This is a genomic window from Halorientalis brevis, assembly GCF_023077655.1.
The window spans coordinates 162,235-215,923 of sequence record NZ_JALLGV010000008.1 but is presented as its reverse complement, the minus strand read 5'-3'; the positions used below and the strand labels follow the sequence as shown (position 1 = coordinate 215,923).

Here is a 53,689-nt window from a genome sequence, read left to right as displayed (position 1 = left end):
GCTGGTGTCGCGCACCGTCCCGTCGTACTGCGTTTCGAGTTCCGAGAGGGCGTTGATGAGTCGGCGCTGCAGGTAGCCGGACTTGGAGGTACGGACTGCCGTGTCCACCAGGCCCTCGCGACCACCCATCGCGTGGAAGAAGAACTCCCGCGGGTTCAGCCCGCCGCGGTAGGAGTGCTCGACGAAGCCGTGTGCCTCCGCGGACAGGTCGTCTGGCTTGTAGTGAGACAGGGTGCGGTCCTCGTAGCCGCGGTTGATCCGCTCACCGCGGACTGCCTGCTGACCGACACAGCCGGCCATCTGGGTCAGGTTGAGCATCGACCCACGAGCCCCGGACTCGGCCATCACGACCGCCGGGTTGTCGTCGTCGAAGTGCTCCTCGGCGATGTCACCGGCGGAGTCACGCGCCTTCCCGAGCGTCTGCATGATCTTCATCTCCAGGGTCTCGTCGACGGTTCGGCCCGGGAGCGATTCGAGTTCGCCCCGGTCGTAGGTCTGGATGAGTTCCTGGACGCGCTCGTAGGCGTTCTCGATGGCTTCGTCGATCTGCTCTTCTGCTTCCCGGGAGATCGACTCGTCGTCGATCCCGATCGAGAACCCGAAGTGCATGATCGAACGCATCGCCAGGGACGCGACCTCGTTGATGAAGATGCGGGCACGCGTCTTCGAGTACACCTTGGCGATGGTGTCGACGATCTCGCCGCCGAACGCACCGACCGCGTCCTCGTCGATGGTGCCCTGCGTCATCTGGCCGTCCTCGATGACGACGGTGTCGCCCGCCGAGGACGTGAACTCGACGTTCAGGTCGTCGGGCAGCAGTTCCGAGAACAGCGACCGCCCGGTCCAGTACGGCACGCCGTCTTCCTCGCCGTCGGGTTCGGGCAGTTCGTCGATCCGCGTCGCACGGAGCAGGTCCAGCGCCTGCGTCTCGTTGAAGTGCGGGTTCTGGTTCGTGAGGAGATAGGTCCCGCTGATATGGTCCTGGATGGCCCCGATGATGTTCTCACCGAAGCGCGGGGAGAGGATCTGTTCCTGGACGCGCATCAGGACGCGGGCCTCGGCACGGGCCTCCTCGTTCTGCAGCGCGTGCATGTTCATCTCGTCCCCGTCGAAGTCTGCGTTGTACGGCGGGCAGACGACGGTGTTCAGCCGGAACGTCTTGTACGGCATCACGACGACCTCGTGGGCCATGATAGACATCCGGTGCAGCGAGGGCTGCCGGTTGAAGATCACGATGTCCCCGTCGATGAGGTGGCGGGACACTTCCCAGCCGGGTTCGACCTTCTCGGCCAGTTCCTCGCAGTTCTTCTCGGTGACCTTCAGGCGACGTCCGTCGGGCCGCTGGACGTAGTTCGCGCCCGGATGGGCCTCCGGTCCGTTGGAGACGTAGCGTCGTGCCTCCTCTAAGTTGCGCTCGTTGACGTTCATCGTCTGGGTCATCTCCGTCGCGACCCGGTCCGGCACGCCGACCTCGTTCAGCGAGAGCGTCGGGTCCGGCGAAATCACGGTACGCGCCGAGAAGTTGACGCGTTTCCCGGACAGCGAGCCACGGAAACGCCCTTCCTTCCCCTTGAGACGCTGGGAGAGCGTCTTCAGCGGACGACCCGAGCGGTGGCGGGCCGGCGGCGTTCCCGAGATCTCGTTGTCCATGAACGTCGTGACGTGGTACTGGAGCAGTTCCCAGAGGTCCTCGATGATCAGCTGCGGAGCACCCGCCTCGCGGTTCTCCATGAACCGCTGGTTGATGCGGATGATGTCCACCAGCTTGTGCGTGAGGTCGTCCTCGGAACGCTGGCCGTTGTCCAGCGTGATGGACGGGCGAGCCGTGACCGGCGGGACCGGCAGCACGGTCAGGATCATCCACTCGGGTCGGGAGCGGTCGGGCTCGATGCCCAGCACCTGGATGTCCTCGTCCGGGATGTCCTCGAACCAGTCCCGGATGTCGCTGGGCATCAGCTTGTTCATGTCCTCTTCCGTGAGATCGACGTCGAGCGCGCGCTCGATGGCCTTGCGGTCTTCCTCGCGCGGGCGGAACTCGCCCGAAAGGATGTCCTGGACGCGGCCCTGGTCGATGCCGGTCTCGTCGGCGAGTTCGACCGGGGAGACGCCGCGGTCGTCCTCGTCGTCGGGGTCCGGCTCCATCGCCTTCGCGATGCGGTCCGGGTACTCCGAGGAGAGCACCTGCTGGACCTCGTAGTACGTGGTCGGCTTCTCGTGGTTGATGTCGTACTGCTGGGCGCCGCAGAACGGACAGTGGTCCTTCTTGCGGGCCTGCCGGATGGCGGCCTTGGTCACGTCGTTCAGGTCGTCCTGCAGTTCGCGGGCGCGACGCAGGCGACTGACGAACTCCTCGCGTTCCTCGTCGTTGAGACAGAGCCGCGAGCACTCGCGGCAGGTCCCGCGCAGCAGTCGGCGGATGAGTTTCGCGAAGCCGACGTGGATGACGGGCGCGGCGAGTTCGATGTGGCCGAAGTGGCCGTTACACGACCCGGAGTGTTTCCCGCAGGTCTTGCACTCCAGCCCGGGGTCGATGACGCCGAGGCGCGGGTCCATCAGTCCCATGTCGATGGGGAACCCGTCGTCGTCGTAGGTGTCGGCCGTGATGACCTTGGTGGCGCTCATGTCCCGATACTCCTCGGGGTCCATCAGCCCGAAACTGAGCTGACCGATCTCTTTGGGTGCGTGTTGACTCATTTATACTGCGTCCTCCAGTTCGATGCGCGGCGCAATGCCGAGCGCCTTCATCTCGTCGAGCAGGAGCTTGAATGCGTACGACATCTCGATCTCGTGGATGTCCGTCTCCTCGTCGCAGTTCGGGCAGTACACCCGACGCTGGTCGACGTTCTCGACGGCCGCCATGCCACAGTTCGCACAGATGTAGATCCACTCGCGGTCGGACTCGTCTAAGAGCCGTTCCTTGAGCGTCATGGCCGCACCGTGTCCGATGAACACGTCGCGTTCCATCTCCCCGATACGCAGCCCACCTTCGCGTGCGCGACCCTCGGTGGGCTGGCGGGTGAGCACCTGCACCGGCCCGCGCGAGCGGGCGTGCAGCTTGTTCGAGACCATGTGGTAGAGCTTCTGGTAGAAAATCGTCCCGACGAAGATCTCCGCGTCGATCTTCTCGCCGGTGACGCCCGAGTACATGACCTCCTTTCCGCTGGACTTGAAGCCCTTCTCCTGGAGCCCACCGCGAAGCTCGTCCTCGTCCTCGCCGGTGAAGGCGGTCCCGTCGACGCGGCGACCCTCGAGGGACCCGACCTTGCCGCCGAGCATCTCCAGGACGTGGCCGACCGTCATCCGCGACGGCAGCGCGTGCGGGTTGACGATCAGGTCCGGGACGACGCCCTGTTCGGTGAAGGGCATGTCTTCCTGGGGTGCGATGTGGCCCACGACGCCCTTCTGACCGTGTCGCGACGCGAACTTGTCCCCGAGTTCGGGGATTCGCTCGTCACGAACAGAGACCTTCGAGAGCTTCGAGCCGTCCTCGCCCTCCATGAGCGTGACGGTGTCGACGACCCCGGACTCGCCGGAGCGCATCGTCACCGAGGTCTCACGCCGCTTCTGGGGCGAGAGACCGCCCATGTCGTCCGGTTCTTCGAGGAACCTCGGTGGACTGGTCTTCCCGAGGAGCACGTCGTTCTCGCCGACCTGCGTCTCGGGGTTGACGAGGCCGTCCTCGTCGAGGTGGGTGTAGGCTTCCTCGCCGCGAGCCCCGCGGACGTCGTCGTCCGGGATCTCGAAGCGGTCTTCCTGGCCGCCGGGATAGCGGCGTTCCTCGCCCTCGTAGGTCCGGAAGAAGTGCGAACGCGCGAGCGCGCGGTCGACCGAGCCGCCGTTGAGCACGAGCGCGTCCTCGATGTTGAACCCTTCGTAGCTCATGACCGCGACGACGAAGTTCTGTGCCGCCGGGCGGTCGTCGTAGCCGATCTGTTCGGTCGTCTGGGTCTTGACCAGCGAGAGCTGCGGGTAGTGCAGGAGGTGCTGGCGGGTGTCCGGCCGAATGCGGTAGTTCGCGCTCGGCAGGCCCAGCGACTGCTTGATCATCCCCGATCCCATCGTAATACGCGGCGAGGCGTTGTGTTCGGGGTAGGGAATCATCCCGGCACCGATCCCGAAGATGAGCTGCGGGTCGACTTCGAGGTGGGTGTGGTCCGTGGTGAGGTCGTCCTCCTCGACGGCGACCAGGATGTCCTCTTCCTCTTCGGCGTCGATGAATTCGACGTAACCGCGCTCGACGAGGTCGTCGAAGCCGAGTTCGCCGGCTTTCAGCGCCGCGACCTCCTCGTCGGAGACGAGCGGCTCGCCGTCCTCGACGATGAGGAGCGGGCGGCGCGCGCGGCCGGCGTCGGCGTTGACGATGACCTCGTCCGTGCGGTCCTTGACCGAGACGTTGACCATCTCGCTGACGTCGCCGCGTCGGCGCGCCTGTCGAATGTCATCTGCGAGCTTGTGCGGGTCGGGATGTGTCCCGACCAGACTACCGTTGACGTATACTTTCGCTTCTCGTCCTTGACTCATATCTTTAGTCGTCCGCTGGCTGCTCGATGGACTCGATGCCGGGGATCCCCTCGACACCCATCGACGCGAGTTCCTGTTTGAGGTGCTGCTGGTCTTCGATGTCCTGTGACAGCTCCATCGCCTGTGCGAAGTTCTTCACCAGCCCACAGTTCGGGCCCTCCGGGGTCTCGGAGGGACAGATGCGACCCCACTGGGTCGCGTGCAGGTCACGCGCCTCGAAGTGGGGCTGGCTGCGGGAAAGCGGCGAGCGAAGGCGACGCAGGTGGGACAGCACACCCATGTAGTCGGTGCGGTCCACGAGCTGGCTCACGCCGGAGCGGCCCCCGACCCAGTTCCCCGTCGCGATCGGGTGTTCGAGCCGCTCGGTCAGGACGTCCGACCGAACGACCGTCGACACGGAGAGCTGCCGGTTGCGCATGTTCGCGCGCTCGAGCTGGTACTTCACGTCGCGTGCCAGCTTGTTCAGCGCCGTCCGGAACAGGTCCTTCATCAGGTCGCCCGAGACCTTCAGGCGCTTGTTGGCGTAGTGGTCCTTGTCGTCGGATTCGCGCCGGCCGAGCGCGAGCTCGAAGCAGGCTTCGGCCATCCGGCAGAGGTAGTACGCCTTGTTGATGCGCACTTCTTCCTCCTCGACCCCGTCCTCGTGGAGGTGGGGCAGGAGGTACCGGTCGATGACGTAGTTGGCGCGCTTGAGCTGGTAGTTCTTGCCCTGGCCGGAGGCGACGCGCTTCCCGAGGGTCTCGATCGCCTCGTTGGTCGTCTGGACGTCGGCGGCCTCCAGGTTCTCGAGCATGAACTTCACGATCTCGGGGTCGTCGCTCACGCGGTGGACGATCTCCTCGTCGGATTCGAGTCCGAGCGCGCGCACGAGCGTGACGAAGTTGATCGAGCCCGAGACGGAGGGGAACGACACTTCGAGCAGGCCCTCGCGGTTGCGCTCACACAGTACGAGCGCGCGATAGCCCCGTCGCTGGCTGAAGGTTTTGGCGACCTGGATCTCGTCGCCGTACTTCGTGTCGTACTCGGCGAGGATCTTGTTCGGTGCGAGGTCTTCGGAGGTCATCAGCACCCGCTCGGACCCGTTGACGATGAAGTAACCGCCGGGGTCGGCGGGGTCTTCGCCGATGTCGATGAGTTCCGCATTGGAGAACCCGGAGATGTTGCACTTCCGGGAACCGACCATGATCGGCATGCGACCGATCTTCGTCTCGGTCTGGTCTACGACGTGTTCTTCTTCCTCGTTGCCACCCTTGATGATGGCCATCTCCATGAAGACGGGCGCGGCGTAGGTGATGTTCCGCAGCCGGGCTTCCTGGGGGTAGAGGAGTTCTTCGGAGCCGTCCGCCTCCCGCACGCGCGGGGTGACGACGCGAACGTCACCGAGTTCGACGTAGACGGGCTCTTCGCCCTCCTTGTCGCCGATGTCGGTTTCGATGGTCTCTTTTTCGTCGACCACCCGCTGCATTCCCCGGTCGAGGAAGGAGTTGAACGACCGGAAATGGTGTTCTGCGAGCCGTTCTCTCGAAAAGTACTCACGCGAAATCTCGCGTCGGTCTTGCGTATTCATTATTCCACCACGAGGCGATATACGGTCGCCTGATCGGTCGTGCGGGAGTCCCGGGTGATCTCGATGACGTCGCCCACCTCGGCATCATCGGGGAGCGCCGGGTCCGCGCGTTTGATTTTCGGCAGGTCTGTTCGATCGATGTTGTACTCTTCGAGGACCTCCTCAAGGACGTCCTCGTCGAGCACGCTATGCTCGGGTACGAGTTCGTGTTCGCTTACATCTACCATGGGTTGTGGCTGGACTGGCTGGAGAAGGTTGCTGTCACGAGATACTACAGCGTCCTTGCGCCGGAGCCCATTTAAGGCTTGTCAAAACACGTCGAGCGGCGCTATCCGACCCGCCCAGGGCCGACCGTGGGAGGGAGCGACGAGCGAACCTATCCCAACAGACGGGAACTGAGCACATAGGAGTTTGGGTTACCATGAGTAACTCCTGTGCGAGAGTACGGACAGGAGCGACCGTCGTACGATACTGAGCGGCGTGAGAACCGAGAGTCGATCGGCGGTGGAGTCGTGGGAACGCATGACGACGCAGGTTCGTTTGGAAAGTCTTAATACTCCCACCCGGAAAGGAGGAAATGCGTTCGCCCGGATGGTGTAGTGGCCCATCATACGACCCTGTCACGGTCGTGACGCGGGTTCAAATCCCGCTCCGGGCGTCCTTCTTCCGCGGACTTCAGGAAGAAGCTGATGTGTTCGCCCGGATGGTGTAGTGGCCCATCATACGACCCTGTCACGGTCGTGACGCGGGTTCAAATCCCGCTCCGGGCGCTTCTCTGAATTTTACTCACCCAGCGACGCGTTTCATCGCGTCGCGTTCGTAGAATGTGTGTACGACTGAAAGGGATTTGAACACAAGGAGTCGCAGCCGTCGAACGAAGCGAGACGGACCGTCTCCGCACGGGTTCAAATCCCGCTCCGGGCGTCCTTTTTCCGAACTCAGTTCGTGAGCGACCAGCTTGTCTGTGTCGCGAGCCCCGAGTTCGGGAAATAGCCAGTGGGATTTGAACCCTGCCAGTCGCGCGCAGCGAAGCGAGCACGTCTGGAGTCTGGTTCAAATCCCGCTCCGGGCGCTTCTCTGAATTTTACTCACCCCAGCGACGCGTTTCATCGCGTCGCGTTCGTAGATTCTGTGTGCGACTGAGAGGGATTTGAACACAAGGAGTCACAGCCGTCGAGCGAAGTGAGACGGCTCGTCTCTGCATCGGTTCAGATCCGTCACTCCAAGCGCATCTCTGCTATTCGTTCGCTATGGCGGTGTGTCGCCGCGTCCATCGAGAAAGCGGCCAGGGGACACGTCCACAGTCAGGGAGGTAATCCGCAGTGAACTGCCGAGTCGCGGTCGGAAGGATTCTCTGAGCGGGGACAGGAACGTCGGCAGACAGGTGTGAACGATTGGGCCACTTTAGGTAACTGCTCGGAATACTCCCGGTCGCGCCGAGCGGGACTGTCCGGCGCACGAGGTGGATAGTATGAGCACATCACGCAGGAATAGTCAGCAGTGTCGGGAGCCGTTACAGCGGAGGACGCGCCGATGACGCGACCACGAGCCGTTCGGCAACTCGCCGCACTCGCGATGGGAGTCCTCGTCGTCGTCGCGACTGTCGGGTACGCCGGGCCGATTCTGGCACGCGAGAACGCAGCGAACCAGCAAGACGCCATCGAAGCGGGCATCCAGAAAGGCGTCCGGCTAGCACAACAGCAGGGAGCGACTGTGACGCAGCGGCAGGTCGCAGCCATCCGACAGGGAGCGGAGGCTGCAGTCAGCCAACGACAGCAGGTCACGACCAAGCAGCTTCAGGCCGCCGTTGCAGGTGCGACAGTCGGAATCCTCACCCAGACGCAGCGAGCGTCGGTCAAACAGATCCAGGCGATCGCCAGCGGATCGATCAGCGGTGCCGTAACCCAGTCCCAGCGAGCGTCGGTCGAGCAGGTCCAAGCCGCCGCTCGCGGGGCCGCTAACGGCGGGCTTACGCAAACACAAGACGCCAACGTCAGGCAGTTACAGGCCGCCACCGCAGGTGCGAGTTCGGGAGCGGTCGCTGCCACGAGGCAGAACCAGCGAGCGTCGGTCGAACAGATTCAGATGGCCACCAAGGCGGGGGTCACAGGGTCGCTCACGCAGCGGCAGCGAGCGACCGTCACGCAGATCCAGGCCGCCGCCAGGGCCGCGTGTTTCGGGGCACTGACCCAGCGGCAGACGACCGACGTCAAGCAGATCCAGGCCGCAGTGCGGGGCGGAGCGAAAGGAGGCCTCGCCCAGACGCAGCGAGCGTCGGTCAAACAGATCCAGGCCGGCGTCGCAGGCGGGACGAGAGGAGCCTTAGAGCAGACCCAGACGACCAACGTTAAACAGATTCAGGCGATCGCACGGGGTTCGTGTGAAGGGGCCGTAACGCGGGCAGCCCAGGACCAGATTGTGAACGTGCGGCAGGTGCAGGCAGCCGCCCGAGGAGCGGCTTTCGGGGCCGGCAGCGTCACCCAGCGACAGGACGTGAGCGTCAGACAGCTCCAGACGATCACGGGTTCGAGTGCCGCTGGGGCACTCTCGCAGTCCCAGGTCGCAACCGTCGAACAGGTCCAGGCCGCTGCGACCGGTGCCGCAGGTGCCGCGGTCCAACTCAACGTCCAGACCGTCTCCATCCAACAGCTCCAGGTCGCCGTCGTCAACTCGGCGGCGTCGGCCGCTGAACGGGCCGGAGAGCGTGACTGGGCCGCCCAGCGGACTGCCGCAGCCGCGATCTCGAACGTCGACGCGGAGTTCTCCGGAGACGTCCGAATCGACGTCACGTTGCCACCGAGCGACGAACAGCCACTCACGCCGACAACGCCGACCACGCCGGAGTCACCAACGTCGCCCGAATCACCGACCACACCCGAGTCGCCAACGTCGCCCGAATCACCGACCACACCCGAGTCGCCAACGTCGCCCAAATCACCGACCACACCCGAGTCGCCAACGTCGCCCGAATCACCAGCCACGCCAGGATCGCCGATCACCCCAGTGTCACCGAGCTCGCCAGTGACGCCAGGGTCACCAGCTTCACCCAGTTCCCCGGAGTCGCCGATTTCCCCGGGGTCGCCGGTCACCCCGGGGTCACCCGTCACTCCGGTCTCGCCCGGGTCACCGATCTCGCCGAGCACGCCGGCATCACCGATCTCGCCGAGCACGCCGGCATCACCGATCTCACCTGGTGACCCAGTCGAAACGCCCTCGCCGGGAACGGCCTCACCCCAGGAGCCGGTCGAAACACCGGCACCCGTCGAGACGCCTGAGCCTGTCGAAACGCCGGAACCGGACGACGCTGAAGAAGGCGACGGGGCCACTGAAGACGGCTAACACCGTGAGCGGAACGCGAGGGGAACCAACCCCTTTCAGGACGTCACCGTCCAGACGGACTCGCGGTCAGTTTAGCTGTTCCGCGTCTCGAACGTCGGTAGACCCCTCTATCGAGTGATAGATCAGACCAAAGCGTATAGTGCCGGGGTGAGAAACGGAGGGTATGAGCAGCCGAGATGAAGCGCCGCGGGAGATGCCCAAGGCGCTGGTTGAGGATTTCCTCGAACAGGAAGCGGGGACGCGAGCGTTTCTGGACGAGTTACAGAAACTCGCGGCCGAGGGGCGACACGACGAGGTGCGCGACCGGCTGCGTGATTTCGCAGAACACTCCCAGGGAGCCTTCTTCACCGTCGCGCTGAGTCTGGGCGGCACCGCGCAGTTCTTCGCGGACGTCGAAGCGCAGATGGACGCCGAGACGGGCGAAATCCTTCGGGACCTGGAGGAGACGTACGGGACGCTCGCCGACGAGTTCAGCATCGTCCGGACGGAACAGACCCAGGACAGGAAGAACCCGGTCACGAGCATGAGCGCCTCGACGACGTACCGGGACGAAGAGGAGGTCCCGCTGATCGAGTACACGCCGCTCTCGGGCGAGATGGCGTTAGCCGAGAGCCGGGAGTCGCCGGAGGAGGTGCTCCAGGTCGCTCACTTTCTGGTCCAGTCGACGACGGACGCACTGGAAGTGGCGCTCGAGGAGGACCAGGCGGTCAACACCGAGGAGCTGAGTTCGCTCATCGACCGCCGAGAGGAGTTGGAGATGGAGCTGAGCACCCTGCGCGACCAGATCGACGAACTCCGACGAACACCGGTCGACGACTGACCTGACACCGCACGGTCTCGTCTCCGGTGAGAGAGTTGCAAGAGTTTTATGCCGCGGGTGGAAAGTGGTGGCAGAACGAACAGCATGGTCGAGAGGCTTCAAAACCAAGTCGAGAAAGAGGAACGCGATCTGCGTATCCTTCGCGAAGTAATCGCTGACGGACCGATCGGGATCGTGAAACTCGCCGACCGGACGGGGCTCCCGGAACACAAGGTACGGTACTCGCTGCGGATGCTCGAGAACGACGAGTTCGTCGAGCCGACGCCCAACGGTGCGATTCCGGCCGACGACATCGACGACCGGATCGCACACGTCAACGACGGACTCACCGAATTGATCGGGCGACTCGAACGGCTCCGCGACGCGGACGCGCCGTCGGTGTAATCGCACCGGTAGTCGGTCACGGGGTGTCACGCGACCGAGACGAGCCAGGCACTTATGTTGCTGCGAGTGCGCACGTGGGACAATGGCCGTCACCGACGCCACAGCGGAGTGTACGGCAGTACTGGACGAGGTGCAGTCTGCAGTCATCACCGACAGGCGATTTCTCAGGCAGGTCTTGACGGGGATGGTAGCGCGTGGCCACGTCCTCCTGGAGGACGTCCCCGGCGTCGGGAAGACGCTCACGGCACGGAGCATCGCGACAGCCCTGGGACTGGAGTTCTCACGGGTACAGTTCACGCCCGACCTCTTGCCGGCCGACGTGATCGGGACGAACGTTTACGACGAGCGCGACGGTACGTTCGAGTTCTCTGAAGGGCCGATCTTCGCCAACGTCGTGCTGGCCGACGAAATCAATCGCGCCCCACCGAAGACGCAAGCGGCCCTGCTGGAAGCGATGGAAGAAGGACAGGTGACCGTCGACGGCGAGACCCATTCGCTTCCGGAGCCGTTCTTCGTGCTGGCCACGCAGAACCCCGTCGAACAGGAGGGGACGTTCTCGCTGCCGGAAGCCCAACTCGACCGGTTCATGATCAAGAGCAGCATGGGCTACCCCGACCGCGACGGGGAACTCGACCTGCTCGACCGGCGCGCCGACCGGACGGCCCAGGCCCCGAGCGTCAGTTCAGTGCTCGACCACCAGCGAGTGACGGCGCTCCAGGAGATTCCAGAGACCGTGACGGTCGAGCCGAAGGTCCGCGAGTACGTCGTCGACCTGGGCCGGGCGACGCGAGAAGACAAACGGGTTCGAGTCGGCGTCTCGCCGCGCGGCATCCAGCGACTGTTCGAGGCGGCCCGCGCGTACGCTCTCATCGAAGGGCGGGACTACGTCGTTCCCGACGACGTCAAAGGGATCGCCCCCGCGGTGTTCAGCCACCGACTCGTCCTCACGGCGGAATCGAGCGTGCGATCGGTGTCGAAGCGCTCCGTCCTCGGCGACGTGCTCGACCGCGTGCCGGCCCCCTCGGTCGACGACGACTGAGCGCTATTCTCGCAGGACAGACGCCAGGAAGACGACCGTGCCGAACGCGAGCGTCAGCGCACCGGCGGCCAGCGCCGTCTCGGTGACGGCGGGGACGACGACCCGCCCGGCGATCAGCACTTCGAGGACGAACGCGCCGCCGACGGCGAGCAGGCCGACAGCGAGCGATGCCCCGACGTGAACGACCTCGCCGCGGGTGGTCGGCGCGTCGAGCGGGAGTTCCTCGCGCACCCCGACGGCGAACTCCCCCGCGTCCCAGACGACGAGCGCGAGCGCCGCGGTGATGAAAGCGAGCGCCGGCGAGCCACCGAACAGGACCAGGACGAGGGCGAGTCCGAACACCGACGTGCTGGCGAGGGCCGGCCCGAGCGCTCGCTCCGGGAGGATCGGCGACCCGGCGAGGAGCGTCAGCGCGATGAAGAGGGCGCCGACGACGATGAGAGAGCCGAAGGCGACGAGCAGCACGGCCGGGAGGAGCCCGCCTGCGAACAGCGAGCCAGCGGCCGGCCGCACGCTCGCCGGCACGGCCGCGAGCAGTCGCTCGGGCGTGGTCACCAGCGAGAGCACGGCGACCGTGAGCAGTGCGACCGAGACGGCGCCCACGGCGGGCAGCGCCGGCCGCAGCAGGTCGGCCTCGGAGCGGCGGCGCACCAGTCGGCGGAGTCGTTCGCCGACGAGGATGGCGGCCATGGCACCCATGACGAGCACGAAGAGCACGCGGAGTTCGACGCTGGACAGCAACCAGCGGGCGACACCGGCGAACGGCGGGTCGAGCAACCGTGCAACGGCGGCAGGCGACGTGGCTCCGACGAGGGCGGCACTCACGAAGATGCCGACCGCCGCGAGGGCGGCGACGGACACCACGCGGCCGAGCGCGCTACTCGCGTCGTCGATACGAGCGATGACCGTCGGGCGCTGCCGGGGCGGGAACAGGGTCTGGAGCGGGACGGTGCGGACGACCAGCCGGAACAGGAAGAGGACGGCGAGCGGATACACCAACAGAGTCAGCAGCGCGAAGCCGCCCTCGGGAGCCAGGAGCGTCCGGCCGACGGCCAGCAGCGGTTCGGGGCTGTCGACGACGAGGCGCGCGAGAAAACCGATCGTCGACTCCCAGGTGACGACGGCGACCACCGCGAACTGGGCGACGGTCAGCGGGACGAGCATCCCGATGTATCGCACGAACGACCCGGCCAGGACGGCGCCCTCGCTGAGCGGAACGGCCGTCAGCACCGCGGCGAAGCCCCCGAACACGAGCAGGAGAACCGTCACTTCGACCAGATGGCCGACCGGCGTGCCCGTCCGGAGTGCAAAGGAGACGCTGACCCCGAGCGCCGCCGCCAGCAGCACCGACGCCGGCGTCAAGATCACGCCCGACGCCAGCAGCAGCCACAGTCGATCACTGTTGAGTGCGTAGAGACCGAGCGCCAGCAGCCCCCCGGACGCGAGCGCCAGCGCGGTGAGCGCGAGCCCCAGGAGTCGGCTCCCGATCACCAGTGCCGCCAGTACCGCCATCAGGCTACTGACGGCAGCCGTCAGCTGCACCTTTGAGAGCGTCACCGCGACGCGGCGAGAGACGCGCTGCTCGGCGGCGAGACCCGACAGAGTCGTCGCCCGTCGGTCCGTTGCTCCGTCGGCGTCCGCCGTCTCGCCGCCGTCGGGTTCGAGCCGTTCCCCGGCTCCGTCGTCCGTCATCGCTGCCACCCGCCGTTGCGCGCGTCGATGACTCCGGCCAGCGCGACCTGGAGGGGCGTGTCCGGCTGCCAGTCGACGGCCGGGACGCCGAGTCGCTGGAGGTCGGTCAGCCGCGTCCGGCGTCTGAGGTCCGTTACGGCCTGGCCCGGCGTCGGGGCTGTGCCCGTCACCGAGCCCGTGACGTTCGGACTCAACACGGTGACGTCGTGGTGGTTCGCCAGCAGCGTCTCCACGACGGCGGTCGGGGCGTCGTCGGCCAGCGGCGTGCACAGGACGACCTGCGCGTGGGACGGGAGCCGCTGGACCAGGTCGAGACCGAGGTCCGTCCCGCCGGCCGTCTCGTGGGCGTCATCGTCGCCGCCATCGGCTGCGACGGCGCTATCCGGGCCGTCCGCACCCGCGGACGAGCCGCGACTGTCCGCGCCGTCCTGCAGGCTGTCGAACAGGTCGGTGGCAGCGGCTTCGGTGTTCGCACCGCGCCCGGGCGGGACCCAGGTGCGCTCCGCGGCCGGCGAGAGCGTCGTGACGCCGGCCTGGTGACCCTCGTCGGTCAGCGTGAGAAAGCCCTGGGCGGCAGCGTACACGGCGTAGTCCGTCGTCGACGGCCCGCCCTGTGGGAGGGAGAACGTCACCTCGGAGCGAGCGTCGATGACGAAGACGACCGCCGCCGCCCGCTCCTCGCGGTAGGTGACCGTCGCCAGCTCGCCGGTGCGGGCGAGTCGTCGCCAGTCGACGTGCGAGAGCGGGTCGCCCCGCCGGTACTCCCGGACGGAGTGGAACTCGATGCCCTCACCGCCCGCGTCAGTCGGATGCTGACCCGGGAACGGCATCGTCTGGTCCAGGAGCGGGAACTCGTCCAGGAGCGTGTCGCAAGTGACCGTCGTCGTCCCCGACGGTTCGAGCATCGCCGTCCCGACGAGAGTCCCGGCGAGGCTCCGACCCCGGACGGCCACGCTCCCGAACTCGTGTGTCCCACGCGGGGGCAGCACGTCGTACTCGACGGTCGCGGTCTCGTCGGGTCGCAGCGCGACACCGGCCGCGGGAGCGCCGTCGACGACCGCGACGTCTTCGGGAACGGTGTCGACGAGGCGCAGGTCCGGGATCGGCCGGTCGCCGTCGTTCCGGACGGTCACCGTCACCGTCACCGGTTCGCCGGGGTTCACGTGGTCGTCGCCGAGCGCACGCTCGATTTCGAGCGACGGCGGACCGAGTCCGGTGACGGAGCCGTAAACGACGTAGGCGAGCGGGATCGTCCCGATCAGCAGGACGGTGTGGTTCCCGACGTACAGTCCGACGGCACTCGAAAACAGCGCAGCGACGAGCGCGCCGTGCCAGCGAGCGACGGGCATCATCGTTCGGTCACCTCGGTCGTCTCGGACCCGCTCCCCTCGGATTCGCCGGAGGTGGCGTCGCCACCGAACAGGTCGCCGTCGCGGCCGGTCACCGACACGTCCGCGGACGCCTCGGTGCGGAGGGCGTAGAGCGCGCGGATCGTCCGAGTCACCTGGCGATAGAACGCGCCGTCCTCGCTGATCACGTCGCGGAACCAGAGACGCAGCGGGACGTCGGGAGCGTCCGGGCCGCCGACGAACGCCGCCGCGCTGGGGTCGTCGGTCCAGCGGCCTTCTTCGATGGCGCGGGCGGCCGTCTCCCAGTCGCAGCGGTGGACCTGCTTGTAGACGTCGGTCGCGAGTCGGCGCAGGTCTTCCCGGACGACCGCCTCTTCCTCGGTCGTCCGGCCGCCGATCCGCCCGGCAGCGGCGAGGTGCTCGTCGAACTCCGCGCCGGGGACGAGTCCGGCTGGCTCCCCATCGTCGGTGGAATCGACCGGCATCGCCGGCGGTGCAGACGGCGTCTTCGAGGACCACAGACCCTGAACGACGGCGATTGCACCCGCGACGAGCGCCAGCCCGGCGATACCCACTGTGTTCGCCACGTCGTCCATCAGCGAGACGAGGTGTGGCCGCGAGACCGGCAACAGCCCCGGTGCCAGCACGACGAGCGAGGCCACCGCCAGCAGGACGCCCGCCGTAACTGCGACCAGTCGCGTGCGTCCACTCATTCGTTCTCACCCCCGTCGGTCGCAGGGGGCGCCCCAGAGCGAGCGGCGTCCGCGTCCCTCGCGTCGGATTCTCCAGTGTCGGTTACGCGGGCGTCGCCGAGTTCGCGTTCGGCGGCCGCGACGTCGTCGAGGTAGCTGTCGGGGTCGCGTCGGCCGTACTCGATCGCCCGAATGGCGTCCCGGAGCGTGCCGACCGCGCCGCTCGGGAAGCCTTCCTCGATCCCGATCGCTGCGAGTTCGCCAGGCGTCTTCGTGCGGTAGTCAGCGACCGGGAGTCGCGCGCGGAACTCGCGCCAGGCGCGACGGACGCGTTCCCCCGGATCGAGGCCGGACGGCTCCACCTCGTCGACAGCCGCGGTGGTCTCGTCGGACCCGGCGTCGGTACTGAGTGCGGCCGACACGGACGACTCGGCACTGGTCGCCACCCCGCGAAGGGCTGCGAGTAGCCACGCGAGCATCGCGCGCGGTCCAGGCAGCGCGCCGAAGTCGAGCCGGCGTGCGCTGAGGGCAGCCACGACCGTCCGCCAGGCGGTCCGAAGCGTGCGGGCGACTCGCTCGGCGATCACCGGAAGCCGGGAACGGAGGCGTTCGACCTGGATCGCCAGACCGACGAGCGCGGCGACGAACGCGCCCGAGAGCCAGCGGAGCGTCGCGAGCAGGTGCTCGCGGACGGAGCGGCCGGCAGCACTGGCGCGTCGACGGAGGACGACCAGCACTGCACCGAGACCGAGCGCCAGCACCAGTGCGACGCCGGCGGTCACGAACCGATACGTCACCGGCTGGTGCTCGGTGATTCCGTCCGCCGTCTCGACGTGGACGGTGGCGCCCGTCGCCAGCGGCAGGGACACGCTCGCCGTTCCGTCCGGTCCAGTCGTCGCGGTCCGCCCGCCGACGGCGACAGTGGCGCCCTCGACCGGCGTCTCCCCGTCGGTAACCGACACAGTGATCGAGAGGCCGGGGAGTGCGAATCCCGAGGTAGCCACCGAGACGTTCGCCAGGCGGAGCGTTCGGTTGCCGTACGCCTCGCCGCGACTGACTTCGACTGTCGTTCGCTCCCGCCCGGGCAGCGACACGGCGAGCGTTCCCCGCTCGTCCGTCGTTCCCACCCGCGAGCCGTCGAGCGAGACTCTCGCGTCGGCGATCGGGCGGTCGTCGATCGTCGCTTTCACGGAGACAGTTTCGCCCGGATCGACCGGGCCGTCGACCGCGATCGCTACGTCGGTCGGCACGTCGAACGAGCGAGTGACGTTCGTTCCGTTCCGTTGCTGTACGGCGGTCCCGATACCTCGTCCGTCGGTGGACGCAAACGACCCCGGAACCGTCGCACCACCGGGAGCGAGAAGGGACCCAGTCCCCGCCGCCCGGCTCTCGTTGTCGCTGACGTCGATGGTCAGGCGACCGGCGAACGGAACTTCGCCGCGAACCATCCCGGACTCGTTCGTCCGGCCGATCCGCTCGCCGTTGAACCGCACCGTGACGCCGGCGGCAGGGTCGCCGTCACGCTCGACGAGAACGGTCACCCGCTGGCCGGGAACCGGGTCGTTCTGGAGAGCGATACTGTAGCTCGGACCCGGCGAAGGGTCGAACGATTCGCCGGGGCTCCCCTCCTCGGAGTGATTGTACGCGTCGGTCGCCTCGGTCGCGTTCGTCCCACCGGACCCGTCGTCGCTGGTCCGCGGCTGGTCGCCGGCAGTCTCGCTGTCTTCGCCGGTCTGGCCACCAGCCGACTCGTCGGGGGAGCCGCTCGCCCCGTCGCCGGACGACCCCTCGGCGGCCTGGTCGAGGAAGCGTCGCGCCGCCGCGTCGGCGTTCCCGGTCTCGGCGGCACGCTGGTAGGCCCGGAACTCGCTCTGCAGGCGGCTCCGGCCCGGCGTGGGGTCGAACCGAACCCAGCCGGTGTCGGGGAAGTACACCTCGACCCAGGCGTGGGCGTTCATCGCGCGCACGAGGTACGTTCCGTTCCCCTGGGGCTGGCCCGTCGAGTAGCCCACCACGTAGCGGGCGGGAACGTCCTGAGACCGGAGCATCACGGCCATCGAGGAGGCGAAGTACTCGCAGTACCCGCTGTCCATCTCGAAGACGAACTGGTCGGCCACGTCGCCGCCGTCGTGACTTGCGTTCAGCGAGTAGCGCTTGTTCGCCTCCAGCCAGGACTCGATGGCGACGGCTTTCGCGTAGGGCGTCTCCGCGTCCCGCACGATCCGGCTGGTCCGCCTCGCAACCCGGTCTGGCGTGCCCGCAGGGAGTTGCGTATAGGTCGTTTCGATCGACCTCGGGTAGTCCGTCCCGGCCTGTCTGAGACGCTCCGGGGTCCGCGGCGGGGCCTGGCTGACGACGGTGTACGTCGTGTTCGCCGGCATCGCCGAAGCGGCCCTGATGGTCCCCTGGTCAGTCACTCGCAGTTCGTCGGCGAACCCGCTCTCGACGTCGGTGGGCTCGTAGACGCCCGGCAGCGCGGTCGCGGGTTCGAGCAGGCGATACTCCTGGGTGACGGTCCGCCGATCGGCCGGCTTAGTCGACGGACGGCGCGGCCACTCGGCAGGGGCCGGCTCACCGCGCGTCGTCCAGCCACTCCCTGTGTAGGTCGTGAACGCGCCGGTCCGCCAGTACCCCGGTTCGGAACTCCGGACGAGAAGGTGCGGCGTCGCGGACTGATTGCGGAGACTGTCGCTCAGCAGGTTCTGCGTCGACCCGACGCCGGTCTGCGAGCCGGGATTGAGCGCACCGAACCCGCTGGACCCGCCCTGCCCCTGGCTGCTGGTCCGCTCGCGATCGCCAGCCACTACCTGGCCGGGACTGCCCGCCGAGAGGTTGCTGAGCAGTCCGTCGACCAGGGATTGTGAGTCGGCCGATCCCCCCGACGGAGAGCTAGAGCCGGCACTCTCCCCCCCGAGAGCTCGCTGCACGGCACTGCCCGCACCGCCGGCGTCGTCGCCGGTCGCGGACTGTGGAATCAGCGACCGGCCCGGTGCGTCGCTCCCGACGACGGGCAACACCGCGGCGACGAGGACGAACCCCACGACAGTCAGGAGGGCAACCACGGTCCGGTCACGTGACGGCTGCCCCGCATCGGACGACATTGTAGATGACCCCTACCGGGAGCCCGCGGCTCCCGTAATCTGTACCTAAAACTGCGGTAGGATTGGTTTAAACGTTGCGCGGATATTATCACGTTCGATTATCGCGGGAAGAAACCCTCCGGTGCGCCCTCAGAGCGTTGCGAGGAGCCGGTCGATGTCGTCGGCGGTGTTGAACACGTGAACCGACGCGCGAACGGCAGCGGGCTCGGGGAGCGATCGGATGACGATTCCCTCCGCTCCGAGCCGTTCGACGAGGGAATCGGGATCGTCGGCCGCGAACGTGACGAGGCCGGACTCGTACTCGCGGGGCGACAGCAGGCGGTCGCCGAGGCCCGCCTTGAGCCGGTCGGTCAATCGTTCGACGTGTGACTGGACCGTATCGAGACCGATGGCTTCGAACGTGTCCATCGCGGTCGCGAGCGCTGCGTGGGGCGCCAGCGAGGTCGTGCCGATCTCGAGTTGCCGGGCGTCCGAGTAGCGCTCGTACGTATCCGCGTTGGGGTCGGTCACACCGCGATAACTGATACGGCGGGGTTCGAGTTCGGCCGCGAAGTCCGACGACACCGAGAGGAAACCGCCGCCCCAGAGACCGAGGAGCCACTTGTGGCCCGCCGCGGCAACGGCGTCGGCGCCCCACTCGTGGACGTCGATGGGGTGTTGCCCCGGCGACTGGACGGCGTCGACGACGACGCGCGTGTCCGCGTCGTGGGCGATCTCGACCACGTCACCGATCGGAATCCGCGTCCCGTAGTTCCAGGAGAGCGAACTCAGACAGAGCACGCGCGCGTCCGCGACGACTTCCTTGACGGCGTCCAGGTCCACGCGTCCCTCGCGGGTTTCGAGGACCCGAACGTTCAGGTCGAACACGTCGGCGGCCCGCTCCCAGGGCAGGACGCCAGCGGGATGTTCGAGGTCGGAGTAGACGATCGTATCGCCCGGTTCCCAGTCGATGGCGGCGGCCAGCCGGGAGATGCCGTCACCCGTACTGTGCGTCAGGGCGATCTCGCTCGGGTCGGCACCGACGAACGCGGCCACGCGCTCGCGAACCTCGGCGAGTTCGCCGTAGAAGAAGTCGTAGGGGCTGCCGGTGACGTGGCTCTCGTACTCGTGGCGTTCGAGCACGTCGGTCGCGGCCTCGACGACGTGGCGCGGGCTCGGTCCGCTCGCGCCGGTGTTGAGGTACGCGGTCTCCTCGATTGCAGGAACGTCCGCACGCAGGTCCTCCGGGTTCATGGCGGCCCTTCGGACGGGACGGATTTGAACCCCAGCTTCTTGCCAGTCGTTACCGTGTGACGACCGTGTTCGTCAGCGTGCCCAGCCCCTCGACGGAGAGCGAGACGGTGTCGCCGGGCTCCAGAAACCGCCCGAGTTCCAGCCCACAGCCCGTCCCGACGGTGCCGCTCCCCAGCACGTCGCCGGGGTGCAGCGTCTCCTCCGCCGAGGTGTGTTCGATGATCTCGCCCCAGGAGTGCCCCATCTCGCCGACGGTCCCCTCGGACCACGTGTCGATCTCGCCATCCTCGCTCTCGACCTCGATAGTGAACGCGGCGTTCGGCAGGTCCAGTTCGTCGGGCGTCACGAGGTGCGGGCCGAGCGCGTTGGCGAAGTCCTTCCCCCGCGCCGGGCCGAGTTTGCCCTGCATCTCCTGGAGTTGCTCGTCGCGCGCGGTGAAGTCGTTGAACAGCGTGAAACCGGCGATGTACGCCTCGGCCTCGTCGGCGTCGACGTCGGTGCCTCGCGTGCCGACGACCGCGCCGATTTCGAGTTCGACGTCGAGCTGGTCGCTGTAGGACGGCCAGGACACGTCGTCCCCGGGGCCGACGACGGCGTCGGCGTTGCCCTTGTAGCAGACAGGGATCTCGTACCAGATATCGGGGACCTCACCCATGCTGTTGCGGACGTGCTCCTCGAAGGCCATGTAGTCCCGCAGGGAGTTGGGCCTGGGGAGCGGACTCAGCAGGTCGACCTCGGCGGGATCGTAGCGCAACCGCGCACCCCCGGGACCGGTAGAAGCGTCCGCGTCGGGCACGGTCTCGACGACGTCCCGGGCCGCGTCAAGCGCTCGGTCGCCCCGCTGGAGGAACGACAGCATGTCGGCAGGGGCGACGGTCTCGGCCACCTCGACCGGTGTGGGTTCGCCGCGCTGGTCGAGGACGTGAGCGTAGCCCGCCGTCACGTCCAGCAGCGTCCCGTCGTGGTCGATCCCCACCCGACGCATCGGTCCGACGGCCGTCTCGACCGCGAAGCTTGCGAGTCGCATGCCGAACAGAGAGGTTCGCTGACAGGTATAGTTTGCCCCGATTCACGCGAGTCCGTCCACGACGAGCCACCCGAGGCCAACGGCGCCGAGCGCACCGACCAGGTTGACCGCCGCGTTGATCGCCGCCCGACGTGGCTCGCCGGTCTCGGCCAGGCGCACCGTCTCGAACGCGAACGTCGAGAACGTGGTGAAGGCGCCACAGAACCCAGTTCCGAACACGAGAAGCGCCGAGTCGCCGATCGGTGCAGTCACCAGCGCTCCGAGGAGGAAACTCCCCACGACGTTGACCGCCAGCGTGTCCCGCGTCCGGGCGTCGATGCGCTCGCCGAGCAGGTGTCGCGAGAGCGCACCGAGGACGCCCCCAGCACCCACCAGGAGCGTGGGACTGACCATCAGGCGATCACCCGGGCGACCCAGCGCCCGCCGAGGATCGCCGTGAAGCCGAAGACGTAGTTCACCACCACGTTCGCGACGGCCAGCTCCGGGGCGAGCCCTGCCGTTTCGACCGCGAAGGTGCTGTACGTAGTGAACGACGAGAGGAACCCGGTCCCGATGACGAGCCGCGTCTCTGCACTCAGGACGCCTGCCAGGTGTGCTTCGTACAGGAGGACGCCCAGCGCGAAACTCCCGAGGACGTTCGCCGCGAGCGTGCCCCACGGCAGCGTCCCGGCCGGGAGCGCGACCGCGACGGCGTGGCGGAGCGCAGCGCCCACGAACCCCCCGACGGCGATCAACAGGAAGGGTTCGACGCGTTCGAGCGCGTGCATCGGCCCCGCAGCCGTCTCCTCGGACCTGTCAGTACCCATCTATCAGCAACCATGAGTGAACACCACTACGACCCTTTCGAAAGACGCGGCCCTGCGGCCAGAGTTTATCAACGGGGACGGACCCAGGCGGGTCCATGTTCGAGCGATTCAGCAGTGACGAACGGGCCATCGAGGGACTGCCGATTCGGCTCGTCATCGCCCTCGTCGTCGGGGTCGCGAGCCTCAGCGTGATGATGAACACCATCTCGGGGCTCAGTACCCTGGGCGTGTCGGAACTCGACGCACAGCCCGAGCCGGAGGTCATGGGAACTGGCGAGCAGTCGGTGACCGTCAGGGTCGTCGACGCGGACGGCGAACCGGTCACGAACGCGACGGTCGTCGCCACGGGCGGGACGGCGAACCTGCGCGGGATACGGACGGCGACGACCGGCCCGAACGGCCGCGGCACCCTCACGTTGAACGCGAGTCTCGGGCCGAATCAGGAAAAAGGGACAGTACAGTTAGACATCAAACCCCCAGCGAGCGGGCAGTACACGGACAAGCGGGCGAACACGAAGGTGCTAGTGGTCGCGAAGTGACTACACCTGTTCGTCCCAGTCAATCCAGTCTTGCTGCCAGCCGCGGCGCCGCTCGGCGTCTCTGCGCGCGTGCTCGCGGTCCTCGCGGCGCGTCCGATTGCGTTCGACGGTGTCGGCCTGCTCGCCCTCCACGAGCATCGGCTGGAAGGCGACGCCGCCGAGCCGTTCGGCCACGTCGCCGTCCTCGACGACGACGAGCGACTGTTCGTGCGCACCGAGGGGCATGATCAGTCGGCCGTCGTCGGCGAGCTGGTCGACCAGCGCGCGCGGCGGCTCGATCGCGGCCGCTTCCAGCAGGATACAGTCGTAGGGCGCGTACTCGGGGAGGCCGTCGATGCCGTCCCGGCAGTCGACGAGCACGCCCTCGTAGCCCGCGTTCGCGAGGTTCTCGCGGGCCTCGTAGACGAGCCGGCGCGTTATGTCGATGGCCTGGACGTTCCGATCGCCGACGATTTCGGCGACGACCGCGGCCGTGTAGCCGACGCCCGCACCGACCACGAGGACGTTGTCGCCCTCACTGGGGGCGAGGGCTTCGAGCAGTCGCGCGGCGGTACTGGGGGAGAGCACGCGCGTCCCGAACCGCTCCAGCGGACGGTCGGCGTAGGCCGCGCGGTCGTCCTCGACGAACTCGTGGCGCGGCACTGCCCGCATGGCGACGCTGATCGCGTCGCTGTGGACGCAGCCTTTGCTCTCGTGTTCGAGGCTGTCGACCATATCGTCGCGCAGTACCGCTGGTTCCATGTCCGGAGGTTAGTGTGGACGCTATTGAATCACGCGCCTCTTGCCGCCCGAACATGTCGGCGTCGCTCGGTTTCGCCGGGTCGGACAGGGGCTGTACCAGTCGAGTACGCTCCGGACAGGAACCCAGGATGCACGGCTGTATCTCGAACTGCCCGGTGTGAAACTCCCGTCCGACTCTCACTGCATCCGAACGAACCGAACGCCGCCGTGCTCCTCGCGGGCGAGCGAGCCGTCGGCCCGCCGCCGAGCGAGGACGAGCGTTTGTCGGTGTGCCCCCACTGGCGCGAGCACGAGGCCGCCGGGACGAACCTGTTCGACGACGTCCGCGGGAAGCTCAGATGCGGCGCAGGTGAGATACGCCCGGTCGTAGGGGGCGTGTTCTGGCCAGCCAGCCGCCCCGTCGCCCGCTCTGATCGAGACGTCGCCGTAGCCGAGGCGGTCGAGGCGGCGACGCGCGGCCTCGGCCAGCGATTCGCGGTACTCGACGCTGTAGACGTTCTCCGCGCCGACGAGTTCGGCCGTGACCGCGGCGTGATAGCCACAGCCAGTGCCGATTTCGAGAACGGTATCCCCCTGCTGGAGGTCCAGCAGGTCGGTCATGATCGCGACCATGTGCGGCGCGCTGATGGTCTGGCCCTCGCCGATCGGGAGCGGTGTATCCTGGTATGCCCCACTCCGATTCCCCTCGGGGACGAACTCGTGGCGCGGGACGGCTCGGATGGCGGCGAGCGTGGCCTCGTCGAGGCTAGAATCCCGGTCGCGGAGGTGCTCGACGAGGGCGTCTCGCTCGGCCGCCCAGTCCATGCTCACCAGGCCGACCAGGCGGTCGAGGTCTCGTCGCGGACGTACAGCCGCTTGACGTCCTTGGCGACGATGGTGTCGCCGTCGTAGTCGAGCTTGTCGAATTCGTACCCCTCGGCGTCGTCGCGGACGTGTGCGCCCTCGATGGTGAACTCCACGTCGCCGAAGTCGTCGGTCTCGCCGATGGTGAACTCGTAGTCGCCGGGGACCTGCAGGGTGTAACTCTCGGTGTCCTCGCGGCGGCCGTCCCTGGGATGTTGCGTGACGTTGACGCTGACGTTCTCGACCTCGCGGGTCCAGATGGTGTCGACGTCGGCTGCCTGGGCAGACTCGACGCGGCTGTCGTCGTCCAGTTCCAGGCTGGTAATGCGGACGGTCATGATCGCCACGTCAGTCTCGGCGACGAACTCCTCGCCGACGGCGAGGTCCTCGTCTTCGGGCACGTCGACGGTCGTCGTGAACGACTCGCCCTCCTGGGAGACGACGACTTTCCGTTCGACGGTGTCGTCCTCGGGCAGTTGCTCCTTGTGGACGTGTTCGCACTCGGTACAGCGAAGCGTCACTCGCCCGCCGCCGGTCGACAGCACCTCGTGGACCGTCTCCAGCTCGGGCGAGCAGGACGGACAGGGAATGGCGACGCGGTCGGGTAGCTCCGAATCGGACCCGGATTGGCTCATGGAGGCGTCTATTCGGTACAGACGTAAAAACACGCTGACCGCCTGGGAGCCCCGACACGGGGACACATGCGAGTTCGGTCTGGAGGTTACACGCCGGACGGCAGTTCGATTCGCTCGCCGTCGACCGACACCGTCGGATCGCGGATGACGCCGTCGAGGTGGATGGGCGCCTCGGTGTCACCGCCGATGGCGTGGTCGTCGCCGATCGCGATGTGCACGGTACCGGCGGCCTTCTCGTCGAGCAGGACCGAGCCGATCAGTTCGGTGACGCCGACGTTCGTTCCGATGCCGAGTTCGGCGAGATTGTAGGCGTCCTGGCCGACCTCGTCGGCGGCAGCCTCGAGTTCCTCGCGAACGGCGGCGTCGGAGACCTCGGTCACGTAGCCGTCGTCGACCTCGAATTCGAGAGTCTGCTCTTCTTCGAGCAGGCCGTGGGGCATCATCGTCCCGTCGACGACGAAGGTGCCGTTTGCGGTCTCCGGACTGAGGAACACCTCGCCGGCGGGGAGGTTCGACATCTCGCCGGCCTCGTGGACGATGCCGGTGTCCTGCTTCCACTCGCGGTCGCCGGGGCGGAAGACGATGTCCGTCCCGAGATCGGTCTGGACGCGGACGTTCCCGGCGCCCGAGACCTGCTGGTAGATCTCTTTGCAGCGTTGCTTGATCTCGGAGTAGTTCGCGTCCAGCCCGGTGACGAACACCTCCTCGGTGATGCCGGGGAGGGTGGCGACGCGAGCGCCGGCCTCGTTGGCGTCCGAGCGGGCGCGGGTGTGGCTCAGACTCTTCGTCGTCGGGGCGAGCACGACGTCGGCGTTGCGCATGGCAGCCGACACGGCGGCCGGTGGTTCCTCACCGTGCTGGTTCCCTGGCGGGTACCGGACGATCGAGGCGTCGTCGGTGCGTTCGTTGGCGACCTCGTAGAGGGACTCGCCGATCTGCTGACGCTTGTGATCGGTGACGATCAAGCAGGACTCGGTCGACTGGAGGCGCATGCACTTCCGGACGGCCGTCTCGGCGGGCGCTCTGAGACGCTTGGGTGGCATACCCGGAGCTGTGTCCGGGAATGGAATAGGTGTTGTCCTACCGCTCCTCGCGGAGTTTGAACTTCTGGACCTTCCCGCTGGGATTCTTGGGCAGTTCCTCGACGAAGTTGTACTCGCGGGGTCGCTTGAAGTCGGCGAGGGCGTCGCTCTCGCGGACGTATTCGTCCAGCGTCTCGGCGTCGGTCGCCCCGACGACGTAGGCGGCGACGACCTCGCCCCACTCCTCGTGGGGTTCGCCGACGACGGCCGCCTCGATCACGTCGGGATGGGAAAAGAGTGCGTCTTCGACCTCGGTCGGGTAGATGTTCTCGCCGCCGGAGATGATCATGTCGTCTTTCCGGTCGACGACGTAGAGGAACCCGTCCTCGTCCAGATAGCCCAGGTCGCCGGTGTAGTACCACTCTTTCCCGTCGGCCGTCCGGAGCGACGACTTGGTGGCGTCCGGCCGGTTCCAGTACTCGCGCATCGTACACGGCCCCGAAAAGAGGATCTCGCCGATCTCGCCCTGGTCGACCTCCGCGCGGGGGTCGGCGTCGGGCTCGACGATGCGCAGGTCGTGGTTGAGTGCCGGGACGCCGGCCGATCCCTGTTTGGGAATCTGCTCGTCGGGGTGCTGGAACGTGCCGCAAGGGCCGATCTCGGTCATCCCGTAGGCCTGGAGGTAGTCGTCGCAGAACGCGTCCATGCAGGCGTCCAGCACGTCCTCGGGCATCGGCGACGCGCCGTACATCCCGAGTTCGAGCGAGGAGACGTCGGCGTCGACCTGTTCTGCCGTGTGGGCCATCCCGTTCCAGGCCGTCGGCGCGGCGAACATCACCGACACGTCGTACCGCTCGATGTCCTGCAGTACCGCGACGGCGTCGAAGTCGTGGTGGATGACGCTTGTCGCACCGACCTGGATGCGCGGGAACAGGGCGGCGTGCAGTTCGGCGCAGTGGTACAGCGGGAGCGCCGACAGCCCGACGTCGGTCTTCCCGATACCGCCCTCGGCGGCCACGATGAGGTTGTGTTCGACCATGTCGCGGTGCTCGTGGACGACGCCTTTCGGCCGCCCCGTCGTCCCCGAGGTGTAAATGAACGCGTACACGTCGTCCTCCTCGACGACCGTGTCCGGCCGGTCCCCCGAGGCGTCGTCCAGCAACGGGTAGAAATCGTGGGCGAACGCGGGCGTGTCCTCGTCGATGTAGACGTAGTCTTCGACGGTGTCGAGGGCGTCGCGCGCGCCGTGGACGGCTTCGCGGGTGTCCGCCTCGTAGACGACGACGCGCGAGTCGGCGTCGTTCAGGATGTACTCGACTTCGCCGGCCGGAAGCCGGTAGTTCAGCGGATTGAACACGGCCCCGAGTTTCGCGCAGGCGAAGACGGTGAGGAGTATCTCCGACCCGTTGTAGAGCATCGTCGAGACGCGGTCGCCCTTCGTGACGCCCATCTCTGCCAGCGCGTTCGCCAGTTCGTTCGCCCGCTCGTCGAACTCGGCGAAGGTGAACCGCTGATCGCGCCGCGGGTAGATGATGGCGTCACGGTCGGGATACCGCTCTGCAGTGAGTTCGAGAGTCTCACGCAAGGTTGGGTACATGTAACACACCAAACTTGCCACCAGTACTTAATTTTTCGGCGAAGGTTGCAGCCGGTCGTCGCTGCCAGAACCGATCACTGCGACCCGGGTACCATGCCGGAACATGAAAGTACTTACCACCGTCCCTGCCAGTTCCGACATGGACCTCCGAACGATTCCGCGCCTGCTGAAGAACGGACTGATGATCGTCGGCCTCGCGGCCCTGCTGTTCGTCGTGTTCTCGTTCGGCTGGAACGGCGAACCACCGACGGTCGAACTGGAGTAACGGGGACGACGCCGCGCGAACACGGTTCTCCCGACACCGACCGCTGTTTTGCCGACCCTGCAGACACGCGTCGCTTGCAGAACGGATCACTTCACAGGGACAGTCGCAACGCCGGTCCGAACGCCGGCGCCGGCCGCGCGTCGCCGACGAACCTCGAAACGATTAACCGGGATGCTATGGGATTTCCGGGTATGATACAAGTCGGAATCAACGGCTACGGTACCATCGGGAAGCGGGTGGCGGACGCCGTCCGGGCACAGCCCGACATGGAAGTCGTCGGCGTCGCCAAGACGAGCCCGAACTTCGAGGCCGAGCAGGCGGTCAAGAAGGACTTCCCCCTGTACGCCGCCGTCGAGGAGCGGATCGAACTGTTCGACGAAGCCGGCATCGACCTGGCCGGCGAGGTCGAGGAACTCGTCGAGGCGAGCGACGTGGTCGTCGACACCACGCCGTCGGGCATCGGCGCGCAGAACAAGTCGATGTACGAGGAGTACGACACGCCCGCGCTCTACCAGGGCGGCGAGGACGCCGACCTCGTCGACGTGAGCTTCAACGCGCGCTCGAATTACGAGGAGGCCGCCGACGCCGACCACGTCCGCGTCGTCTCCTGTAACACGACCGGTCTCTCGCGACTGATCGCCCCGCTCGAAGACGAATACGGCGTCGAGAAGGTCCGCGCGACCCTCGTCCGCCGTGGCGGCGACCCCGCCCAGTCCGGCCGTGGCCCCATCAACGACACGCTGCCGGACCCGATCACGGTCCCGTCCCACCACGGCCCCGACGTCAACACCATCTTCCCCGATCTGGACATCGACACGCTCGGGATGAAGGTGCCGGCGACGCTGACCCACACCCACAGCATCAACGTCGAACTCACCTACGGCGCCGACACCGAGGAGGTCCGCGAACTCTTAAAGAAGGAGTCGCGCCTGTTCGTCATCCCCGAGCGGCTGGCCATCGACGGCTCCGGCAAACTCAAAGAGTTCGCGCTGGACTCGGGCCGCCCGCGCGGCGACGTCTGGGAGAACGCCATCTGGGGCGAGTCCCTCACGGTCGAGGACGACGAACTCTACCTGTTCCAGGCGATCCACCAGGAGTCCGACGTCATCCCCGAGAACGTCGACGCCATCCGCGCCGTCACCGAGTCGGCCGACCGCAAGGAGAGCATGGAGACCACCGACGAGGCGCTCGGCGTCGGCTTCGACCTCTGAGCAGCCGGGACAGAGCGGTTCCTTCGTAGGAACCACCCGTTCGACGCCGCGGCTCGATTCGAGTGTTGACAGTGCCAGAAGGCTTTTCCGGACTACAAACCTTACCGACGAGTATGAAGGACGACCGCGACGACCACGACCCCATCGACGACATCCTCCGGGAGATAGAGCGGGTGATGAACGAGATGATGGGCGACGACGTCCACATCGACCGCGGCGGGGCAACTGGCTTCGGCTCGGACCTCCACCTCGATGTGTACGAGGAAGACGGGGAGGTGCGTATCGTCGCGGACCTGCCCGGCGTCGAGAAGGACGCGATCGACCTGAAATGCGACGGGAAGGTCCTCACCGTGTCGGCAGCCAGCGACCGCCGCGACTACGAGGAGCGCGTCCGCCTGCCAACCCGCGTCGACGAACACTCCGCGGCAGCCACCTACAACAACGGCGTCCTCGAGGTCACCTTCGACCGCGCCGACGACTCGGCCGACATCGATCTCTAATCGGCTGTTTTCCTTTCCTCGCGAGTAGCTACCGATACGCCATCCGTCTCGAAACTCCGGATTCGAGCGCAGCCGAGTGATTTATTCCGACGTGGGAACGGGAGAACAGGGGCTCCAGTACTCGTCGAACCAGCCCGGAGGAAGGATCGACCGACGAGGGCCGGGCGATCGCGTTCTCCGGTTCGTCGGGCGCGGTCACCGCGACGCCTGGCCGCGCCGGATGCGTTCGCTGCCCAGTTTGTACAACTCGTAGCAAAACGCCGCGAGTGCGACGCTGAACAGCCCGAAGGGCATGAGCGGGCCGCGAATCCCCTGGACGTAGAGGAGCCGTGCGAACAGCATCAGGAACAGTGCACTCACCAGCGCACCGTATCGCGATTCCCTGAGAGGCCGGTAGCTGTACGCCAGCGAGAAAGCGATCAGTAACCCGCCGTAGGCGAGCGCCAGTTCGCTGTCGATACTAAACATCTCCGGGTACTGGAGATACCCGACCGCGAGCACACCAGCGAGGGCAGACCCGAGCACCAGGAACGGGAGACTCAGGTCGTCCCGCAGTGACGGGGGCATATCTTTCGGGATTTTGACGTGGCGGCTAATATATGTTGGTGTCGTGTCGAACGGGCGTGTGACCGGCGTCTGACGCCGTTTTACTCCGTTCGAGCCGGCCGACGTTCAGTTGGACCGCTGACGATTATGTGGCTGGGCACGTAGGGGTCACTGTGCCGGACGCCATCGACTGGGCGATCACCCGTGAACGGTCGCTGCTCCTCAGAGTCTGCCAGGACGGAGCGGTTGCAGTCCTCGGCGGACTCGTTCTGCTCGCCAGTATGGGGATGATCGCCTGGGTCGGGGCGGAGGCCCTGGAGAGGAATTTCGTGCCGCTCGTGCTCGCGCTCGTCGGTGGTCCGTTCTCGGTGCTGTACCTGTTGCCGATGCTCGCCGACGCGACACAGCGACCCGACCGCTCGCAGTTCCTCCCGGTGTGGCACTCTCCACGAAAGCTGCTTGGGCTGGCCGTCGGGGGTGCCGCCGGCCTCGTCGGAACCACCCTACTCTCCCCGCTCGTTGCCGTCCTGCTGGTCGTCGGCGTCACGTTCGGACTGGTACCGCTCGCCGGCTTCCTCGCCACGAACGGCCGGTTCGACCCGGAGACGCGGACGCTCACGGTCGACGGTCGGAGCGCGTCACTCGACGCACTCACCGGCGTCCGGCGAGTGTCCGTCGGCCGGGTCACGGTCACGTGGTTTTCCTACGCGCGCGAGGCCAGCCACTGGACCGTGCCGCGGCTGGTCGTCCTCCCGACGGCAGTCGAACAACAGCTCAGACAGCACGTGTCGGCAGGCATCGCGGCACCGATCGAGCCGCCAGACGACGCCGACGAGCGACGGGACGCGAACCGCACCGTGCAGGCGACGCTCGTCACGTTCGCCCTGCTCTTTCTCGGCGTCGCCGTCGGCCAGTTTTTCGTCGCCGACCTCCCGACGGCCGTCGCCCTCTGGGCGAGCAGCCTCATGGCCCTGTTCGCGCTGATTTTCCTGTGGCTGGCCGTCAGGGAATAGCCCATGTCGACTATTCGGCCGTCCTCCGAATCAACCCCGCCACGTCGTCCCAAAATCCGTCTTCGTACTTCGTCTCGCTGTCGATGGTCGGCCGGGCGTTCGTCTCGTTGACCACCGCTCCGTCGTCGGTCACGAGCAGGTCCACGCCCAGCCACGGAACGTCGAGCGTCTCTGCGGTCCGCTCGGCCAGGACTCGAAGCTCCTGGGGAAGGTCCACGCCGGTCGCCTCGGCACCGCGGTGGACGTTGTGTTTCCACTGGCCAGCGTCGAATGCGTCCGGCGGCAATCGACGCTCGACGGCACCGACGTACTCGCCGTCGACGACCATCACGCGGTAGTCCTGCGCGTCCGGGAGGAACTCCTGGACGAGAAACGAGCGGTCGCCCGTGGCGCGATAGTCGTGGACGAGATCGAGATAATCGATAATACCCAGGAAGGAATCGAGGTCGGTGGCCTTCGCGACGCCGACGCCGCGCGTCGCGGAGTTGGGCTTGACCACGACCGGCGGGTCGAACCGCTCGAACGCAGCCACGAGGTCGGCCTGTTCGACGGGATTCGAGACGACGACGGTCTCGGGAACCGGAATCCCGGCCTGGCCGAGTTCGGCGATGACGCCGGCTTTGTTTCGCGACGTAAGGATCGCCTCGCGGTCGTTGACCCACGGCACGTCGAGCAGCGCGTCGGCGACGGCGCCCTCCATGATCCGCGAGGGGTAGACGAATCCCACGTCGAAGCCGGCCCACTCCTCGCCGGGGTCGCCGAGCGGGATCGTTCGCTCGTTGGTCCGGACGTACTCGACGCGGATTCCCCGGTCGGCGAGCGGGGCCTGCATGCGCTCGTAGGTCTCGGCGTCGGTCGCGACCGCCAGCCGAAGCATGGCTGAGCCTTAGCGCGTATGATCAAAAATCCGCCGAACCCCTCAAAGCATTTACTGTGTTGTCAGAACATTAGACGTACTTCTCGATAATGGGGCCGAAGTACAGGTTGGACAATCCACTCGTCATCGCTAGCATCCTCACGGCGGTTATTGGACTGTTGGCGGTGCTATTTTTCTATTCATCCCCCACGTCGATTTTCGGACCGTTCTTCTGGCTCAGCAACTTGACCCTCTCTTTACTCGGAGTGCCCTGTAATGGATTCGGCTGTTACGCAGTGCTGCTACCACTCTCTGCCGGCTACATTGCGGGGTTCTGCGTCCTCGCCGTCATGGCTGGCAGCTACATCGACAAGCGGATACTGAGCTAAGAGTGCGGCCTGGCCAAGAGCGCATGGTCGCACAACTGGGCGACCTGCGCGACTCGGGGAAGGGAAGGAAAACAGCAAGCCACATCGAATGCACCGTCGCGCTCGCCTCCATGGCGAGCGCTGCGGTGCAGACTCAAGCGCGTGGCCAGCATCGCTGGCCTGCGCGCAATGTGGTGCCTGGTTGGAATACTAAGGGCGAGCGGACCCGCCAGGGTCCGCGAGGGCTTAGGCCTACGCGATCAGCAGTTCCTCGCCGCGCTCGACCTTGATGCGGCACGGCGGCGAGATCTTGTTGTAGGCGCGGCGGAAGGCGTCCTTGACGGCGTCGGCCTGGTCGACCTCACAGTACGCGGTGAAGAGGCGCTCGCCGGACTGGATGCGGGCGGCGGTGCCGACGATCTTCCCGAACGCCTGGCGCATCCCGTCGGACACACGGTCCGCACCCGCACCGGTCGCCTGCTTGTTCTCCCGGATGACGTGGTGGGGGAACTTCCGCAGGACCATCTTGTAGTTGCCCTCACCGAGCTCTTTGATGAGGTGACGGTTGGCGGACAGGCGGGAGGCCTCCATCGAGCCGTGGCGGAGCTGCACTTCCTCCTCGACGATGAGGCTGATCTGGACGGGGTAATCCTCAGGATCTGCTTCCTTGTTCCCCATCTGGTGCTGTGCGATCTTCGAACCCGGGATGCCGGTGATGTACTCGCGGCGCGTGTACGGCGGCTTGCTGATTTCCCGGTACATCGAGGCGGGCTTGTCGGACATAGATACTCTTGGCAAATCCGTGGCTGAGCGCGTAAATAAAGCCGTCGAACTACAGTTCTCGCTGGCGCGTGATCGGTTCACAGTCCGGACGGCCGCTGCTCACCCCGTGGCGACCACCGGAGACATCCAGCTCGAATCGCAAGACAGCAGGCGGTTACGCCGGTGTCACTGGCCTGTTTTTACAGCTGGCGGCCATATTCGGTGCCAGCATGAACCAGCTCGTAGACGGCGAGTGGCGGACCGGCGAGTACGAAACGACCAACGAGAACGGCGAGTTCGAGCGCCAGGAGACGACCTTCCACGAGCGCATCAAAGACGCCCCCGACGCCGAGTTCCCCGCGGAGGCGGGACGGTATCACCTGTACGTCTCCTACGCGTGCCCGTGGGCGCACCGAACGCTACTGGTCCGGGCGCTGAAAGGATTGGAAGACGCGATCACCGTCGACGTCGTCGACCCGTATCGCGACGAGGACGGCTGGCAGTTCACGCCCGAGAAGGACGGGTGCACGCCCGACACCGTCAACGGCTACGACTACCTCCGGGAGGCCTACACCGCGGCCGACCCCGACGCCACCTGCCGCGTGACCGTCCCCGTCCTCTGGGACAAAAAACGGGACACCATCGTCAACAACGAGTCCGCGGAGATCATCCGGATGCTCGACACCGAGATGGACGGCGTCGCCGCGAGCGGCGCGAGCGGCGGCTCGTCGGACGTGTCCGACGGCGTCGCGAGCCGCGACGTGGACCTGTATCCCGAGGGCTATCGGGACGAGGTCGACCGCATCATCGACGAGATCTACGAGCCGATCAACAACGGCGTCTACCGAGCCGGGTTCGCACAGAGTCAGGACGCCTACGACAGCGCGGTCACGGAGCTGTTCGACGCGCTCGCCCACTGGGACTCGGTGCTGGCCGAGCAGCGCTACCTCGCGGGCGACCGCCTGACGGAAGCGGACGTCTGCCTGTTCACGACGCTCGTTCGCTTCGATCAGGTGTACCACACCCACTTCATGTGCAACAAAAAGCAGATCCAACAGTACGACAACCTCTGGCCGTATCTCCGGGACCTCTACCAGACGCCGGGAGTCAGCGACACCGTCGATATGGACCACATCAAGGAACACTACTACACGACCCATCCCGACGTGACGCCCTCGGGCATCATCGCGGCGGGACCAGACCTGGACTTCGCGGCCGACCACGACCGCGACGAACTCCCGGGCGGCCCACCCGAGGACCTGCTCCCGCTGGCGTAGTCACTCCTCGACCAGCGGCGGGACGGCCTGTTCTCCGGTTCGCACCCGTCTACGCACCATCTCTTCTCTGAGTTCGCGACATCGGGCGACCGAGAGGCCCACGTCGATCGCGTCGAGGACCAGGCGGTCCAGCCGGCGGGCGGCGTCCCGATCGCCGGCCAGCAGCGCGTCGGTCGCCGCAGCGATGGCCTCGCTGGTCGCCGGCGAGAACGACCGAGGATCGGGCACGCGGAGCGTCTCCAGTTCGTAAGTCATCACCTGCAGTGCGCCACCGCCCTCGGACCGCCCCCAACACTCCAGCAGCCCCTTGGTGAGCGTGGTGTTGAGGACGCCGAGGAGCGTCCGTGCGTCCACGGCGTCGTCGACCCACAGGCAGTCCACGGCGTTGCTCGCCAAGAGCCCGTCGGGATTGGCGACGACCAGCACGCGCTCGTCGAAGAACTTCGGGACGAACACCGCCGGAGCGGTGAGGTCTCCGAGGTCGAACCACACCGACCGCGACGCACACGAACTGCGCTCGTGGAACCCCTGTCGCTCTCCCCACTCGACGTAGTCGCGCAGCGCGTCGTAGCCGTCACGGGCGAGGGCGTCAAGCACCGCGGCTTCGAGGTCGTCGCGCCCGTGCTCGGCCCGGACGGTCGTCACGTAGTCGTGGACGTCGAGGAGGGACCGGTCGGTGTCGCCGACACCGACGACCCGCTCGTCGACGTCGCGAATGCTCTTGATCGCGGGCGTTCGGAACCGGTCGGCGACGTCGGCAGCGCGACCGTCCGCGCCGAGGAAAAAGAAGTCGTTCGCGCCCGTCATGACGCCGCGGTGGACCGTCGTGAACGCGCCCAGCGGCGTGAGCGCGTCGTCGGCGAGCAACCGGATGAACGGCGCCGGCGCGTCGAGGTAGGGCATGTGTTTCGACGCGTCCGCGTCGGCGAGCGCGCGCTGGTGGACGGTAACCGTCCGGATGCCGTCCCCGTGGCGGACGGCCATCGACGAGTCAGCAGCGAGCGATCCGGCCGCCTCGATCGTCGAGAGAAGCGTCGCGACGGAGACCTGCTCGTCGAGCCGACAGAACCGAACGGGCGTCGCCCGACGTGCCGCCCTGCTGTCGCAGCGCTCGGCCATGAGGAGGACGGTATCGATCAACGCGTCGTCGAACGCGCGAGCGCCGAACCCGACGACGGCGACGACGCGGTAGTGGTCGAAGAGGAACCGCTGGAAGGATTCGCCGTATCTGGTCGTCAGCCACTTCGCGGGGAGCACGACGCCGAGCCGGCCGCCGTCGCGGAGGAACCGCGTGGCGTGCGTGACGAAGTAGACGTAGGCGTCGCTCCGTCGGCTCAGCGCGCGGTCGCCGTCGCGATACGGCGTCCGGCCGGCCGGTCCGAAGGCGCCGAGATGCTCCCGCGCTCGGTCGATGTCGGTGTGTTCCTGCCGGACGTACGGCGGGTTCCCGACGACGGCGTCGAACTGGCCAGCGCTCACCTCGGCTGCCGTGGCGGTGCACGAGCGGGCGGGACCGGGCGCAACGTCGAAGAAGTTCGCCTCGTACAGTTCGAGGGACGCCGTCTCGGCGTCGGCGGCAGCGAGCAATCGGTGCGCAGTCACCGCCAGCGGGATGGGGTCGGCGTCGATCCCGACGACCTGTTCGAGGCGGTCGGCGGGGGGCCGATCGGGTGCGATCGCGGCCAGTCTGTCGTGTGCGACCAGCGTGAACACGCCACTGCCCGTCGCCGGATCGAGCACGCGAGGGCACGCGTCGTCGGCCCGTGGCTGGATGGCCCACCGGCTGAGCGCCGTCGCGAGCGCTGGATCGGTCGTGAAGTGGCCGCCAGCCGCTCGTTCCTCCGCTGAGAGTCGGGTCTGGTAGGCAGTCGCGGCCGGCTCGTCGTCGCCTTCGAGGACGGCCGCTACGTCGGCCAGGCGGGCCCGGACGTCAGAATCCGTCGTTGCCTGTGCCAGCCAGTCCGGACGGGCGTTCCCATCGGCGGCCGCGACGAGAGCCTCGAATCGCGTCGCGAGTGCTGACGCGGACTGCCGGTCAGGCATGTCACTGGGAACTCCACGGCCAGCACCAAATACGCCAGGGTGGACCACCCCGGAAGCGATGGGCTACCGACCACTCGGTTACAGACGTCACGGAGAACAGGCGTCGGAACTAGACGCGCGGCGTGCGATGGCTGAGGACCTGCTCGTCGTGGTCCTCCCGGCCGGCGTTCGCAGTGTTTCGTCCCGTCACCATCGGGACGACCGGCGCACCGGTGTTCTCCGCGTCAGTGTACCGTCGTGTCATGGTTCGAGACGGCGACAGGCAGGCGAAAACCCCTCCCCCTGCACTCGTTCGCCGTATTCTATCACGGTCGTTCACCCAGCATAAACGTAATCATCTTTCATCTTAAACTATAGTTATTTTATAAGTCAGTATTAGGATTATGTATAAATCCGCGTATTATATTACGTAATAAAATCCCCTCGGCAGATAACCACCAGACTGCGAGGGGGAGAGTTGGAATAAGTGTTAGTGAAATGCTAGTACTCCACAGCCGGAAAGTCTTTTACTACCGATGAATGTGGGTTGTATATATGCGGCGACGCACCTTCCTCGCTGTTATGGGGGCGGGGACACTGACAGGTTGCAATGCACTGGGTGGGAACAGTACCTTCGAGTCGAAGAAACCGGGCGATGCCTTCTCGAACGTGGGGACGCCGTCCGGGTTGGGGAAAGGCGATACCGGGACGAGCGCCCGCGTCACCCTCGGGAAAGGGCAGTACACGAACCTCGGCTTCGAACTCGGTGAGCGATCCAAGATGGTCGTCACCGGGCAGGTCACCAAGAACGCGCCGATCGACATGTACGTCATGACCGCCAGCCAGTTCAACGATTTCAAGCGCAAGCCGAACCTGGTTCCATCGGAGACGGCAGCCGAAGGCGTCACGTCGATCGACGTCACGAATCGGTTCTCCTCGGGGAATTACTTCCTCGTGTTCGACAACACGCCCCTCGGACAGACGGAACCGTCCGGAGAGGCCGTGGCCGATTTCGAGTTCGTCCTGACGGGGACCGGAAACGGCTAGCACGCGAGTTCGACGACGCAACCGCCGTGAGATAGCGACCGAGCGGCACCCCGACGGCGATTTTTATGCGATCCACGCGTAGAGAGATCCATGACCAGTATCACCGACGGCGAGTCGCTCACCTGTGAGCACTGCGGGGCGACCGTCGATCCCGCGGACGCGACCCGGAGCAAGACGATGGGTGACCTGGATCCGACGAAGTGGCAGACGCTGTGTTGCCCAACCTGTGGCGGGCGGCTCAAGACGGTGTACGTCGGCGACGAGTGAGGGAGAACTGTTGAAAGTACAACTACTTGTGAGAGAGCGTGAAACTGTCGCGTCATGCGACGGCGAGCGCTGCTCACGACGGTCGCGGTCAGTGCCATAGCTGGGTGTCTCGATCGCGGTCAGTCCGGGTCACCGACCGAGAACGACGAGCCGTCCGCCGCCGACGAGACGCCACCGCGGACCGAGACGCCAACGCCGCTTCAGCGATTCGAGAGCGTCCCACCGAACGACGTGATCTCGGACGTCGGAACCCCAGCGGGGCTGGAGGCCAATGAAACCGGCACGAGCGCCCGCGTGCGGCTCGAACCGGGCGAATACACGCGCCTCGGCTTCCAGGTCATCGAGAACACGGAACTGGACGTCACCGGACAGGTCACGAAGGGTGCGCCTATCGATCTCTACGTCATGACCGGCGTCCAGTACAACGAGTACAGACGCGAGCCGAACGTGGTTCCCGCGGCGGCGGCGATCGAGAGCGTCACGTCGATCGATCTCACGAGAGGGTTCTCCGACGGTAACTACGTCCTCGTGTTCGACAACACGTATCAGGGGGAAACCAGCCCCTCAGGGCCAGCCGAAGCGACGTTCGACTTCGTTCTGCGGTCGGACGCCGAGTCCGACAGTGGCACGCCGGCCAACACATAACCGACTCGCGCTCACAGAGGTGATATGGCAGTCACGAACGAGAGCGACACGTTCGACATCGGCGGGGAGTTGACAGTCCATCGACTCGGCTTCGGTGCCATGCGGCTGTGCGGTCCAGAGGTCATCGGCCCGCCGGACGACGAGGCCGCTGCCCGAGAGGTGCTCCAGCGGGCGGTCGATCTCGGCGTGGACTTCATCGACACGGCAGATTCCTACGGCCCCGGCGTGAGCGAGCGACTCGTCCGGGAAGCCGGCGTCACCGGAGACGCCGTCGTCGCGACGAAGGCCGGTCTCTTGCGGAACACGGACGGCGACTGGCTCCCCCACGGCGATCCCGACTACATCCGCAACCAGGTGCTCGCGAGTCGGGATCGGCTCGGCGTCGACACCATCGACCTCTACCAGTTCCACCGTCCGGACCCGGACACGCCCTTCGAGGACTCCGTCGAGGCGTTCGCCGAACTCAAAGACGAGGGACTGGTCGACCACGTCGGCCTCAGCAACGTGACCGTCGATCAACTGGAGACGGCCCGCGACCAGGTCGAGATCGCGACCGTCCAGAACCAGTACAACCCCGGCAACCGGGACGACGCCAACGTGCTGCAGGCCTGCGAGGAGTACGACATCGGCTTCATCCCCTGGTTCCCGCTGGGTGCCGGCGACCTCGGCGAAAAGGCGGCTGTGCTCGACGAGATCGCCGACGAGCACGACGCGACCCGGATGCAGGTCGCCCTCGCCTGGCACCTCCAGCACTCACCGGTGACGCTCCCGATTCCCGGCACGTCCAGCCTCGACCACCTCGAAGAGAACGTCGCCGCCACGGCGATCTCGCTCAGCGACGAGGAAGTGCAGCGACTGAGCGAGTGACACAGAACGAACAGGTATGCGCCAGCGCGGGCCGAAACAGATAACAGCGGACGTGTGATACCACCGACTATATGGAAGACGAGGCGTGGCAATCTATCGACATTATCAAGAACAAGCAGGGGAAGCCACACGTCCTCCAGCAGAAGGTGAAGGTGTACACCAGCGGGATGACCGAGGAGTCGGCAGGATACACGAAGCCGCTGCTCGAACACCGGCTGGTGCCGCTGGAAAAGCTGACGAAGTAGGTCAGTCGTCCGTCTCGCGATCGGTCCAGAAATCGAACGAGCGGCCGGGAGCGAACACGTCCAGACCGACTGCCGTCGCGTCACCGGTGTTTTCGACGCGGTGTGACTCCCAGGGGTCGAGCCAGACCGAGTCGTACTGGCCGAGGGTCGCTTCCTCGTCTTCCGTGTAGATGGTGAGTTCGCCGGCGAGGACGAGACACACCTGGCCGTTCTCGTGGTCGTGCATCGGCGAGGAGTGGCCCGGCGGTTTCTCGAACCACTCCAGACTCACGTCGTCGTCCCCGGCGAGCGCGACGCGTCGCCAGCCAGCGTCCGGTTCGTACGCCTCGGCGTCGTCGAAATCGATTCGGTCCATGTGTCTGCTCAGCAGCGTCGAGCCTCTCGGTTCTGTCGGTTCGCCCCGAGCCTGCGGCGTCGGCCGGGATCGCCCCGCCCTTTTTGCGTGTCCGGTTGCTCTGTTCGGTGATGACCGACGACGCGCTGTTCCTGGGCGTCGCGTACACCGACGACGGCTGGCTGGCGGCCGCCTTCGACGCCAGCGGGTTCGCCCACGCCGACGTCTTCGCCGAGGTCGGCGAGATCTGGGCGCGTTACGAGGAGGTCGTCGAGCGGATCCTCGTGGACGTCCCCATCGGACTCGTCGACAGCGGAGAGACGCCCCGTCCCTGTGAGGAGCCAGCCCGCGCAGTGCTGGGTCCGCGGGCGACGGCAGTGACCGATCCGCCCGTGCGGGAGGCCGCTCGAAAGCGCCGCTACCCGGCCGCGGACCGCGTGAACCAGCGGAAAGCCGACCGCCGGCTCTCGAAATCGGCCTTCGCCGTCAGCGACGGCATCGTCGCGGTCGACGAGTTGCTCCAGGAAGTGACCGAAGCACGCCCGGTGTTTGCCGAGGCGCATCCGGAGGTCTGCTATCGCGCCTTCGCGGGGACGACGCTCGAACGGGAAAAACGGACCGCCGGCGGGTACGCCGAGCGGATGCGCGCGCTGGTGACGTTCACGCGTGACGCCCCGCCGGTCGTCCAGGAGTGCGCTGAGGCGACGGCCGGACACGACGTCGCCGTCCACGACGTGCTGGACGCCGTCGCGCTCGGGTACACCGCGCGCCCCGGACCGGGCTCGCTGCGGTCGCTCCCAGCGGACCCGCCGACCGACGCCACCGGGCTGCCGATGCAGATCGTCTACCGCGCCGAACAGCCGCTCGAACCGACGTGACCGACCAGCGCAGTCGCTCACCGGTGTGAAAGAAATGAAAATCGCAGTGCAGGTCTGAAACGCTTACAGTCGGGTGACGTTGGTCGCCCGCGGACCCTTGTCTGCTTGTTCGATGTCGAATTCGATCTCCTGGCCTTCTTCGAGGTCCGGGCCGCCGACGTCTTCCATGTGGAAGAACACGTCTTCGTCCGCGTCGTCAGTCTCGATAAAGCCGTAGCCGCCGGTGTCGTTGAAGAAATCGACTTTGCCTTCCGCCATCGTTAGAGACGCTCCACGTTGGTCGCTCGCGGACCCTTGTCGGCCTGCTCGATGTCGAATTCGATCTCCTGGCCTTCTTCGAGGTCCGGACCGCCGACGTCTTCCATGTGGAAGAACACGTCCTCGTCCGCGTCGTCAGTCTCGATGAAACCGTAGCCGCCGGTGTCGTTGAAGAAATCGACTTTGCCTTTCGCCATCGTTAGAGGCGCTCCACGTTGGTCGCGCGCGGACCCTTGTCGGCCTGCTCGATGTCGAATTCGATCTCCTGTCCTTCCTCAAGGTCCGGGCCGCCAACGTCTTCCATGTGGAAGAAAACGTCCTCGTCCGCATCCTCTGTGTCAATGAAACCGTAACCGCCTGTGTCGTTGAAGAAATCAACCGTACCGTTTGCCATTGCTTCTAAAGAGAACGGAGGGAGGGTATTAACACTTCCGCGACAAGAGATACCACGACCCGGCCGAAATTCCAGAGCCGACTCGGTCAGAGCCGCGGATACAGCCATACGAAAATAGACAGATTACAGAGAAGACACGATCGGACGTCGAGCCCGCAGCGAGTGGCCGCCGCCATCCGTTTCTCAGTTCCATCGCCGTCGCGTCACGGACAGTTCCGTCGACGATGTCGAAAAGCAGAGAGGTCTAGCACGCGAGCACGACACAGAGAACCGACGGACGGCGACGTGGTCGTTCGGATGGCACAGAGGCAACACCAAGCGTCGGGAAACCAGACAGCGTACCACGCACATGGCGGGCCGCGGGAACGACGCCCAGAGCGAACCAGCAGCACACACCGTCAGTGACGCGCTGACGCGAGCCTCGTCGGCCGATAGCTGCGAGCGTGCCAACGCTGTCGGTCGAACTGACCACAGGTCCGCCACGGACGTTCCGACAGTACCGAAAACAGCCCCAGAGTGTCGCATCAGTCGACGTGCGGCACGATCTCGTCCGCGAGGAACTCCAGGTACTGCCCAGAGTCGAATTCGGACGGCCGATACACCTCTACGTACCCGCTCCGGGCGGCCGTCATCTTCACGTCGCTGTCGTCGTAGGCGTAGGACAACCCGAGCTGGTTGAGCGTCGAGTCTTCGAGGGTTTCCCGGAGGTCGTGAGTCCGGCGCAGATCCTCGCCGTGGAAGATACCGTTCACGGCGTCGTCGCCGGTCCCGTTGAAGCCGGCTTTCCAGGGCGTCGCAGCCTCCTGTTCGGCGAAGAACGCGTCGAGATCGAGCGTCGCGCGTTCGATGGTCGTGTTCGTCTCGGCTCCGATGAGATCGAACGCGAACGTCCCGCTCCCGCTGTCGACGGCCACGAACTCGCCGGGCACCCCCACGAACTCCGTGTACCGCGTGACGGGCCCTGCCGCCTCAGTGACGTGAATCTCGCCGTCCTCGATCGACGTCTCCGTCCGGGCTGCGAGTTCCTCGACGGCGGCGCGACCGGCGAACGCCATGCCCCCCGACGGAAGTGAGAACACGCGGTCGATCACCAGACAGCGCTCGAGTTCGTGGTCGTCCTCAGTGACCGTCTCCGAGACGGAATCGACCGCCTTGAACGAGCCGTCGACGACGCCAAGCACTCCTGCCTTCATGTACACCCTCCATCAAAGCGACATATAATAACGTTTGACCTCGTTATCGGGCGACACATTCCGGGATCGTCCCGGTGTTCCGAAGTTCGTAGCTGCCCGTCGAGGAGCGCAGGTCACTCCGCTGCTCGCAACGCGCGCAACGGCCCACTCGGCTCGTTGAAGTAGGTCACGCCGTCCGCAACCGCAAGTGAGCCTGGGACGCTCGATGGGACGCGCTTGGCCCACAGTTTCTCGCCCGTCTCGGTGTCGAACCCGTACAGAGTACCCTGCTCGCTCGTGACGACGAGCACCCCGTCCGATGCCGACGGCGGCCCCAGCACACCGTCGGTCGCCTGAGACGCCCACTCGACGTTGCCGTTCGCGGCGTCGAGGCCGACCATCCGATAGTCGTTCGCACGCTGTGCGTACACCGAACCGTTCCCGACTGCGATGCGTTCTTCCTGGAACGGGCCAGGTGCGAACCAGCGTATGCGACCCTCGCTCAGATCGAGCGCAAGCAACTTCGAGGGAGTGAGCGCAAAGACAGTGTCGTAGGCGATGGTCGCAGCAGCGATCGGTTCGCTGCTGGCAGCCGTCCATCGGACGGAGCCATCCGCGACGTCGATGGCACGGAGCGGGTCGCCGCCCGCCAGGACGACGCCATCTGCAACCGGTGGCGGACCCGCCAACCTTCCAGCGGCGTCTGCCGTCCAGGTGACCTCACCCGAGGCCACGTCGATCGCGTGGAGCCGACCGTTCGACGTGTACACCCGCCCGTCGACGATGGTCGTGCCGCCGTCCCAGATCTCGCCGTCGGACGAGACTGTCCAGCGAACGTCGCCACTGCCGGCCTCGACGGCGCGGACGTCTTCCGGAGTGCCGAACGCGACGACGCCGTCCCCGACTGCGAGCGTGCTGGTTCGGGCGGCCCCCTCGTGGACCCACTGCTCGGTGCCGTCTTCGACGGACAGCGCCCGGACGTTTCGACCGGCGTACACCGTTTCGTTTGCGACGACCGGGCCCGACACGTCGTAGGCGTACTCGACTGCCGAAACGGACCACGCCGACGTCGGGCGGGAGCGAGGTGCCTCCGTCCCCGGGGTAGCCGCGCTCGCGCCAGGGTCGTACGCGACAGCAGGCCACGCGTCTCCGCCGGCGACGGCTGATCGACTCGACGGCGTCACGAGTCCCGGATAGTCCGCGTACACCTCGTCGTTCTCGAAGGTCGCGTCGAAGCGGAACTCGCCTTCCTCCGGTCGATCGAAGCCATCCTCCCCGACGAACCGCGGCTGGAACGCGAGGACGACTTCCCGTTCGAGGCCGGACGCAAGGAGCACGGGTCGTTTCCGATCGATCGACCCCTGTGCCTCCGTGTGAGACAGTTCCAGGACGAGCGTGGCCAGCCGTGCCGCATCACCGGTGTTTTCGACAGTCACAGCGACTTTGACCATCTGCCCCTCGCCGTCCAGGCGTTCAATCCCGTTCACCTGCAGTGGACCGCTGTATCCGGACTGCCCGCCGCCCTCGTCCGGCGTTTCGGAGTTGCCCGGCGTCTCTGACTCACTTGCGTCGTCGAGAAATCCCAGACAGCCAGTCAATCCACCGAGTGAAACGACAGCCCCGGTCAGATAGCGACGGCGCGTCACCAGTGATCGGTCATCAGCCATACCCACCAGTGAGGGACAAATGGTAAATAAATCTATACAAATTGGTGTCAGGCACGCTCCTGTCCGTACACAGGACGATTCACCCCTGTCGGCGCTGGGGTTGCAGAAATCGACTCACGTTCACGGGACACGCCCCGCTCGGCGTTGTTGCGTCGCCGAAAGGGATGCCGCCTCCCGGATTTGAACCGAAATCAGACGTGCTCGCTCCGCTGCGCGCGACTGATAGGGTTCAGAAATCCGCTCGGGTCGCATTTCTGTCGCTCACGGAATTGTTCGCGACAGAAATGCCGCCTCCCGGATTTGAACCGGGGACAGCCCGATCTTCAGTCGAGTGCTCTCCCAGTCTGAGCTAAGGCGGCACGCCGTCAGGCGTATCTCGAACGATGCGGGTGGTAGAAAAAAGGATTTCGAAAGTCTCGTCAGGAGCGATCCCAGCCAAACCAGGGCCACACCAACTGCCTGGGACCGAACGGAGGGCCTACAGTCATCGCCGCCGAAACCCGTCTATGGACGGCGACGGCGGAGGTCCAACCTCGACCAACCCATCCCGAATGGACGTCCCCGAACTGACAGCGGCACTCTACCGGCACCTCGCGGCGACCGAACAGTTACCGCTCGATCCCGTTGCGAATCGATGGCTCGGGGAAGCGCAAGCGGTAGCGGCCGATATCGCCACCAGTGACGTGACCCCGGCGGTAGCGATCGACCGTGCGGCGACCGTCGTGCAGTTGCTGGAGAGCACTGGCGACATCGACAACCCGGAGGCCAGCGAGCACGTCGCCACCAGCCTCACACTCGCTCGGGAACTCGCAGCCAGAGCGTGACTGCATGTGCGGAGAGCGCGTCAGCGGGACCGATCGGAGACAGGGAACTCCTGACCGAGCGTCGAGATGCCTCACGTCGTGACCGGCGTGGTCACTCGTCGCGCTTGACTGCGAGGAATTCGAGGAACGGCGTGAGTTCCTCGATCGTGTCGAGCGACTCGGCGACGTTGGCAGCCGGGTCGTACGTGATGATACCGAGGCTGTCGAGTCGCGGAAGGTGGTTGTGATGGAGTTCGGCCGCGATTCTGTCCGAATCGTGAATCGGCAACGCCGTTCCGATCGCCAGTTCGTCTGCCAGTTTCTGGACCCCCATAGCACCGTCACTGGCAGTGAGCAACCGCAGGACCGCTCGCCGCTGGTCGTTTTTGAGTGCGTCCAGCAGGGACTCGACCGGGAGTCCCTCGCGGTCGGGGCGGTTGTGAGAGAGTTGGCGAGGCATACCCGGCTGTATTCGCGGCACTACCAAAGGATTAAATCGCGAACGCCAATCACGAACTGATTGCTCACCCCGACGGCGCGTCACACGTCCCGCGTCTGTTCGGCATCGACGAGTCGGTCGAAGAACTCGCTCGCCCACCGACCGGCAGCAGGGGTATCGTTGCTGAGGACGGCTGCACTCTCGTCCGGCGCCGCTGGAACCACGATCACGACGGTCTGGTCAGCCACCAAGACCTCGTAGGGCGCTGTGGTCGACGCCTCGTAAATCTCCGCGCCGGGGGCCGCACCGACGGCGTCGAGGACAGTCGCGTTCGTCGGCGGAACGTACGCTGTGAGCTCGGTCGCGTCACGGAGCGGCCCAGCAGCCTCACTGACTGCTGTCGTCACGTCGCCGCCATCGGCCCGGGAGAGCGACGCACCGTCGAGCACCCGAGTGTCGATGCTGGCGTCTGCAGGCAGTCGCGACAGCACCTCCCGAAACTCGGCCATTGTTCCGAGACCGTCCGTCGTGTGGCGGAAGTTCTGACAGAACAACTGTCCGAAGTTCGTGAGAGAGTACCCATCCGCCGTCGAGGTCAGGATTCCCGCCTCCTGGAGTTCCCGATACGCGCGGTCCAGCGTCGGCCGCGAGACGTCGACCTGCGCGGCGACCGCCTCCTTGTCGAGCGTGCCGTCGGCGATCAACTGCAAAAGAGCGGCTCGATTGTCCATGAGACGAAAGAGTTCGACGACCGAATCGGAACCCATTGACATCTGATTTATGTGTTGGGAACAAAACGATACTGGTTGTCAGGACCCGAATCCAGAGACAGCGATTCGATGCGAAGGGTTCGGACGGATTCGAACTAGATGCAGACGTGCTCACTAACGTTGCGCGCGACTGCCAGAATTCGAATCCGCCGAACGTTTTGTACACGCGGCGCTCGGAGGTGAGCGCCGCGAGAACCGCAGTGGGTTCGGGCGGATTCGAACCACGCGGACGTCGCTTCGCTCGTCCGCTGGGCCGCGAATCGCCCTCACGTACGATTCCGTCGCTCGCGGGTTGCTCGCGACAGGAATAGTGGGTTCGGGCGGATTCGAACCACCGACCTCGGCCTTGTAAAGGCCGCGTCATAACCAACTAGACCACGAACCCTACACCGGACAATACCCACGCCGAAGAATAACACTTTCTCTCTCGGTCGATACGCTTACCCGGCTCCCAGTAGACCACACTGCCATGCCCTCGAAGGTGGCCGCCTCGGCGACGGCGGGCGTCTTTGCGATCATCGTCGCCGCCGTCGTCGTCCAGACCGGCGTCCTCGCACCGCCGCTCGACGAGAGCGACTACGAGACCACCACCGTCACCCTCCAGGACCAGGACGGCACGAATCGCTCGACCGTCGACGTTCGCATCGCCGACACCGACCGGAAGCGATACGTCGGCCTCAGCGAAACCGCCTCGCTCGGCGAAGACGAAGGGATGCTGTTCGTCCACGAGCGCGAGGAGCGCCACGCCTACGTGATGCGGAACATGTCCTTCCCGCTCGACATCGTCTTCATCGACGCGAACGGGACGATCACCCGCATCCATCACGCCGAGACGGAGCCGAACACCGCCAACCGGGACCTCACCCGGTACCCGGGGACCGGGAAATACGTCCTCGAGGTCGAGCGCGGCTACACGAATCGGACGTGCATCGAGGAAGGAGACACCGTCGTCATCCCCGACGCCGTCGACTAACCCCGGGAAACACCCGGATGCGACGCCCTTTTGCGGATCGACCACCTGTTGAGAACGATGGACATCCACGCGGCTGAGGAGGACGACCCGTTCGAGGAGGCACGCGAGCGGGCGGACAATCCGATGCGGCGGCTGTTCACCGAGTACGGTCGGGAGAACGATCGCGCGTTCGCGGTCGGCGTGTTCGGCAGCGTCGTCGCCCGGATGCTCGATCTGTTACCGCCGGTGTTGCTCGGCCTCGCCGTCGACGCCATCCTGCGCAACGACAAAGCGTTCGGCCTCCCGCTGGTCCCCGACGGGCTGCTCCCGACGACGCAGACCGGCCAGCTCGTCCTCACCGTCGGTCTCATCGCGGCGGCGTTTTTCGGCGGCGCTGCGTTCCACTGGCTACGCAACTGGGGCTGGAACGGGTTCGCCCAGCACATCCAGCACGCCATCCGGACTGACACCTACGACAAGATGCAGCGGCTAAACATGGATTTCTTCGCCGACAAGCAGACCGGCGAGATGATGTCGATCCTCTCGAACGACGTCAACCGGCTGGAGAACTTCCTCAACGACGGGATGAACTCCATGTTCCGGCTGTCGATCATGGTACTCGGCATCGCCGGCATCCTCGTCTGGATCAACTGGCAGCTCGCCGTCGTCGCGCTCGTCCCGGTGCCGCTGATCGCCTTCTTCACCCTGAAATTCATCCGCACGATCCAGCCCAAGTACGCCGACGTCCGGGCCTCCGTCGGCAAAGTCAACTCCCGGCTGGAGAACAACCTCGGCGGGATTCAGGTCATCAAGAGCGCCAACACCGAGGGCTACGAGTCCGACCGCGTCGCCGACGCCTCGCGGGACTACTTCGACGCCAACTGGGACGCTATCGGGACGCGCATCAAGTTCTTCCCCGGCCTGCGCGTCATCGCTGGCGTCGGCTTCGTCCTCACCTTCGCCATCGGCGGCTACTGGGTGCTCGTCTTCGAGCAGACCGGGGCCGCCCCCTGGCTGTTCACCGAGCCGCTGTACACCGGCGAGTTCGTCACGTTCATCCTCCTGACACAGCGATTCATCTGGCCGATGGCACAGTTCGGGCAGATCATCAACATGTACCAGCGCGCCCGCGCGTCGGCCGAGCGCATCTTCGGCCTCATGGACACGCCCGCGCGGATCGCCGAGAACCCCGACGCCGAGCCGCTCTCCCTGGACGGCGGAGACGTCGCGTACGAGCACGTCTCCTTCAGCTACGACGACGAGCCCATCCTCGACGACGTGTCATTCACCGTGGACGGCGGCGAGACGTTCGCGCTCGTCGGTCCGACGGGCGCCGGGAAGTCCACGGTCCTGAAACTACTGCTCCGGATGTACGACGTGGACGACGGGGAGATTCGCGTCGACGGCCAGGACCTCCGGGACGTGACCATCCAGAGCCTCCGCCAGGCCGTCGGCTACGTCAGCCAGGAGACGTTCCTGTTCTACGGGAGCGTCGCCGAGAACATCGCGTACGGGACGTTCGACGCGACTCGCGAGGAGATCGTCGAGGCCGCCAAACTGGCCGAGGCCGACGAGTTCATCACGAACCTCCCGGACGGCTACGACACCGAAGTCGGCGAGCGTGGCGTCAAGCTCTCGGGCGGGCAGCGCCAGCGCATCGCCATCGCCCGCGCGATCCTCAAAGACCCCGAGATCCTCGTCCTCGACGAGGCGACCAGCGACGTGGACACGGAGACGGAGATGCTCATCCAGCGCTCGCTCGACCGACTCAGCGAGGACCGCACGACGTTCGCCATCGCGCATCGGCTCTCGACGGTCAAAGACGCCGACCAGATCGTCGTGCTCGACGACGGTCGGATCGTCGAGCGCGGTACCCACGAGGACCTGCTCGCAGAAGACGGGCTCTACGCCAACCTCTGGGCCGTCCAGGCCGGCGAGATCGACGAGTTGCCCCAGGAGTTCATCGAGCGCGCCACGCAGCGGCGCGCCCAGACGGACGCGGACGACGACTGAGATCAGCGCCAGTCTTCGAGCGAGACGTACGCGCCCTCCTGGGCGGTCATCCAGCGCGTCATGATCGTCGCGTCGGTGACGCCGGCCGGATACAGCGTCAACTCGTCCGGCCCGTCCGCGTGGGGAACGAGGATACTTTCGAGGCGAGCCTCCTCGGCTACCGCTGCCTCCTCGGCCAGCTGCTCGTCTCGCGTGCGACCACCGTCGTCGGGTTCTGAGTACGACATCGTGTGTTCACCTCGCTCACGTCACGCGGCGTGACGCCTAGTTAGCGATACGAGAGACGACCATAAAACGGCAGCAGTCGATTCCCATCCCGCAGGAACGAAAGCCATACTTCCCCAGCGACCGAAAACCGCCGACGGTTTTTGCCGGTGGCGCCTGACACGCGAGTATGCACCTCGCGGACGCCACCTGGACCGACATCGACGACGCGGACGCTGACCTCGCCGTCCTCCCCGTCGGCAGCACCGAACAGCACGGCCCACACGCGCCCCTGGGAACCGACTACCTGACAGCCGAGGCCATCGCCGACGCGGGGGCCGACGCACACGAAACCGCGGCCGACCAACCGGTCGTCGTCGCGCCGCCGATTCCTGTCGGGGTCGCCGAAGAACACCGCCAGTTCACCGGGACGCTGTGGGTCAGCGAGGACACCTTCCGCGCGTACGTCCGGGAGACCGTCGAGTCGCTCGCCAGTCACGGGTGGACGCGCGTCGTCGTGGTCAACGGCCACGGCGGCAACGTCGCGGCGCTCCGGGAGCTCTGTGGCGACGTGACGCGCCACACTGACGCCTACGCCGTCCCGTTCACCTGGTTCGACGCGGTCGATCCAGAAGACGTGTCCATGGGCCACGGCGGTCCCGTCGAGACGAGCGTCCTCCAGCATCTCCATCCCGACCTCGTCCACGAAGACCGCCTCGACGAGGCGGGCGACGGCGCCGCCGACGGCTGGGGCGACTGGCAGAGCGGCGTCAACCTAACCTACGACTCCGCCGAGTTCAGCGAGAACGGCGCCGTCGGCGATCCGGGCGAGGCGAGTGAGGAACTGGGCGAGCAGCTGTTCGACGCGGCGGTCGACGCGCTGGCAGATCTCCTGGCACGCGTCGCCGACAGAGATGTCGATCAACCGAACCACAAGTGACTTTCACGACAGCCGACGCTACTGCGTATGGGACGCGACACGATCGTTAGCTGGGAGACGTTCGCGCTCTTTCTCCTGTTCCCACCGCTGGCAGTGCTGGCGATCGTCTTCTTTCCAGTGACGCTGCTCGTCGTCTTCTACCTGTACTACCGTGGGCGAGAGAAAGCGAGAGCGGCAGGGGACGGCCGGTCGTCCTCGCTGGAGTGACGACAGCGACGAGGGCGTCTGGGCAGGGGCTCTCCGCGACGAAGCTGGCTGCGGTTCGAGACCCGGCGCGGCTAGTCCGCGGCTTCCGCCTCTTCGGCGTCCGCGTCGGCTTCGGCGTCTGCATCGTCGGCGTCGCTCTCGTCGGTCTCGGCCGCTTCGTGAGCGTCGTCGAGTGCGCCGCGGAGTTCGGGGACGGTGCTCGCGAGATCGCTGACCTGCTCGTGGGCGTCCTCGATGTCCTCGAAGACGGCGTCGAGGGTCGCGATCTGTTCCTCGAGGTCGTCGGGGTCCTCGAACGCGTCGGCACGTTTCCCCATCGTGTACCACTTCTTGGCGTCGGTGAGGTGGGCCGCCGCATCGTCGGTGTCGAGCGCCGAGCGCAGGCCGTTGAGCACGCCGAGCGTGTTGTCGGCGTCGGCGTTCCAGATGGTGTCCGACTCGGGTAGTGCCTCGCGGGCTTTCGTCAGCGAATCCTCGACGTCGTCGCGCATCTCCGAGGCCGCCTCGTCGAACAGTTCGTCGTCGTCCAGAGTCGTCTGACCCATGACTGACGCTTCAACGGCTGAGGGTATAAATACCCGCCCGAAAGTGAAAGTATAACCGCCAGCAGTCGACGGGGTCGGTTCAGTACCCCCTCGATAAACAGCGGGATCGCTGGCGTCTGTCGGCACTCACTGGCGGACGTCGGCCCTGAGGTCGGCGATCACGTCGAACTCTTCGTTTGTGTCGCCGAGGATCAAGAGGGTGTAGAGCCGCAGGAACGTCTGCAGCGGGACCTGCACGAGCGCCAGGAGCGCAACGAGGAGCGCGACGTACAGCAGCGCGAGCACGACGAGGACGGCACCGACCGCCAGCGAGAGGTGGGCACCGCCGGCGACGAAGGCGATCCCGCCGACGAGAGCGAACGGAATCAACAGGGAGACAGCACCGATACCCATCGCAGTTGCGGCGATGAGGCTGATGGCGATGGTCAGGACGAACGCCACGACGACGTAGACGCCGAACTGTTTCAGCTGGCCGCGGAGGGTCGGCCAGAACCGACGCCAGCCGCCCAGGACGGTGCGGTCTTCGGCCAGCATGACGGGGACGACGAACGCGGTGGTGAACCCGTTGACGAGGGCGACGAGCGTGAAGACGACGATCATGACGGGGACGAGGACGAGGATCGCACCGAGAATCTGTGCCGGGATCGGATCGGTCGGAACCCCGCCGAAAAAGACGACGGCGATGGCCGCACCGACGAGGCCGACGGCCGCGAAGCCGAGCAGGGAGACGCCGAGGCGGAAGCCGAACAACCTGAGTCCGGCCCGCCAGTGGCGGCCGAAGTAGCGCCTGATCTGCACCGCGTCACGGCTGAGCGATTCGACGAAGACGAACTCCATCACGGACCCGATGAACCCGAGGACGAGGCCGAGCAGGATCACGACGCCGATCACGACGCCGATCAGTAGCCAGACGTCGTCGGTCGGGATCGGATCGGGCAGGTCAGAGGGCACCTCGGTCGGTTCGAATCCCTCGTCGCTGGGGCCGGCTTCGGTGTCCGCGAAGTCCGAAGAGGACGTGCCGAAGTTCGCGGGGGATTGCAGTCCGAGACCGCCACCGACGAACAGGACGATGAGGGCCAGGCGGAGCCAGCGCGACCGATCGAACGGGAGAAGGAACGACTTCGTCGCCTCGATGGCGTCACCGACGTTCTCCACGGCGTAGAGAGACATGCCAGACAGTTCACATGCGATACGTAAATACACCCAGTGACAGCTTCTGACTCGGAAACCCTGGCCGCTCAGGACTGCACGTCGGCGACGGCCATCAGCGGGTAGCCGTCCTCCATCTCCATGCGCGCCAGGACCTCGACGCCTTCGTAGTCGATCAGCATCTCGACGTCGAGGAAGCGACCTGTGAGTTCCGTGTACTCGGCCGCGCCGTCGTCGATCGCGGCCGCGAGTTCGTCGGTCAGGACCTCGACGGTCACGGATTCGCAGAACGGTTGATTCTCGATGGACTCCTCCATGGCGCGCGCGAGTGAGTCGGCGCTGTCGGGGCTGACCGGCGTGCCCGCGAACTGGTGGTACAGCGAGCCGAACTTGATGCCCGCCTCGAAACAGGCGGTCTGGGGGTCTGTCGGATCCATGACGGAGGGACGTGGGCGCTTCAGAAAGTCGCTTCCGTTCGACCAACACCCGGCACGGTTTGCCGTGGAACGGTCAGACACGGAACTCCTATACGGAGTGACCGACTCGAGAAGGTATGGACTACGAAGCGCAGCTCGACCGTGCCTACGAGGAACTCCCCGAGCGCACGGCCAGCCAACAGCGGCTCCAGATCCCCGACCCGGAAGTCCAGGAAGACGGTGCGTTCACACGCCTGACGAACCTCAAAGAGATCGCGGACACGCTCTCGCGCGACGCCGAGCACGTCCACCGGTTCGTCCAGCGGGAGTTCGGGACCAACGGCCAGTTCGACGGCGACCGGTCGCGATACAACGGCTCGTTCGACGAGGCCGACTTCGAGGCGGCGCTCGACCGCTACGCCGAAGAGTACGTCATCTGTTCGGAGTGTGGCCTGCCGGACACGAAACTCACCACCGAGGACCGCACGCAGATGCTGCGCTGTGAGGCCTGTGGTGCGTTCCGACCCGTCGAGAAGCGGGCCGGGAGCAGTAGCAAGTCCTCCTCGACGACGACCACGCTCGAAGAGGGCGAGACGTACCAGGTCAAGATCACGGGCATGGGCCGGAAAGGCGACGGCGTCGCCGAGAAAGGCAAGTACCGCATCTTCGTCCCCGGCACCAGCGAGGGCGACGAACTCCAGGTCTACATCGACAACATCAGCGGGACGCTGGCGTTCGCCCGGCCGGTGCAGTAACTGACAACGGATTTGCAGACCGCGAACCGTATCTTACTTACTGACGCCGCGGTTCAGAGTTACCTGAATGGACGACCCGGTTTTGCTCACGGGTGCGGGCGGTAACGTCGGCGAGGCGATCCTCGGAGGCATCGGCGACGAGTACGACTGGCGGCTCATGTTCCACAGCCCACCGGCGGACGAGCCCGACCACGAGTACCTCGTCGGCGACGTCACTGACGACGAGACGGTCCAGGCGGCCGTCGACGGCGTCAGTGCCATCATCCACCTCGCCGGCGACCCGCGCCCCTCCGCACCGTGGAAGAGCGTGCTCTCGAACAACATCGACGGCACCCAGAAGATGTACGAGGCGGCCGTCGAACACGACGTCGAACGGTTCGTGTACGCCTCCTCGAACCACGCCGTCGGCGCCTACGAGACCGACGAGCGCACGCCCGAGATGTACCGCCCCAACGACGAGTTCCGCCTGGACGGAACGGAACTCCCCCGGCCTGGCAACCTCTACGGCGTCTCGAAGGCCACCGGCGAGGTCCTCGGCCGCTACTATCACGACGAACACGGCATCAAAGTCTGTAACGTCCGCATCGGCAACCTCACGGAAGGCCATCCCCCGATCGACTACGAGCGCGGCCAGGCGATGTGGCTCTCCTACCGCGACTGCGCCCACCTCCACGAGTGCACGCTCGAAGCCGACTACGACTTCGAGATCGTCTACGGGATCTCCGACAACGAGCGTAAGTACTACTCGCTTGAACGGGCCAAGGACGTGCTGGGCTACGAGCCCATGGACAACTCCGCCGAGTGGGACGGCGACGAGCGCGTCGACGCGAACTGATTTCTCCGTCCCGGTTACTCGAACAGCCCGTCGACGTCCGCTTCTCGCTGCTCGCGCCGCTGAACGTGTTCCGCCAGCCGCTGGTAGACGATACCGCGATGGGCCGCATCGCGCGCGAAG

The 53,689-nt window shown here is 66.1% G+C and carries 59 protein-coding genes and 4 tRNA genes (2 of these 63 running past the window's edge); 26 read left to right on the top strand and 37 right to left on the bottom strand.

The annotated features are described in order from the left end of the window. The 4 genes in view from MU553_RS19080 to MU553_RS19065 are tightly spaced (at most 4 nt apart) and all read right to left on the bottom strand, a layout consistent with a single transcriptional unit that may run on beyond the window. Positions 1-2,694, bottom strand: partial view of a DNA-directed RNA polymerase subunit A' gene (locus MU553_RS19080; protein WP_247380634.1) — the 5' portion only. Its footprint begins 222 nt before the window's first position; only the first 2,694 of its 2,916 coding nucleotides appear in the window; its start codon is at positions 2,692-2,694; its stop codon lies beyond the left edge, outside the window. Beyond that, positions 2,695-4,521 carry a DNA-directed RNA polymerase subunit B gene (gene rpoB / locus MU553_RS19075; protein WP_247380632.1) on the bottom strand — a complete coding sequence of 609 codons (1,827 nt, stop codon included), beginning with the start codon at positions 4,519-4,521 and terminating at the stop codon, positions 2,695-2,697. Between the two features lie 4 nt (positions 4,522-4,525). Further along, positions 4,526-6,088 (bottom strand): DNA-directed RNA polymerase subunit B'', encoded by a 1,563-nt coding sequence (locus tag MU553_RS19070; RefSeq protein ID WP_247380629.1) that lies wholly within the window; start codon positions 6,086-6,088, stop codon positions 4,526-4,528. Then, positions 6,088-6,315, bottom strand: a complete 228-nt coding sequence (locus MU553_RS19065; RefSeq protein WP_247380626.1) for a DNA-directed RNA polymerase subunit H — start codon at positions 6,313-6,315, stop codon at positions 6,088-6,090. Before MU553_RS19065 ends, MU553_RS19070 begins: the two co-directional genes overlap by 1 nt. 358 nt (positions 6,316-6,673) lie before the next feature. On the opposite strand from MU553_RS19065, the gene MU553_RS19060 reads away from it, so the two are divergent. The 6 genes from MU553_RS19060 to MU553_RS19035 all read left to right on the top strand — a co-directional run bounded on the left by MU553_RS19060 (position 6,674) and on the right by MU553_RS19035 (position 11,670). Next, positions 6,674-6,746, top strand: a tRNA-Asp gene (locus tag MU553_RS19060). 39 nt (positions 6,747-6,785) lie between these two features. Then, positions 6,786-6,858 (top strand) — tRNA-Asp (locus tag MU553_RS19055). Between the two features lie 763 nt (positions 6,859-7,621). Beyond that, positions 7,622-9,427: a hypothetical protein gene (locus MU553_RS19050; RefSeq protein ID WP_247380623.1), complete on the top strand. Its 1,806-nt coding sequence runs from the start codon at positions 7,622-7,624 to the stop codon at positions 9,425-9,427. 163 nt (positions 9,428-9,590) lie between these two features. Further along, positions 9,591-10,247 (top strand): hypothetical protein, encoded by a 657-nt coding sequence (locus MU553_RS19045; protein WP_247380621.1) that lies wholly within the window; start codon positions 9,591-9,593, stop codon positions 10,245-10,247. 84 nt (positions 10,248-10,331) lie between these two features. After that, positions 10,332-10,631: a winged helix-turn-helix transcriptional regulator gene (locus MU553_RS19040; RefSeq protein WP_247380619.1), complete on the top strand. Its 300-nt coding sequence runs from the start codon at positions 10,332-10,334 to the stop codon at positions 10,629-10,631. 82 nt (positions 10,632-10,713) lie between these two features. Next, positions 10,714-11,670 (top strand): AAA family ATPase, encoded by a 957-nt coding sequence (locus tag MU553_RS19035; protein ID WP_247380617.1) that lies wholly within the window; start codon positions 10,714-10,716, stop codon positions 11,668-11,670. A 3-nt stretch (positions 11,671-11,673) separates the two neighbouring features. On the opposite strand, the gene MU553_RS19030 is transcribed toward MU553_RS19035, so the two are convergent. From MU553_RS19030 to MU553_RS18995, 8 genes are all read right to left on the bottom strand, one after another. After that, entirely contained in the window at positions 11,674-13,362 is a 1,689-nt protein-coding gene (locus MU553_RS19030; protein ID WP_247380615.1) for a DUF7519 family protein, read from the bottom strand. Next, on the bottom strand, positions 13,359-14,711 hold the full coding sequence (locus tag MU553_RS19025; protein WP_247380614.1) for a DUF58 domain-containing protein: 1,353 nt from the start codon (positions 14,709-14,711) through the stop codon (positions 13,359-13,361). Before MU553_RS19025 ends, MU553_RS19030 begins: the two co-directional genes overlap by 4 nt. Then, entirely contained in the window at positions 14,711-15,424 is a 714-nt protein-coding gene (locus tag MU553_RS19020) for a DUF7269 family protein (protein WP_247380612.1), read from the bottom strand. Before MU553_RS19020 ends, MU553_RS19025 begins: the two co-directional genes overlap by 1 nt. Then, positions 15,421-18,504: a transglutaminase TgpA family protein gene (locus MU553_RS19015; protein ID WP_247380610.1), complete on the bottom strand. Its 3,084-nt coding sequence runs from the start codon at positions 18,502-18,504 to the stop codon at positions 15,421-15,423. The genes MU553_RS19020 and MU553_RS19015 overlap by 4 nt, the downstream gene beginning before the upstream one ends. A gap of 129 nt (positions 18,505-18,633) precedes the next feature. Next, positions 18,634-19,737 (bottom strand): aminotransferase class V-fold PLP-dependent enzyme, encoded by a 1,104-nt coding sequence (locus tag MU553_RS19010; protein WP_247380608.1) that lies wholly within the window; start codon positions 19,735-19,737, stop codon positions 18,634-18,636. 49 nt (positions 19,738-19,786) lie between these two features. Beyond that, the gene (locus MU553_RS19005; RefSeq protein WP_247380606.1) at positions 19,787-20,764 is read right to left on the bottom strand and encodes a fumarylacetoacetate hydrolase family protein; all 978 of its coding nucleotides are present in this window, start codon (positions 20,762-20,764) and stop codon (positions 19,787-19,789) included. A 42-nt stretch (positions 20,765-20,806) separates the two neighbouring features. Beyond that, positions 20,807-21,157 carry a fluoride efflux transporter FluC gene (locus MU553_RS19000; protein ID WP_247380604.1) on the bottom strand — a complete coding sequence of 117 codons (351 nt, stop codon included), beginning with the start codon at positions 21,155-21,157 and terminating at the stop codon, positions 20,807-20,809. After that, positions 21,157-21,570: a fluoride efflux transporter FluC gene (locus tag MU553_RS18995; protein ID WP_247380602.1), complete on the bottom strand. Its 414-nt coding sequence runs from the start codon at positions 21,568-21,570 to the stop codon at positions 21,157-21,159. Before MU553_RS18995 ends, MU553_RS19000 begins: the two co-directional genes overlap by 1 nt. Positions 21,571-21,665: 95 nt before the next feature. On the opposite strand from MU553_RS18995, the gene MU553_RS18990 reads away from it, so the two are divergent. Next, positions 21,666-22,109: a DUF7382 domain-containing protein gene (locus tag MU553_RS18990; protein ID WP_247380600.1), complete on the top strand. Its 444-nt coding sequence runs from the start codon at positions 21,666-21,668 to the stop codon at positions 22,107-22,109. On the opposite strand, the gene MU553_RS18985 is transcribed toward MU553_RS18990, so the two are convergent. From MU553_RS18985 to MU553_RS18965, 5 genes are all read right to left on the bottom strand, one after another. Next, entirely contained in the window at positions 22,110-22,850 is a 741-nt protein-coding gene (locus tag MU553_RS18985; RefSeq protein ID WP_247380599.1) for a protein-L-isoaspartate O-methyltransferase family protein, read from the bottom strand. A 177-nt stretch (positions 22,851-23,027) separates the two neighbouring features. Further along, positions 23,028-23,654: a protein-L-isoaspartate(D-aspartate) O-methyltransferase gene (locus MU553_RS18980; RefSeq protein WP_247380922.1), complete on the bottom strand. Its 627-nt coding sequence runs from the start codon at positions 23,652-23,654 to the stop codon at positions 23,028-23,030. 2 nt (positions 23,655-23,656) lie between these two features. Continuing rightward, positions 23,657-24,328: an HVO_0476 family zinc finger protein gene (locus tag MU553_RS18975; RefSeq protein ID WP_247380598.1), complete on the bottom strand. Its 672-nt coding sequence runs from the start codon at positions 24,326-24,328 to the stop codon at positions 23,657-23,659. 86 nt (positions 24,329-24,414) lie between these two features. Further along, positions 24,415-25,371, bottom strand: a complete 957-nt coding sequence (locus tag MU553_RS18970; protein ID WP_247380597.1) for an aminopeptidase — start codon at positions 25,369-25,371, stop codon at positions 24,415-24,417. Positions 25,372-25,408: 37 nt separating this feature from the next. Next, the gene (locus MU553_RS18965; RefSeq protein WP_247380596.1) at positions 25,409-26,947 is read right to left on the bottom strand and encodes a long-chain-fatty-acid--CoA ligase; all 1,539 of its coding nucleotides are present in this window, start codon (positions 26,945-26,947) and stop codon (positions 25,409-25,411) included. A gap of 103 nt (positions 26,948-27,050) precedes the next feature. Here MU553_RS18965 and MU553_RS18960 point away from each other — a divergent pair, with 103 nt between their 5' ends. The 3 genes from MU553_RS18960 (at position 27,051) to MU553_RS18950 (ending at position 28,923) form a co-directional block, all read left to right on the top strand. Continuing rightward, a complete protein-coding gene (locus MU553_RS18960; RefSeq protein ID WP_247380595.1) occupies positions 27,051-27,212 on the top strand; it encodes a hypothetical protein in 162 nt (53 codons plus the stop codon). A 191-nt stretch (positions 27,213-27,403) separates the two neighbouring features. After that, positions 27,404-28,423, top strand: a complete 1,020-nt coding sequence (locus tag MU553_RS18955; protein WP_247380594.1) for a type II glyceraldehyde-3-phosphate dehydrogenase — start codon at positions 27,404-27,406, stop codon at positions 28,421-28,423. A gap of 113 nt (positions 28,424-28,536) precedes the next feature. Beyond that, positions 28,537-28,923 (top strand): Hsp20/alpha crystallin family protein, encoded by a 387-nt coding sequence (locus MU553_RS18950; protein WP_247380593.1) that lies wholly within the window; start codon positions 28,537-28,539, stop codon positions 28,921-28,923. Between the two features lie 195 nt (positions 28,924-29,118). Here the strand turns inward: MU553_RS18950 and MU553_RS18945 are convergent, their stop codons facing one another. Beyond that, complete coding sequence (locus MU553_RS18945) at positions 29,119-29,490, bottom strand: hypothetical protein (protein WP_247380592.1); 372 nt, start codon at positions 29,488-29,490, stop codon at positions 29,119-29,121. Between the two features lie 152 nt (positions 29,491-29,642). Here MU553_RS18945 and MU553_RS18940 point away from each other — a divergent pair, with 152 nt between their 5' ends. Beyond that, on the top strand, positions 29,643-30,482 hold the full coding sequence (locus MU553_RS18940; protein WP_247380590.1) for a hypothetical protein: 840 nt from the start codon (positions 29,643-29,645) through the stop codon (positions 30,480-30,482). 10 nt (positions 30,483-30,492) lie between these two features. Here MU553_RS18940 and MU553_RS18935 read toward each other — a convergent pair whose 3' ends face one another. Beyond that, complete coding sequence (locus tag MU553_RS18935) at positions 30,493-31,359, bottom strand: ATP-grasp domain-containing protein (RefSeq protein WP_247380588.1); 867 nt, start codon at positions 31,357-31,359, stop codon at positions 30,493-30,495. A gap of 89 nt (positions 31,360-31,448) precedes the next feature. On the opposite strand from MU553_RS18935, the gene MU553_RS18930 reads away from it, so the two are divergent. Next, the gene (locus MU553_RS18930; RefSeq protein ID WP_247380586.1) at positions 31,449-31,727 is read left to right on the top strand and encodes a hypothetical protein; all 279 of its coding nucleotides are present in this window, start codon (positions 31,449-31,451) and stop codon (positions 31,725-31,727) included. A 231-nt stretch (positions 31,728-31,958) separates the two neighbouring features. Here the strand turns inward: MU553_RS18930 and MU553_RS18925 are convergent, their stop codons facing one another. Continuing rightward, complete coding sequence (locus MU553_RS18925; protein ID WP_247380585.1) at positions 31,959-32,489, bottom strand: 50S ribosomal protein L16; 531 nt, start codon at positions 32,487-32,489, stop codon at positions 31,959-31,961. 209 nt (positions 32,490-32,698) lie between these two features. On the opposite strand from MU553_RS18925, the gene MU553_RS18920 reads away from it, so the two are divergent. Continuing rightward, positions 32,699-33,745: a glutathione S-transferase family protein gene (locus tag MU553_RS18920; protein WP_247380583.1), complete on the top strand. Its 1,047-nt coding sequence runs from the start codon at positions 32,699-32,701 to the stop codon at positions 33,743-33,745. Here the strand turns inward: MU553_RS18920 and MU553_RS18915 are convergent, their stop codons facing one another. Together MU553_RS18915 and MU553_RS23665 are read right to left on the bottom strand one after the other, a co-directional pair. Continuing rightward, positions 33,746-35,788: an HsdM family class I SAM-dependent methyltransferase gene (locus MU553_RS18915; RefSeq protein WP_247380581.1), complete on the bottom strand. Its 2,043-nt coding sequence runs from the start codon at positions 35,786-35,788 to the stop codon at positions 33,746-33,748. A 109-nt stretch (positions 35,789-35,897) separates the two neighbouring features. Then, entirely contained in the window at positions 35,898-36,032 is a 135-nt protein-coding gene (locus tag MU553_RS23665; RefSeq protein ID WP_282594369.1) for a hypothetical protein, read from the bottom strand. Between the two features lie 290 nt (positions 36,033-36,322). On the opposite strand from MU553_RS23665, the gene MU553_RS18910 reads away from it, so the two are divergent. From MU553_RS18910 to MU553_RS18890, 5 genes are all read left to right on the top strand, one after another. Continuing rightward, a complete protein-coding gene (locus MU553_RS18910) occupies positions 36,323-36,814 on the top strand; it encodes a hypothetical protein (protein WP_247380579.1) in 492 nt (163 codons plus the stop codon). Between the two features lie 90 nt (positions 36,815-36,904). Then, the gene (locus MU553_RS18905) at positions 36,905-37,081 is read left to right on the top strand and encodes a hypothetical protein (protein ID WP_247380577.1); all 177 of its coding nucleotides are present in this window, start codon (positions 36,905-36,907) and stop codon (positions 37,079-37,081) included. A 54-nt stretch (positions 37,082-37,135) separates the two neighbouring features. Continuing rightward, positions 37,136-37,726, top strand: a complete 591-nt coding sequence (locus tag MU553_RS18900; RefSeq protein ID WP_247380575.1) for a hypothetical protein — start codon at positions 37,136-37,138, stop codon at positions 37,724-37,726. A gap of 24 nt (positions 37,727-37,750) precedes the next feature. Continuing rightward, positions 37,751-38,593, top strand: a complete 843-nt coding sequence (locus MU553_RS18895; protein WP_247380573.1) for an aldo/keto reductase — start codon at positions 37,751-37,753, stop codon at positions 38,591-38,593. Between the two features lie 71 nt (positions 38,594-38,664). Beyond that, positions 38,665-38,838, top strand: coding sequence for a hypothetical protein (locus tag MU553_RS18890; RefSeq protein WP_247380571.1), 174 nt, complete (start codon positions 38,665-38,667; stop codon positions 38,836-38,838). Between the two features lies 1 nt (position 38,839). On the opposite strand, the gene MU553_RS18885 is transcribed toward MU553_RS18890, so the two are convergent. Beyond that, on the bottom strand, positions 38,840-39,193 hold the full coding sequence (locus MU553_RS18885) for a cupin domain-containing protein (protein ID WP_247380570.1): 354 nt from the start codon (positions 39,191-39,193) through the stop codon (positions 38,840-38,842). Positions 39,194-39,303: 110 nt separating this feature from the next. Here MU553_RS18885 and MU553_RS18880 point away from each other — a divergent pair, with 110 nt between their 5' ends. Then, positions 39,304-40,050 carry a DUF429 domain-containing protein gene (locus tag MU553_RS18880; RefSeq protein WP_247380568.1) on the top strand — a complete coding sequence of 249 codons (747 nt, stop codon included), beginning with the start codon at positions 39,304-39,306 and terminating at the stop codon, positions 40,048-40,050. Positions 40,051-40,113: 63 nt separating this feature from the next. Here MU553_RS18880 and MU553_RS18875 read toward each other — a convergent pair whose 3' ends face one another. The 6 genes from MU553_RS18875 to MU553_RS18850 form a co-directional block, all read right to left on the bottom strand. Further along, positions 40,114-40,308, bottom strand: a complete 195-nt coding sequence (locus MU553_RS18875) for a cold-shock protein (RefSeq protein WP_247380565.1) — start codon at positions 40,306-40,308, stop codon at positions 40,114-40,116. A 2-nt stretch (positions 40,309-40,310) separates the two neighbouring features. Further along, positions 40,311-40,505 carry a cold-shock protein gene (locus tag MU553_RS18870; RefSeq protein ID WP_247380563.1) on the bottom strand — a complete coding sequence of 65 codons (195 nt, stop codon included), beginning with the start codon at positions 40,503-40,505 and terminating at the stop codon, positions 40,311-40,313. 2 nt (positions 40,506-40,507) lie between these two features. Then, entirely contained in the window at positions 40,508-40,702 is a 195-nt protein-coding gene (locus tag MU553_RS18865) for a cold-shock protein (protein ID WP_247380561.1), read from the bottom strand. 524 nt (positions 40,703-41,226) lie between these two features. Next, the gene (locus tag MU553_RS18860; RefSeq protein WP_247380559.1) at positions 41,227-41,895 is read right to left on the bottom strand and encodes a hypothetical protein; all 669 of its coding nucleotides are present in this window, start codon (positions 41,893-41,895) and stop codon (positions 41,227-41,229) included. A gap of 113 nt (positions 41,896-42,008) precedes the next feature. Continuing rightward, positions 42,009-43,541 (bottom strand): PQQ-binding-like beta-propeller repeat protein, encoded by a 1,533-nt coding sequence (locus tag MU553_RS18855; protein ID WP_247380557.1) that lies wholly within the window; start codon positions 43,539-43,541, stop codon positions 42,009-42,011. Between the two features lie 285 nt (positions 43,542-43,826). Continuing rightward, positions 43,827-43,900: transfer RNA gene (locus MU553_RS18850), tRNA-Phe, on the bottom strand. Between the two features lie 192 nt (positions 43,901-44,092). Between MU553_RS18850 and MU553_RS18845 the strand changes: the two genes are divergently transcribed. Next, positions 44,093-44,365 (top strand): DUF8152 family protein, encoded by a 273-nt coding sequence (locus MU553_RS18845; RefSeq protein ID WP_247380556.1) that lies wholly within the window; start codon positions 44,093-44,095, stop codon positions 44,363-44,365. A gap of 91 nt (positions 44,366-44,456) precedes the next feature. Here MU553_RS18845 and MU553_RS18840 read toward each other — a convergent pair whose 3' ends face one another. The 3 genes from MU553_RS18840 to MU553_RS18830 form a co-directional block, all read right to left on the bottom strand. Further along, positions 44,457-44,804: a DUF7344 domain-containing protein gene (locus MU553_RS18840; RefSeq protein WP_247380554.1), complete on the bottom strand. Its 348-nt coding sequence runs from the start codon at positions 44,802-44,804 to the stop codon at positions 44,457-44,459. Positions 44,805-44,884: 80 nt separating this feature from the next. Then, positions 44,885-45,550, bottom strand: coding sequence for a winged helix-turn-helix domain-containing protein (locus MU553_RS18835; RefSeq protein ID WP_247380552.1), 666 nt, complete (start codon positions 45,548-45,550; stop codon positions 44,885-44,887). A 314-nt stretch (positions 45,551-45,864) separates the two neighbouring features. After that, positions 45,865-45,938, bottom strand: a tRNA-Val gene (locus MU553_RS18830). Between the two features lie 84 nt (positions 45,939-46,022). Here MU553_RS18830 and MU553_RS18825 point away from each other — a divergent pair. Next, complete coding sequence (locus tag MU553_RS18825) at positions 46,023-46,526, top strand: DUF192 domain-containing protein (RefSeq protein WP_247380551.1); 504 nt, start codon at positions 46,023-46,025, stop codon at positions 46,524-46,526. 57 nt (positions 46,527-46,583) lie between these two features. Beyond that, positions 46,584-48,518 (top strand): ABC transporter ATP-binding protein, encoded by a 1,935-nt coding sequence (locus tag MU553_RS18820; RefSeq protein ID WP_247380549.1) that lies wholly within the window; start codon positions 46,584-46,586, stop codon positions 48,516-48,518. Positions 48,519-48,520: 2 nt separating this feature from the next. Here MU553_RS18820 and MU553_RS18815 read toward each other — a convergent pair whose 3' ends face one another. Then, on the bottom strand, positions 48,521-48,745 hold the full coding sequence (locus MU553_RS18815; RefSeq protein ID WP_247380547.1) for a DUF7511 domain-containing protein: 225 nt from the start codon (positions 48,743-48,745) through the stop codon (positions 48,521-48,523). A 167-nt stretch (positions 48,746-48,912) separates the two neighbouring features. Between MU553_RS18815 and MU553_RS18810 the strand changes: the two genes are divergently transcribed. Beyond that, positions 48,913-49,662, top strand: a complete 750-nt coding sequence (locus MU553_RS18810) for a creatininase family protein (RefSeq protein WP_247380545.1) — start codon at positions 48,913-48,915, stop codon at positions 49,660-49,662. Between the two features lie 27 nt (positions 49,663-49,689). Further along, entirely contained in the window at positions 49,690-49,869 is a 180-nt protein-coding gene (locus tag MU553_RS18805; protein WP_247380543.1) for a hypothetical protein, read from the top strand. Positions 49,870-49,940: 71 nt separating this feature from the next. Here MU553_RS18805 and MU553_RS18800 read toward each other — a convergent pair whose 3' ends face one another. The 3 genes from MU553_RS18800 to MU553_RS18790 form a co-directional block, all read right to left on the bottom strand. Beyond that, entirely contained in the window at positions 49,941-50,414 is a 474-nt protein-coding gene (locus MU553_RS18800) for a DUF5790 family protein (RefSeq protein ID WP_247380541.1), read from the bottom strand. Positions 50,415-50,540: 126 nt separating this feature from the next. After that, positions 50,541-51,584 carry a DUF7544 domain-containing protein gene (locus MU553_RS18795; RefSeq protein WP_247380539.1) on the bottom strand — a complete coding sequence of 348 codons (1,044 nt, stop codon included), beginning with the start codon at positions 51,582-51,584 and terminating at the stop codon, positions 50,541-50,543. Between the two features lie 68 nt (positions 51,585-51,652). Then, positions 51,653-52,000 (bottom strand): dihydroneopterin aldolase family protein, encoded by a 348-nt coding sequence (locus MU553_RS18790; RefSeq protein WP_247380536.1) that lies wholly within the window; start codon positions 51,998-52,000, stop codon positions 51,653-51,655. Between the two features lie 116 nt (positions 52,001-52,116). On the opposite strand from MU553_RS18790, the gene MU553_RS18785 reads away from it, so the two are divergent. Next, positions 52,117-52,734, top strand: a complete 618-nt coding sequence (locus MU553_RS18785; protein ID WP_247380534.1) for a translation initiation factor IF-2 subunit beta — start codon at positions 52,117-52,119, stop codon at positions 52,732-52,734. A 67-nt stretch (positions 52,735-52,801) separates the two neighbouring features. After that, positions 52,802-53,569: an NAD-dependent glucose-6-phosphate dehydrogenase Azf gene (azf, locus tag MU553_RS18780; protein WP_247380531.1), complete on the top strand. Its 768-nt coding sequence runs from the start codon at positions 52,802-52,804 to the stop codon at positions 53,567-53,569. Positions 53,570-53,583: 14 nt separating this feature from the next. Here the strand turns inward: azf and MU553_RS18775 are convergent, their stop codons facing one another. Continuing rightward, on the bottom strand, positions 53,584-53,689 hold the 3' end of the coding sequence (locus tag MU553_RS18775; protein ID WP_247380530.1) for a DUF309 domain-containing protein. Its footprint extends 512 nt past the window's final position; only the last 106 of its 618 coding nucleotides appear in the window; its start codon lies beyond the right edge, outside the window; it ends in the stop codon at positions 53,584-53,586.

Excerpts from the sequence above, each read along its gene's own strand:
- MU553_RS18875 (WP_247380565.1), bottom strand. The coding sequence starts at position 40,308 with ATGGCGGAAGGCAAAGTCGATTTCTTCAACGACACCGGCGGCTACGGC.
- MU553_RS18845 (WP_247380556.1), top strand. The coding sequence starts at position 44,093 with ATGGACGTCCCCGAACTGACAGCGGCACTCTACCGGCACCTCGCGGCG.
- MU553_RS18795 (WP_247380539.1), bottom strand. The coding sequence starts at position 51,584 with ATGTCTCTCTACGCCGTGGAGAACGTCGGTGACGCCATCGAGGCGACG.
- MU553_RS18855 (WP_247380557.1), bottom strand. The coding sequence starts at position 43,541 with ATGGCTGATGACCGATCACTGGTGACGCGCCGTCGCTATCTGACCGGG.
- MU553_RS18800 (WP_247380541.1), bottom strand. The coding sequence starts at position 50,414 with ATGGGTCAGACGACTCTGGACGACGACGAACTGTTCGACGAGGCGGCC.
- MU553_RS18995 (WP_247380602.1), bottom strand. The coding sequence starts at position 21,570 with ATGGGTACTGACAGGTCCGAGGAGACGGCTGCGGGGCCGATGCACGCG.
- MU553_RS19040 (WP_247380619.1), top strand. The coding sequence starts at position 10,332 with ATGGTCGAGAGGCTTCAAAACCAAGTCGAGAAAGAGGAACGCGATCTG.
- MU553_RS18960 (WP_247380595.1), top strand. The coding sequence starts at position 27,051 with ATGAAAGTACTTACCACCGTCCCTGCCAGTTCCGACATGGACCTCCGA.
- MU553_RS19015 (WP_247380610.1), bottom strand. The coding sequence starts at position 18,504 with ATGTCGTCCGATGCGGGGCAGCCGTCACGTGACCGGACCGTGGTTGCC.
- MU553_RS18790 (WP_247380536.1), bottom strand. The coding sequence starts at position 52,000 with ATGGATCCGACAGACCCCCAGACCGCCTGTTTCGAGGCGGGCATCAAG.
- MU553_RS18915 (WP_247380581.1), bottom strand. The coding sequence starts at position 35,788 with ATGCCTGACCGGCAGTCCGCGTCAGCACTCGCGACGCGATTCGAGGCT.
- MU553_RS18900 (WP_247380575.1), top strand. The coding sequence starts at position 37,136 with ATGCGACGGCGAGCGCTGCTCACGACGGTCGCGGTCAGTGCCATAGCT.
- MU553_RS19065 (WP_247380626.1), bottom strand. The coding sequence starts at position 6,315 with ATGGTAGATGTAAGCGAACACGAACTCGTACCCGAGCATAGCGTGCTC.
- MU553_RS18820 (WP_247380549.1), top strand. The coding sequence starts at position 46,584 with ATGGACATCCACGCGGCTGAGGAGGACGACCCGTTCGAGGAGGCACGC.
- MU553_RS18980 (WP_247380922.1), bottom strand. The coding sequence starts at position 23,654 with ATGGACTGGGCGGCCGAGCGAGACGCCCTCGTCGAGCACCTCCGCGAC.
- MU553_RS18975 (WP_247380598.1), bottom strand. The coding sequence starts at position 24,328 with ATGAGCCAATCCGGGTCCGATTCGGAGCTACCCGACCGCGTCGCCATT.
- MU553_RS19010 (WP_247380608.1), bottom strand. The coding sequence starts at position 19,737 with ATGAACCCGGAGGACCTGCGTGCGGACGTTCCTGCAATCGAGGAGACC.
- MU553_RS18945 (WP_247380592.1), bottom strand. The coding sequence starts at position 29,490 with ATGCCCCCGTCACTGCGGGACGACCTGAGTCTCCCGTTCCTGGTGCTC.
- MU553_RS18955 (WP_247380594.1), top strand. The coding sequence starts at position 27,404 with ATGATACAAGTCGGAATCAACGGCTACGGTACCATCGGGAAGCGGGTG.
- MU553_RS18935 (WP_247380588.1), bottom strand. The coding sequence starts at position 31,359 with ATGCTTCGGCTGGCGGTCGCGACCGACGCCGAGACCTACGAGCGCATG.
- MU553_RS18835 (WP_247380552.1), bottom strand. The coding sequence starts at position 45,550 with ATGGGTTCCGATTCGGTCGTCGAACTCTTTCGTCTCATGGACAATCGA.
- rpoB (WP_247380632.1), bottom strand. The coding sequence starts at position 4,521 with ATGAGTCAAGGACGAGAAGCGAAAGTATACGTCAACGGTAGTCTGGTC.
- MU553_RS18865 (WP_247380561.1), bottom strand. The coding sequence starts at position 40,702 with ATGGCAAACGGTACGGTTGATTTCTTCAACGACACAGGCGGTTACGGT.
- MU553_RS18965 (WP_247380596.1), bottom strand. The coding sequence starts at position 26,947 with ATGTACCCAACCTTGCGTGAGACTCTCGAACTCACTGCAGAGCGGTAT.
- MU553_RS18990 (WP_247380600.1), top strand. The coding sequence starts at position 21,666 with ATGTTCGAGCGATTCAGCAGTGACGAACGGGCCATCGAGGGACTGCCG.
- MU553_RS19070 (WP_247380629.1), bottom strand. The coding sequence starts at position 6,088 with ATGAATACGCAAGACCGACGCGAGATTTCGCGTGAGTACTTTTCGAGA.
- MU553_RS19005 (WP_247380606.1), bottom strand. The coding sequence starts at position 20,764 with ATGCGACTCGCAAGCTTCGCGGTCGAGACGGCCGTCGGACCGATGCGT.
- MU553_RS18870 (WP_247380563.1), bottom strand. The coding sequence starts at position 40,505 with ATGGCGAAAGGCAAAGTCGATTTCTTCAACGACACCGGCGGCTACGGT.
- MU553_RS19000 (WP_247380604.1), bottom strand. The coding sequence starts at position 21,157 with ATGGTCAGTCCCACGCTCCTGGTGGGTGCTGGGGGCGTCCTCGGTGCG.
- MU553_RS18890 (WP_247380571.1), top strand. The coding sequence starts at position 38,665 with ATGGAAGACGAGGCGTGGCAATCTATCGACATTATCAAGAACAAGCAG.
- MU553_RS18810 (WP_247380545.1), top strand. The coding sequence starts at position 48,913 with ATGCACCTCGCGGACGCCACCTGGACCGACATCGACGACGCGGACGCT.
- MU553_RS18950 (WP_247380593.1), top strand. The coding sequence starts at position 28,537 with ATGAAGGACGACCGCGACGACCACGACCCCATCGACGACATCCTCCGG.
- MU553_RS18825 (WP_247380551.1), top strand. The coding sequence starts at position 46,023 with ATGCCCTCGAAGGTGGCCGCCTCGGCGACGGCGGGCGTCTTTGCGATC.
- MU553_RS18880 (WP_247380568.1), top strand. The coding sequence starts at position 39,304 with ATGACCGACGACGCGCTGTTCCTGGGCGTCGCGTACACCGACGACGGC.
- MU553_RS18905 (WP_247380577.1), top strand. The coding sequence starts at position 36,905 with ATGACCAGTATCACCGACGGCGAGTCGCTCACCTGTGAGCACTGCGGG.
- MU553_RS18930 (WP_247380586.1), top strand. The coding sequence starts at position 31,449 with ATGGGGCCGAAGTACAGGTTGGACAATCCACTCGTCATCGCTAGCATC.
- MU553_RS18785 (WP_247380534.1), top strand. The coding sequence starts at position 52,117 with ATGGACTACGAAGCGCAGCTCGACCGTGCCTACGAGGAACTCCCCGAG.
- MU553_RS18970 (WP_247380597.1), bottom strand. The coding sequence starts at position 25,371 with ATGCCACCCAAGCGTCTCAGAGCGCCCGCCGAGACGGCCGTCCGGAAG.
- MU553_RS18815 (WP_247380547.1), bottom strand. The coding sequence starts at position 48,745 with ATGTCGTACTCAGAACCCGACGACGGTGGTCGCACGCGAGACGAGCAG.
- azf (WP_247380531.1), top strand. The coding sequence starts at position 52,802 with ATGGACGACCCGGTTTTGCTCACGGGTGCGGGCGGTAACGTCGGCGAG.
- MU553_RS19020 (WP_247380612.1), bottom strand. The coding sequence starts at position 15,424 with ATGAGTGGACGCACGCGACTGGTCGCAGTTACGGCGGGCGTCCTGCTG.
- MU553_RS18885 (WP_247380570.1), bottom strand. The coding sequence starts at position 39,193 with ATGGACCGAATCGATTTCGACGACGCCGAGGCGTACGAACCGGACGCT.
- MU553_RS19045 (WP_247380621.1), top strand. The coding sequence starts at position 9,591 with ATGAGCAGCCGAGATGAAGCGCCGCGGGAGATGCCCAAGGCGCTGGTT.
- MU553_RS19030 (WP_247380615.1), bottom strand. The coding sequence starts at position 13,362 with ATGACGGACGACGGAGCCGGGGAACGGCTCGAACCCGACGGCGGCGAG.
- MU553_RS18895 (WP_247380573.1), top strand. The coding sequence starts at position 37,751 with ATGGCAGTCACGAACGAGAGCGACACGTTCGACATCGGCGGGGAGTTG.
- MU553_RS23665 (WP_282594369.1), bottom strand. The coding sequence starts at position 36,032 with ATGACACGACGGTACACTGACGCGGAGAACACCGGTGCGCCGGTCGTC.
- MU553_RS18840 (WP_247380554.1), bottom strand. The coding sequence starts at position 44,804 with ATGCCTCGCCAACTCTCTCACAACCGCCCCGACCGCGAGGGACTCCCG.
- MU553_RS18920 (WP_247380583.1), top strand. The coding sequence starts at position 32,699 with ATGAACCAGCTCGTAGACGGCGAGTGGCGGACCGGCGAGTACGAAACG.
- MU553_RS19035 (WP_247380617.1), top strand. The coding sequence starts at position 10,714 with ATGGCCGTCACCGACGCCACAGCGGAGTGTACGGCAGTACTGGACGAG.
- MU553_RS19025 (WP_247380614.1), bottom strand. The coding sequence starts at position 14,711 with ATGCCCGTCGCTCGCTGGCACGGCGCGCTCGTCGCTGCGCTGTTTTCG.
- MU553_RS18925 (WP_247380585.1), bottom strand. The coding sequence starts at position 32,489 with ATGTCCGACAAGCCCGCCTCGATGTACCGGGAAATCAGCAAGCCGCCG.
- MU553_RS18985 (WP_247380599.1), bottom strand. The coding sequence starts at position 22,850 with ATGGAACCAGCGGTACTGCGCGACGATATGGTCGACAGCCTCGAACAC.
- MU553_RS18805 (WP_247380543.1), top strand. The coding sequence starts at position 49,690 with ATGGGACGCGACACGATCGTTAGCTGGGAGACGTTCGCGCTCTTTCTC.
- MU553_RS18910 (WP_247380579.1), top strand. The coding sequence starts at position 36,323 with ATGCGGCGACGCACCTTCCTCGCTGTTATGGGGGCGGGGACACTGACA.
- MU553_RS18860 (WP_247380559.1), bottom strand. The coding sequence starts at position 41,895 with ATGAAGGCAGGAGTGCTTGGCGTCGTCGACGGCTCGTTCAAGGCGGTC.
- MU553_RS19050 (WP_247380623.1), top strand. The coding sequence starts at position 7,622 with ATGACGCGACCACGAGCCGTTCGGCAACTCGCCGCACTCGCGATGGGA.